We start from the raw sequence: 56,414 nt of genomic DNA, 5'->3' as shown, positions 1-56,414 counted from the left end.
CAGTGCGGCGAGTCCGATCGCTGCATCCGTCGAATCCATGACGAACCGCCCATCAGTCACCAGTTGTGAATATCCGTCACCGAAGACAGCGCCGGTCTGGGCGGCGATGGTCGCGTTGGCTGATTTCAGGTACGGAGCCGAAGACATGGGCGCGACGCGCTCACCGGTGAACAGTCCGCCGCTGACCACGGACAAGTCGATGGAATCGGCATTTTGACGGACGAACTCCGTCAACGCAGGGCCGAAGCCGAAACACCACCCGCAATAGGCGTCGAAGACGTAGGTGAGTTGCGTCTTGCCTGCTGTTTCCGAGCGTGATGTCTGCACTGGAAGATTCCTATCCGAGCGTGAACTGATTGATACCCTGACGATATGTCGCATTCGGGTATTCGGTCACGGTGAAGATGAGTCCCGAACTAGTGAAAAACAGACAAGTACCCGTCCGCGACGTCGGGTACGCATCGTCGGTGGCTGACGCGACCGAGATCGAAGTACTCAGCCTGGACACCATTCGCATCAACGGGGGAAGCGCAGAGTTCGTCGGCCCCCAACGTCCGCAATTTCACTTGCTCGCGCTGGTGACCGAGGGCTCGGCGCTACACACCATCGACTTCGTGAACTACGCGGTGAGCCCGGGGACCGTGTTCTGGGTCAGACCGGGGCAGGTGCAACAGTGGGGGCGAATCCAGGACTTCGAGGCGACGGTTGTTCTGTTCACGCCCTCGTCGCTCGATGCCGTCAGCCAGCAGTTGTTGGACGGGAACGCCCGCAGTCGGCAGGCAGCGTGGCAGTTGTCCGGCGAGAACCTCGAGACCATCAACACGGGTATGAAACACCTGAACCTGAACTACGGCTGCCCGGATACTTCCGCGCCGGTCGTTCGCGCGGCCATTCTGCGGCACACGCTGACAGCAATTCTGTTGAAACTGACCCATCTCGGTGGACAGGAACAGAGTTCCGTGCTGGCGCACAATGACGTGTTCGAAAGGTTTCATGCCGTTGTCGAACGTGACTTCGCCACGGTCCGTTCGGTTTCGGAGTACGCCAACAAGATCGGGTACTCCGAGAAGACTGTGCTGCGGGCCACCCGAGCCGCTGCCGGGATGACGGCAAAGCAGTACATCGATCAGCGTGTGGTTCTCGAAGCGAAACGTCTGCTGTCTTTCGGCACGGACACGGTCACCCAGGTGGCGTCGAAGTTGGGGTTCGACGATTCTGCGAACTTCACGAAGTTCTTCGCCACCCGGGTGGGTGTTTCTCCGCTGACCTTCCGTCAGGACGTCAGAGCGCGCTGAATGCCGCCCATCGCGCGTCGGCGCTGTCGAGGGTTCCGATACTGTTCTGCCCCTTGCCATGTGCGATGCCGTCCAGATCCTGGATGATCCAGTAGATGGCAAAAGGATGGCTGCCGAACCAGAGATCACCGCTGACGTCCAGAGCGTGTGCCGGATCGGGCGTCAGGTTGTCGAACAGTGGAGTGTTTCGCACGATGGATGCGTCGTACTGCTGCCCGGAAAGTACGGCGACGGTCTGCGCCGCATGCTCGGGTAGGAGTTCCGGCGAGACGGGGGAAATCGTGCCGGTGTCTTGATTGTTGGTCGCGTTGATTTCCGATGCCGGCCTGGTGAATCCGGCCTCGGTGACCAGTGTGGAGATGGGAGTGGTCGGTGGCACGGTGAACAGGTTTCCGCTGTAGCCGAGAAGGATCGCAAGGCTCTGGCCGGCAGCCGCGGACTTGACGCCTTCGAGACCGGATTCCAGCTTTCCGATCATGGCGGTTGCTTCGCTGCCTCGATCGAGCTGTGCCCCAGCTTGTTCGAGCACATCACGCCACGGCGCCGAGTACGGGAGGACCAAGGTTGGCGCCACGGCGTTGATCTGAGCGAACAGGCTCGGTAATGGACCGGCATTGCTCATCAAGATTTCATCGGGTTCGACGGACGCGATCTCCTCGACGGCGGGGTTGGCGAAGAAAGTCGGCTTGTCGAGAACTTCGACGCCCTGCTCGCGCAGGATCGACTTGGCGACGTCCGATCGCAGGGTGCTGTAGACGACGGTGGGCTTCACGCCGAGTGCGAGTGCACTCAACCCCGCGTACTCGTCGAGCGCGAGAATGCGCTGCGGTGAGGCCGGAACTTCGACGGTGCCGAGTTCGTGGGTGACGGAGCGAGTTGCAGAGGCGGCGTCGGACTCGGCGGAGCTGCTGCACGCGCTTGCGCCGGCGACGGTCAGGAGAAGCGCCGAGACGATGCCGAATGCGGTTCGGGTGGTGAACATCTGAGGTCAACGATCCATTCGTGGGAAGAAGAAGGACAGGAGGGTACCGGCCAGCAGTAGGCCGGAGCAGACGAAGAGGGCTTGGGAGTATCCGGAAACCAGTGCTTCGGTCGGCGCGCTGTCCGAACGTGCCGTCGAGGAAGCGGCGACGCTCACGAGAACGGCTAGTCCGAGTGAACCGCCGATCTGACGCGATGTACTCAGTAGCCCGGATGCCATGCCGACTTCTTCGGGGGGAGCGTCGGCGGTGGCGACGTTACTGAGCGGCATGAACGACAGACCGATGCCGATGCTCGCCAGAAGCGAAGGCACCAGGATGACGGCCCAGAAGGGACTGTCGAGGTTCATGGTCGAAAACATGAAAGTTCCGATTGCGGCGACTGCTGTTCCGACTACGAGCAACGGTCGAACTCCGTAGCGCGGAAGGAGTTTGGTGGACGCGAGGATGCCGATCACCAGGCCGAAGCAGAAGGGCAGGAAAGCCAGACCGGTGGTGGTCGGTGAATAGCCCAGCCCGCGTTGCAGGAAGAGTGAGACGAAGAAGAACGCGCTGAACTGTGCCGCGCACACCAGGCACATGATGGCGTTGGCCAGTCCGATTCGGGGTCGAAGCAGGGTGGACAGTCTTACCAGTGGTGTGGCGCAGCGGCTTTCGACCACAACGAACGCAGTGAGCAGCGCGATCGTGAGCGCGAATCCACCCAGCACGTAACCCGAAGTCCAGGAATGTGATTCCGTGGCGATCACTGTGCCGACAAGGGCGGTGATTCCGGCCGTCGCCAAGATGGCTCCGGGGAGATCGAGAGAGCCGCCTCTGGCGGCTTGGCCGGCCGGCAGGCCGCGGGCACCGGCAACTGCGGCGATCAGGGCCACTGGTGCGCCGGCGAACATCACCCATCGCCAACTGAGCCCTTCGGTCAAAATGCCGCTCAGGACGACACCGAGTGCGCCGCCCAGTGCTGACGACATTGCGCCGATGCCGAATGCCTTGGCCCTGGCGCGTCCGGTGGGAAAGGCCTGACTGAGGGCGGCGAGCCCGGCCGGCGCGATCAGTGCAGCGCCGACGCCTTGAAGCGCCCGAGCTCCGACAAGCATTTCGGCGGACACGGAGAAGGTGCCGACGATGCTGACGAGGGCGAACAGCAGAAGCCCGGAAACCAGAACTCGACGAGTGCCCATCACGTCGCACAGACGACCGCCGAGAAGCAGCAGTCCGCCGAAGGCGAGGGCGTACGCGTTGACGACCCAGGACAACCCGGCGTCGGAAAAGTTCAGCGATTCCTGGATGTCGGGCAGCGCGACGTTGATGACCGACATGTCGAAGGCCACCAGGAACTGCGCTGCCGCGGCGGCTGTGAGGACCAGAGCCGGTGCGGCTACCGCTCGAGTTGTTGTTGTCATTGCAGGTACCTAATTTGTATACGCGTTCTCATAAGTAGTTAGGTTTACCTTGCTGGCGACTGAGATGCAAGGGGTTCCCCGGGCGAGAGCGTCGTAGCAGGGGCGCGCACAATCGACGGATGGCCGAAAAGATGGAACCGAGATCACCGCGGCTCGGACGTCCCCCGACGATCACGTCGGAGCAGATAGTCGACGAGGCGAAACGGCAGCTACAGACCGGCGGCGCCGACGCGTTGAGCATGCGAGCGTTGGCGAAGTCGCTCGGCACCACGCCGATGGCGCTGTACCGGCACGTGGGCGACAAGGAACAGCTGATCAGCGCGGTGCTCGATGTGTACTCACAAGATTTCGGCGCGCTGGTCCTGCCGCAGGATCAGGTCGAACGGCTTCGCACGATCTTCACCGCGATCTTCGAAACGCTGGCGTCGGAGCGCTGGATCATCGAGTTGCTTCAGCGCGGTGGCCGTGGTGGGAGCGGCGCTGTGGTCTTGGTCGATCGGGCGATGGCCGCGTGTGTCGAACTCGGTATGTCACCTCGTCGCGCACTGTTGGTCTATCGAGCGCTGTGGAACTACACACTCGGCGCATTGCTCAACATCTACGACACCACTACGCGACCGGAAGGCAGCGTGTCACCTCTCGCGTTCAAGATCCGAGAAATCGGGCCCGAGAAACTGCCGGTGCTCAGTGAGGTGCTCGAGGACTGGCCGGGAGGGACGACGACTGAGAGCTACTTGGAAGGACTGGAAGTCTTGATCAGCGGATATATGAACTCCGACTGAGTGTGTTCACAGCAGCCCGTGCCGCGGTGGGATTGTCCCGGACAGTGTCCACCGGCCGATGTGCTGGACCTTCCACCTCGTCGGATCGTGCAGGGTGTGCGTGCGCGCGTCACGCCAGAACCGCGAGAGGTTCGCCGATTCGCCCGCGCTTCTGGTGCCACCGATCTCGAACAAAGTGCTCGTGGCCGCCAATGACGCCCTGGCGCCGACCACTTTGGCAGTTGCAGCGTCGATGGATGCTCGGGCCGTGGAGTCCTCGGTGGGATCACGACGCGCCACGTCGATCGATCGCGCTGCTTCCGCCAAGAGGGATCTGGCAGCGCGAACCTCGATTGCCGCTTCGCCGGCGAGTTGAACGAGCAGTGGATCCTCCACCGCTGTATCGACTTTCGCCTCGAAGAAGGGACGCGCCTTTGCCGCGAGTTTCACGGATTCACGCAGTGCAGCCGACGCGATGCCGGTGTCGATCGCGGCGTGCAGGATCTGGGCCTGTGCTCCGTAGGTGGTCGGGTGAGTGAAGAGCGACGTGAATGGTACGACATTGAACCGCGGCACCGAAACGGATTCCAGGGTCACAGTTCCGCTTGCAGTTGTCTTCTGTCCCATGCCGTCCCAGTCGTCGACGATCGACAGTCCGGGAGTATTCCGGGGTAGGTAGACCGCGGATTTCGCCTGTGCGCCGGTCTCGGTGAATTGATCCGCATTGGCGGCACGCACCACGATCCAATCTGCGAAGAGCGCTCCGGTGCAATAGAATTTTCGACCTTCGAGCACAAAGTCTTCCCCGTCGGGGGTGAGAGTGGTGCCGTCGATGTCGATGGTCTTGTTGCCGCGCTCGCTCTGGGCGTTGGCGAACTGCTTGCCCGACAATGCTTCGGCGTAGAAGAACTGCTTCTGCTCGTTAGACCCCTGGTACCGGAGCGCTTCCAGGAAAGTGAAGTGGCTGTGCGGAATCTGCGCGATGCTGGGATCGCCCTCGGCGAGTAGGCGGAAGACCTCGGCCAATGTCTCGGTGCTTGCGTCGATGCCACCGAACTCCTTCGGCACCGAGAGTCCGAGCAAGCCGGACCGCGCCAGGGTGCGAACCTCGTCGTGGGGAAGGAGGCGCTGCGCATCGCGGACTCCGGCACCTGCCGCGAACTCGTCGGACAGCTGTGACGCCACCGAGAGCGCCTCGTCCTCGCTGGTGATGCGGTGCGCGATCTCCTGAATGTCCACAGCAGTCATGCTGCCACCGTTTCACAGTCGCAGCACCCACCCAACACTTACAACCTGTGTGATCGCTACCCTGGAAACCACTGGGAACTGCATGTTTGCTGGGTTTCATGTCTACTGAACGTATCGCCGACGAGATCAAGTTCGCCTACTGGGTGCCCAATGTCAGTGGTGGTCTGGTCACCTCCGACATCGAGCAGCGGACCAGCTGGGACTACGAGTACAACAAGAAGCTGGCACAGACCGCCGAGAACAACGGCTTCGAGTACGCCCTGAGCCAGGTACGTTACGAGGCGAGCTACGGGGCCGAATTCCAGCACGAATCCACGAGCTTCAGCCTTGCGCTTCTCCTGGCCACCGAGAAGCTCAAGGTGATCGCCGCGGTGCATCCGGGACTCTGGCAGCCGGCCGTGTTGGCGAAACTGGGCGCTACCGCCGATCACTTGTCGAACGGTCGATTTGCCGTCAACGTCGTCAGTGGTTGGTTCAAGGACGAGTTCACACATCTAGGCGAGCCGTGGCTCGAGCACGACGAGCGTTATCGGCGTAGCGCCGAGTTCCTTCAGGTTCTTCGGAAGATCTGGACGGAGGACGACGTCGATTTCCGCGGCGACTTCTACCGCATCCACGACTTCACGTTGAAGCCGAAGCCTCTCAACACTCCGGAGCGCCCCAATCCCGAACTGTTCCAAGGTGGTAACTCGGCGGCAGCCCGTGAGAACGCGGGCCGGTATTCGGATTGGTACTTCAGTAACGGCAAGGACTACGACGGCGTCACCGAACAGTTGGTCGACGTTCGCCGTGTTGCTCGTGAGAACGATCGGGAGGTCAAGTTCGGGCTCAACGGATTCATCATCGCCCGCGACACCGAGGCGGAAGCAAAGGACACACTGCGCGAGATCATCGCCAAGGCCAACCGCCCTGCGGTCGAGGGATTCAAGAATGCAGTCCAACAGGCCGGCGCATCGACCGCGTCCAAGGACGGGATGTGGGCGGATTCGACGTTCGAGGACTTGGTTCAGTACAACGACGGTTTCCGCTCACAACTGATCGGCACGCCGGAACAAATCGCGCATCGGATCGTCGAATATCGCCGTCGCGGTGTCGATCTGATTCTCGGCGGATTCCTGCATTTCCAGGAGGAGATCGAATACTTCGGGGCCAAGGTGCTTCCGCTGGTTCGTGAACTCGAAGCAGCCGACAGCGACGAGCAGGTGCTCGTCACCGCCGGCTGATCGCCTGATCTCTCAGGACTTCGCGTGGCGTTTCGCCAGCATCCAACGTGAGATCTTCATGTCCCTGGCTTTTCGCTCGATGGTCAGCAGGTCCAGCGGAGCGTTGAACTTCTGAACGGCCAGTGATTTCACACTGCTGAACTCACGCAGCCCATCGGCTCCGTGGATACGGCCGAATCCGGAATCGCCGACCCCGCCGAACGGCAGGGCGGCGATTCCGGCGAATCCGAGAACCGAATTGACCGTGACGACACCGCATTCGAGCTTTTCGGCAATCGCTCGGCCCTTCGACGAACTCTTGGTGAACACCGAGGCGCCCAAGCCGTACTTCGATGCATTGGCGCGCTCGATCCCCTCGTTCATGTCGGCGACCTTGTTCACCACGACGCTCGGGCCGAACGTCTCCTCGGTGATCGCCGTGGAATCCTCCGGAACATCTGTCAGGATGATCGGATCGATGAACGGACCGTTGAACGAATCAAGTCCGCCGAGTACAGCTTTCGCGCCGCGACTGAGAGCGTCTTCGATCTGGCCCCGGACTATCCCAGTCTGCTTTCCCAGCGTCATCGGCCCGTAGGTCGAGCTGTCGGTGGCGCCGGCGTGGGCGTCTCGTAGCGCGGCGGTGAGCTTGGACAGGAAGGCGTCGTACACGGGCGCTGCGACGTAGATTCGTTCGACGCCGGCACAGGTTTGTCCGCCGTTGCCCACTGCCCCGAATGCCGCGAAGCTCACGGCCGCATCGAGGTTGGCGTCGGAGTCCACCAGCATGGCGTCCTTGCCGCCGCATTCGGCGACCAGGGGGGTGAGGGTGTCCGCGCAGGCGGCCATTACGCGCTTTGCGGTAGCGGTCGAACCGGTGAATGCGATCTTGTCGACACCGGACGAACACAGAAGTGCACCGGTTTTTCCGTCACCGGTAATGGTCTGCAGGACAGGGTGTCCGGGTGCGGCGATGTTCCACAGCCGGGCCAACTCGACGCCGACGCCTGGTGAGAGTTCGCTCGGTTTGAAGACTACGGCGTTGCCGGCGGCCAGTGCGTAGCCGATCGACCCCATCGGTGTGTACAGCGGATAGTTCCAGGGGCCGATCACGCCGACGATGCCCATCGGCCGGTAGCCAACGGATGCAGACTGGTTGGCGCTGATCAGTCCTGCACCGACGCGTCTGCGGCGCAACACTTTCTGTGCGTTGCGTGCCGCCCAGTCGAGATGTTCGACGGCCAGCATGACTTCGAGTAGTGCGTCGTCGCTGGGTTTTCCGGTCTCGGCGGAAATGATCGCCGCCATCGATTCGGCGTGAGTGGCGATCGCGGCGCGGAAATTGCCGAGCACCTTCCGGCGGCCTTGGAATCCGAGTTGATCCCACCACTTCGACGCCGTGCGTGCTGCGGCGACCGCTTTCTCGATCTCTCGCTGGTCTGCAATGGGGTGCTGCGCGACCACGGAATCGTTGCGAGGGTCGAGGCTCGCGAAAGTGTGATCGTCCGATCTCGGATCTGTCGACGTGGACGTGCTCTGGCGGCCGAGCTGTTCTGTCATGTTCTTCAGATCCTCCACATGTCGGTGCATCACATATATGTGATGTGATTTACTGTGCTGGTAGTCACAGTATGCGTCGGACCGAGCTCCGACAAGCCTCCAGCCTCATCTCACTCGGGAGTTTTCGATGTACATGGATTTCACGCAGGAGCAGTCTGATTTCGCCAAGTCGGTAGCGTCGTTCTGCAAGAAGGAAAGTGGTACCCGTGAGCAGCGAGACCTGCTGACCGATCATGGCGCCCATAACCACAACCAGGCGTTCTACGAGAAGATGGCAGAATTGGGATGGCTCGGGCTGACTGTCCCGGAGGAATACGGCGGATCCGCCGGAAGCACGGTCGACCTGTGCATCTTCCTGGAGGAAGCCGCCAAGGGCATGGCGCCGATCGGTGGACTGGGCCCGACCGTCATCACCGGGGCTGCATATGAGAAGTTCGGCAGTCCGGCCCAGAAGGAGGCAGTGCTCGGCGGGATCGTCCGTGGCGCGTCTCAGTCGATCTCGATGTCCGAACCCGAAGCGGGCTCCGACGTGGGAAATCTGAGTTGCCGCGCCGAGAAGGTCGACGGTGGGTGGCTGATCAACGGCCAGAAGACGTGGTGTTCCAACGCGCACTTCGCCGAGAACATCCTTCTGGTGGCTCGCACGTCCCGAGGTGAAGGCAAGCACGAGGGCTTGACCATGTTCCATGTCCCGGCCGACATCTCCGGATTGAAGATCAGTGGAATCGACACCATGGGCGGCAAGGAGGTCAACGATCTCTACTTCACCGACACATTCCTGCCCGACGACGCGGTGGTCGGGGAAGTCGGCAACGGCTGGCGTCAACTCATGGCCGGACTCAACATCGAACGCCTCATCCTCGCGGCGATGATGCTCGGGACCGCGCAGCGCGCTTTCGACGACACCCTCGAATTCGTCACCACGCGTAAGCAGTTCGGCCGTCCGGTCGGATCGTTTCAGGCGCTTCGCCACCGGATCGCGGATCTCGCCACGGAGATCGAATGCGGCCGTCTGCTGGTCTACAGCGTGGCCCGAATGGTCGACGCCAACCCGACCAAGATGTTCCCGCGGGAAGCGTCGATGGCCAAGCTCAAGCTGACCGAGACCGCCAAGAAGGTCGCGCTCGAGGGGATGCAGATGATGGGTGGGTACGGTTACGCGACTGAGTTCGACATGGAGCACCATGTGCGAAAGACTCTTGTGTCCTCCATTTATGGTGGTACCAACGAGATTCAGCGAGACATCATCGGCAAAACGTACGGACTGTGAGGATCGGTTGTGGCAACGTCTGCACGCACTCGGAGAGCGACATCTGAGCTGAGGAGACGGCCACAGTTGTCGGAGGACGTGGCCAACCACGTTCGCAACCTGATCATGTCCGGCTCGGTCCGTCCGGGCGAGTTCGTCAGGCTGGACGAAACCGCGGCCGACCTCGGGGTCAGCGTCACGCCGGTGCGAGAAGCCCTCGTCGCATTACGCGGCGAGGGGATGGTCGAGTTGGTTCCGCATCGCGGCTATCTCGTCTCGCCCCTCAGTCGCCAGGACATCGAAGACATCTTCTGGTTGCAGGGGCAGATCGCGGTCAAGCTGGCGTTGCGGGCGATGGACAGCATCACCGCTGATCAACTCGCGGAACTCACGGAACTCAATGCCGATTTGCGAGCGGCGGTCGACGCTTCGGATGCAGCTGCGATCGAGCAGTGCGAATTCGAGTTCCATCGCCTGATCAATCGCGCTGCGGGTGGTGCGAAGTTGGCATGGTTCCTGTTCGGCGCGATTCGGTACACCCCTGCTCGTCTCTACGCGACGGATCCAGGCTGGGGTGAGCTTGCGGTATCGAGCCACGATGCTTTGATCGCGGCGTTCGAGAAGCGCGATCGAGAACAGGTGGACGCGCAGATGAGTCTGCAGTTCTCCGACGGCGCTGCTCGACTTCTCGCTCACCTCGACAACATCGGGATCTGGGACTGAATGCAGGAGCTCAAGACGGCGGCAGGGCGGGTGCGAGCAGGATCGCCGCACATTCGGCGACCAGTTCTTCTTCCGTCACGTCGATGTACCCGTCGAGCCATGCACTGAGGGTCTGCGCCAGGCCGCCGACCAGGAACGTGGCCGTCAGGGTCAGATGACCGCTGTCGTTCAATCGGTAGAAGGTCTTCGCGTTGGCGGCCAGGAGACCGATGAATATCGTCGTCGACGCTTGGCGTTTCTCGGCCAGGACAGGGTTCGTCAGGGCGCTGGAGAACAGTAGACGTCCGCGACGGGGATCGTTCGCGATAGTGCGGACGATGTTCGCGATTCCAGCGAGCGCCTTGCCGCGTTCGGTCTCGGCGGCGTCCACTGCAGCCTGGGTTGAAACGGCGATGTCCGTGATGACGGTGTCGTAGACGGCCGACATCAGAGCATCACGATCGGTGAAGCTCTCGTAGAAGTACCGCGCCGCGACACCGGCCTTCTTGCACACTCCGCGGACCGTCAGTTCGGGCTCGGCGGAGCCCATGAGTTCCAGACCGGCCTCGATCAGCGCCTCCCGTCGTTGGGCTACGCGGAGCGCGCCGTCGACGCCACCGTACGAACGCGGTTGGTCATTCATGAAGACCATCTTTGCATCCAGAGATTGCTTGACATCTCGGCATTTCGGCGTTTCACTCATCTGAGAACATGCGTTCGCAGATATCGACTCGAAGGGGTTCTGCCATGACGGTGAGTAGGGATTCGATGGACGGGCGCGAGGAAGCGGTGGCAGGCGGCATCGGAGCGGTCGGCGTCCAGGCGGTCGACATCGACGCCGAGGTTGAAAAGGCGATGTCCGGGCTCGGACTGTTGGCCGCAGGCGCCAACGTCATCATGCAGTTGGCGCGCCCGGCGGTGGGGTACGGCGTGTATGAGAGCAAGGTCGAGACGGGTCGGTTGGATCGGCATCCGGTGAAGCGAACCCGGACGACGCTGACGTATCTCGCCGTCGCAAGCCTGGCGACGGACGAAGAAAAGAAGCTGTACCGACGCGCAGTCAACGGCTCTCACAAGCACGTTCGCTCCGATGAGAACAGCGCGGTCGAATACAACGCGTTCGATCCCGAACTGCAGTTGTGGGTAGCCGCCTGCCTGTACCGAGGCTTCGAGGACGTCTACAAAATCTTGTACGGGGATCTCGATCCGGTCACCCGGGATGCGTTCTATCAGCGCAGCGCCACGTTCGGTACAACCCTTCAGATGCGACGCGACATGTGGCCGGCGGACCGGGATGCGTTCGAGGTCTACTGGAACGAGAACCTCGACAAGGTGGCGATCGACGAGACGATTCGTGAGCATCTCTACGGGATCGCGTCGGCGACCTTCACTCCGAAGTTGTTGCATCCCGTGGTCGGTCCGCTCAACCGATTCGTCACCACCGGGTTCCTGCCCCAAGCCTTTCGTGACGAAATGCGGCTCCCGTGGTCAGTGCGTCAGCAGCGTAACTTCGACCGATCCATGCGCGTCGCCGCGCTGGTCAATCGGTTCAGTCCGAAGATTCTGCGGATGTTTCCCTACAACTTCTATCTCTGGGATCTGCGTCGGCGCATCGCCAAGGGAATCCCGTTGGTCTGAGCCGACTCTGGCACTTGAAGTGATTGACACCACAGGTGAATCGGACACATACTCGACATAGTTGAAGTTGACGTCAAGTTTCATCATTCCTGTGGAGGCTGTCAGTGGCGAACATCGAAGGCGTATGTGACCAGCGATTCTCTGGCTTGAAGGAGGCGCTGGCACGCAATCTCGATTCCGGCGAGGACGTCGGGGCAGCGATCGCACTGACGATCGACGGCGAATCCGTCGTCGACATGTGGGGCGGTTGGGTCGACGTCGAGCACACTGCTCCTTGGTCTCGCGACACCGTTACCAATGTCTGGTCCTGCAGCAAGACCGTGACCGCACTGGCCGCGCTCATGCTCGTCGACCGCGGGTTGCTTGATCTCGACGCCCCGGTCGCGCAGTACTGGCCGGAATTCGCAGCAGCGGGCAAGGACCGAATTCGGGTCCGGCAACTGTTGTCGCACACCTCGGGTGTGTCGGGGTGGGATCAACCGTTCACCCTCGAGAACATTTGCGACGACGAATATGCCACCGCCCGGTTGGCGACGCAGGCTCCGTGGTGGGAACCGGGTACGGCATCCGGATACCACGCCCTCAACTACGGCCACCTGATCGGCGAGGTCGTCAGGCGCATCGACGGACGAACCCTCGGCCGCTTCATCGACGAGGAAATCGCCGGCCCACTCGATGCTGATTTCCGCCTGGGCTTGCCGAAGTCGGAATACGGGCGAGTCTCGAATGTGATTGCGCCACCGCCGTTGCCGATCGACATCGCGGCACTCGGGATGGACAACATCATGGTGAAGACATTCACCGCGCCGCCCGCTGACGCTACAGGTTCGTGGACCGACGGGTGGCGCGCCGCCGAGATCGGTGCGGCCAACGGTCATTCGAATGCGAGGGCACTCGCAAGGATCCAATCGGTGATCGCGTGCGGTGGCAAGGTCGGTGACGTTCGCTTGCTGTCGGAGGAAACGATCGACAAGATCTTCGAGGAGCAGTCGTACGGGGTCGACCTCGTCCTCGGCGTGCCGGTCCGCTTCGGCGTCGGATTCGGATTGCCGACGCCCGAGTCCGTCCCGTTCATTCCGGAGGGGCGAATCTGCTTCTGGGGAGGTTGGGGTGGCTCGCAGATCATCATCGACACCGAGAAGCGCATGACGTTCTCGTACGTGATGAACAAGATGGGGCCGGGTCTGCTCGGTTCCGAGAGATCGGCGCAGTACGTATCGGCGGCCTACGACGCTTTGAGTTGATCGACCGATTCAAATCCGGCAGAACGGTTTTTGTCTGTCGCCGCTGACTATGCTGCCGGATATGCCAGTGTGCTCCGGGGGGAAATCAGCGAGTCCGTTTCGTCGAAGTACGCCCAAAAGTTGCGGAGCTGCATCGGCTGATCGGCGATGAACGGTTTGGTCGACGTCGTCATGCGCTGGTGGCAGTTGCCGGACCAGTTCCACAGTTTCAGCAGGTACCTCCAGGACCGCGGGTTCTTGACTTCCTGCCGGGCGCTGGTCGGCGGAACAGCATTCTGGATGGGGCTGGTGTTGCTGTCGGCGCGATTCAGTGACGTCGGTCCGCAAGGTACGTTCTGGCGAGCGGTCAATCTGGCGGTCATCGCGCTGTGCCTCGGCGCGGCCCTGATCTGGTGGCTGTTTCCGCCGACGCCGCTGTGGTCGTACACCTTTGTCGTGGGTTCCGACGTCGCGATTGCGGCGGCGGCCGCAACCGACTCGGAACCGCTGGGACGACTCATCGCGTGCGTCGTTTTCGCGTCGATCGGCGGCTACATCGCGTTCTTCCACAATCCGAAACTCCAAGTCGGTCACTTGGTCTTCGCCTCGACCGTCACGGTGCTTTCGGGGTGGACTTTGTTGTTCGGGCCAGCAGCGGACGTCGGCTTGGGACTGGCGAAGATCTCGGTTGTGCTGGCTACGATCATCGTGATTCCTGTTGTGTCACAGATTGTTCTGGCGGTCCTGGGTTCGGATGCCACTACCTCCGACATCGACCCGTTGACCGGACTGCTCAACCGTCGCGGATTGGCGCGTCGGGTGAATGACTTGATGGGCGCTCCGGTCACCGAAGCGGATGCGCTGCTCGTAGTGGTGATCGACCTCGATCGCTTCAAGACGATCAACGACGTTCACGGCCATGACGTAGGAGACAGCACGATCATGCGAACTGCACTGCGCATCCGTTTGTGGACAACCCAGTCCGCCTTGACTGCTCGTATGGGCGGTGACGAGTTCGTCGTGGTCGAACGGGTACCGGTCAGCGTGATCTCCAGGCTGGAAGGACAGATCCGCTCCGCGATGGACGGAGCGAACGATGACCCTCCGACGAGCGCGAGCATCGGAATGGCGGTCCGCACCGCGCCCCGGAATCCGGGTGAGTCCGTCGACGCTGCTTTTGCCGAACTCTTCCGCGTCGCGGACTCGGTGATGTACGAAGCGAAGCGCGAAGGTGGCAACCAGGTGCGGGCGAGCTTGGTCTGATGTGAGAGCTCAGTCGGCGAAGCTCAGACCACGTTCGGCGAGTGCTTCGCGCAGAATCCTCAAGGCCTTCGGTCCCATCCCGTGCAAAGCGCCGAGTTCCTTCTCGGACACGGACGTCAGCTGCGCGAGATGGGTGTAACCCGCTGCGATCAGCGCGCGCTGTGCGGGAGCTCCCGTCTTCGGGAAGTCGGTTTCCACTGTGCCCGGATCCGGTTCTGTCACTGGCCAACTCCTCCGTGTGGGTTTCTCACAGTTTAGCGAGCGTCGTGAACGATTTCGGGGCTGCCGATTTTGTCGGGCGTTCGCGGAAGTGCGCGAGCTGCCACGGCAATGCCGATGATCGAGACAGCGGCGAAGGTGAAGAGAAGCAATTGCGCAGAACGAAGCGTCGACGGTTCGCCGATGTTGACCAGCACTCCGGCCAGGGCTGCACCGAAAGCATTGGCGATCAGCTGAACGGTGTTGATGGCAGCCGAGGCACGCGCACCTTCTCCGGGATCGGTGACCGAGGTCATCGCCCCGACTGCAAGATGAGGCCAGGCGATGCCGATTCCGACGCCGGCGAACAGCAGTCCGATCACCCACGCGACCATCGCACCGGCGCCGGCGTGTTCGGTGAGAAATGCTGCCATGATGCCCAACCCGATCGCGACGAGGATCGGACCGCTGACAACGATTCGTCGCACGATACGAGGGGTCGTGGCCGAGGCGCTCGGGATTTCGCCGAGAGTCCAGCCGAGAGCGAGTGCGGCCCCGAGGAATCCGGCCGCGAGAGGCGCCAGGCCGGCAAGTCGTTGCCCGAAGAGTGGAATGAACGTCTCGACGGTCGACGCGACGGCGAGGACGACGATGGTCAGGTACACCCATTTGAGAGATGACGCGTTGAACGTCGACGGCGGTAGTACGCCGTGGCGCGAGCGACGGTCAGCGGCGACAAAAGCGATCAGTAGCAGCACAGCGGCGAGAACCATTGCGGCGGTCACGGCGAGGTTGGACAGAATTCCGGCAACGCTGACCAGCAAAGCTGCCGCAGTCAGCAATGCCAGCGAGAGGACCGGCACCGGGCTACTGGTGGTGCTGCCCGGTTCATGTGCCGGTAGCGCGCTGGGGACGAGAGCGGCGACTGCGATCGTCGCGATGACCAGGACGCCGAAAGCCCATCGCCAGGCTCCGAACTGAGCAAAGACACCGCCGATTGCAGGGCCGGCGAAGGTGCCGACTCCCCACATCGCCGAAACCAGCGCGGCCCCGCGAGTCCACAGATGTCTGGGGAGCGCGGCATTGATGACGGCGTAACCGAGACCGGCCAGCAGGCCACCGCCCGAACCCTGGATCGTGCGGCCGACCAACAGCAATTCCATCGTCGGGCTGACCGCACAGACAACGGTGCCGAGCGCGAAGATCGCGAGGCCGATCAGGTAGGCCCCGCGCGGTCCCCTGGCGGCGAGGACGTTGGTGACCAACATCGAAGAGATGACGGAAGCAATGAGGAAGACCGTCGCGGTCCAGGCGTAGTACTGCTGACCGCCGATGTCGTCGATGGCAGTCGGAAGCAGGCTGGTCGTCAGGTAGACGTTGGTCGCGTACAGCGCAACGCCGCCTGCGAGGACGGTAGCGGTGCCGAGGTATCGACCGCTCAGGAGCTGCCGCCAGGTTCCGGTGGGAGCATCGGTGGGGGAGTGCATGTTGTCGAAGGTAGAATCTCGAGTGCGCTTCAGGTCAATGTCGCGCAGCCATTGGGAGGCAGAATGATCCGTAAGAGTGACGAACTTCTCTCGATCGGCGAGGTATCGGAGCGCACTGGCGTCGCCGTGTCGGCTGTGCGCTACTACGAAACACTCGGTCTGGTTCCTGCGGAGCGGACGGCAGGAAATATGAGGAAGTTCCCGCGGCATTCGATCCGGCGGGTGTCGCTGATCCAGTTGGCAGTCAGATTCGGGATACCCCTGGCCGAAGTTGCCGAAGTATTCGGATCGTTGCCGCAGGGGCGAACTCCGACGAAGAAGGACTGGCGCAAGATTTCCACGGAGTGGAATCAGCGCCTCGAGGATCGCAAGCAGGCCATCAACCGGATGCAGGACGAACTGACGGGCTGTATCGGCTGCGGGTGTCTGTCACTGAAAACATGCAACCTGCTCAACCCTGGAGACGAACTGGGCCGGGAGGGACCCGGCGCCAGACGTCTCTGAAACTACTGTCGGTCACACTCTTTCGCGTGGCCGCGACTGAGCATTCCACCGACCACCACGACGCTCGATCTCGATGGGATGCGAGAAGCACTCGCTGATGTTCTGGGTGGTGATCACATCCTCGGCGAGGCCGCTGGCGGTCACGACGCCGTCCTTGATCAGAAGAGCATGTGTGGTGGTGCTGGGGATCTCCTCGATGTGGTGCGTCACGAGGATGCTGGCAAGTGACGGGTTCTGATTGCGGAGGTCGTCCAGTGCCGTCAAGAGTTGTTCGCGTGCAGCAAGATCGAGCCCGGTCGCCGGTTCGTCGAGCAGAAGCAGGCGCGGTTCGACCATGAGTGCGCGGGCGATCAGGGTTCGTCCCCGTTCGCCTTGGGACAAGTTGGGCCACAGCGCGTCTGAACGCGGACTCATTCCGAGTAGATCGATCAGTGCGTCGGCATGAGCCTCTTGCTCCGGCGTCGGTGACCAGCGCGGCATCACCTCGGTGGTGTTGGTGAGGCCGGTGATCACGACGTTGCGGACGGTGATCGGAATTCCGATCGTGTGACGAGGGTTCACGTGCCCGATGTCCATCCGCAGTTCCCTCATGTCGACGCGGCCCAACTTGTGGCCGAGGACGTAAACGGAACCGCGAGTCGGGTGGGCGGTTGCTCCGAGCAGGCTCAGAAGCGTGCTCTTGCCCGCGCCGTTCGCGCCGAGGAGGACCCAGTGTTGTCCGGGTTCGATCGAAATGTTGATGTCTTTCAACAAGTATCGGCCGTCGCGGACGAGATCCACGTGTTCGGTCGACAGAACTGTGCCGGTGGGGTGTTGCACGAGAACTAACCTCTCTTAGGCGTCGAGCACACGCAGTCGTCGTAGGACGGTGTCGATGTTTGCTCGAGTTGCCGCTACCGCGGCTTCTGGGTCGGCGTCTTGAAGGGCCTCGACCAACTGATCATGGGCATGTGAGGTGTCGGGGACGCCGGCCTCGTGGGCCATCATCTCGACGAGGGATTCACGAAGGAGTGGACGCACCGACGTGAAAAGCGAGAGCAGAACTGCGTTTCCGGACAGCCGAACGACTTCGGTGTGGAAGTCGAGGTCGACGTCGACGAACTTCTCGACATCACCCTCGAAATGACTGTGTCGCATGGTCAGTCGCCGCCGCAGGCCGTCGAGGTCCTCGGGTTGTACCCGCTCCGCGGCCAGTCTGGCGGCCTCGATCTCGAGTGCGCGACGGACTTCGAAGACCTCGAGGATCCTCGAGCGTCGAAGAAGTTTGGTGAATTCGTCGACGTGCTCGAGTTCGGACGCGGCAGCCACGAAGGTTCCGACGCCGTGTCGGACTTCGAGTAGTCCGTCGCGAGCGAGGAGGCGGATTGCCTCGCGAATCGAGGAACGCCCGACGCCGAGTTCGACGGCGAGGGCCGCCTCGCTCGGTATGCGCTCGGACGGCGCCCACGTTCCGTGCATGATTCGCCCGCGCAGCAACTGTTCGAGTTGCGGTACCAGCGGACCACTGCGAAGTGTGAATCCTGTGTGGTCGTCGGACACGGCTTGCCTCTCGGGTGGGTACCGAAAGAGTAACAACTCATCAGACGTCTGAGGACTCGGGTGGCCGGTGTGTCGCCGTAGTGTTCACGCGGTCGAAGCGTGTCAGTTGCGGGTGACGCCGAGGAGCAGTGCGATCAGGTCGAGGGCAGTCTCGATCTCGGCCTTTTCTCGGCCGAGCAGGGGGGCGTAGAGGTGTACGTCGCAGATGCGGACGAGGGCTTCGCCCAGTACTTGCGGCGAGAGCGTGATCGTCAGTTGGCCGGCGTCGACCTGGGACTGCAAGATTTCGGCGGTGATGGAGGCGGAGATCGATTCGATGGAGCCGGGCATCATCGCGAGTTTGATGAACACCATCGGTTCGCGTTTGGTCAGCGCGCGCAGTTCTGTCGACGATTCCACCGATCGCATAACGCGGCCGAAGACGTCGAGAATGTACTCCGGACCTTGCCCCGACGCCTGTGACATCGCCTTTCGGTATGTCCGTTCGGTGGCCTCGGCCAGCACTGTTCCGAGCAGTTCGTCGCGGTTGCCGACCCAGCGGTACAGCGTCGCGCGGCCTACGCCGAGACGTTCGGCGAGCAGTGACATGTCGAGTGGTTCCTCCGCGAGGTACATGCTCGCGGCGGTGTCGATCGCGCGTCGGCGTTCGAGGTCGGTAGGCATCGGGACATTCTCTCCGGTTGTCCGGTACTGCACAATTTCGGCCGTTGAAAAATGGTGAGCCTCGGGGGATCGAGCCTATTGACGAACCTGGCCACGTGAGACACACTAGCTCATTGTCTCATGTTAGTGATGGCGATCACAGTCAGGGGTTCGATCGATGAGTTCAGTACAAACCGTTCGTCGGCCGGTGGACACAGCCGATCTGGGAAAGGTGTTGATGCACGAGCATGTCTTCGTTCTGGGTGAGGAGTTGCGCCAGAACTACCCCGACTACCCCGAACCCTGGGACGAGGAAGTACGGGTAGCGGACGCGGTGGCAAAGCTGACCGAGGTGAAGTCCCGCGGAATCAGCACGATCGTCGATCCCACGGTGATCGGCCTCGGCCGGTACATTCCGCGAATCGTCCGGATCAACGAGCAGGTCGATCTCAACATCATCGTTGCTACCGGCATCTATACCTACAACGACATTCCCTTCCAATTCCATTACACCGGACCGGGATTGCTGTTCGACGGCCCCGAGCCGATGGTCGAACTGTTCGTCAAGGACATCAGGGAAGGAATCGCCGGAACCGGTGTCCGAGCCTCCTTCCTGAAGTGCGCCATCGAGGAGCCGGGCCTTACCCCCGGCGTCGAGCGGGTCATGCGCGCGGTCGGACAGTCGCAGGTGGAAACGGGAGTGCCGATCACCGTGCACACCAATCCGCACACTGAATCCGGGCTGGTCGCGCAGAAGGTTCTGGCCGAAGAGGGTGCGGATCTGACCAAGGTGGTCATCGGTCACTCCGGCGACACCACGGATCTCGACTACTTGTGTGCGCTGGCCGATGCCGGTTCGCTACTGGGGATGGACCGTTTCGGTCTCGAACCGTTCCTGTCGTTCGAGGATCGTGTCAACACCGTGGTGGAGATGGCCCGTCGCGGTTACGCGGAGAAGATGGTTCTGGCACATGACGCGTCCTGTTTCATCGACTACTTCCCCAGCGCGGCAAGAGAAGTGGCACTTCCGAACTGGAACTACACCCACATCAGTGATGATGTCATTCCGGCGCTGCTCGAACGTGGTGTCACCGAAGACCAGGTCAAGGCGATGCTGGTGGACAACCCACGTCGGTACTTCGAGAGCTGAGATATGACCAACGTGTACGAGAGCAAGCCCTGGCTCGCCAATTACGACGCCGACACTCCGCCGAACGTAGACATCGAGCACGTCGACGCCCTCGCGATGTTCCGTGCTTCGCTGGAGCGTGATCGCACCGCCCCGATCATCAGGTACTTCGACAGGACCGTCAGCTTTGCCGAGCTCGACGAGATGTCGGATGCGCTTGCCGTAGCCCTCGCCAAGGATGGAATCGGGTTCGCAGACAGAGTTTCCTTTGTCCTGCAGAATGTTCCGCAGTTCGTGATCGCGACAGTCGCGATCTGGAAGCTCGGTGCCGTCGTCGTTCCGGTCAATCCGATGTACCGCGACCGTGAGCTGTCCACCGTACTGGCCGACAGCGGAGCGGTAGCAGTCATCTGTCTCGAGTCCTCGGCCGAGACCGTGGCGACTGCGTCCGAGGGCACCGAAGTGCGACGGGTCATCACTACGTCGGAACGGGATTTTCAGTCGCGCGACGATGAACGGATCTTCGGTTCGGCGTCCAGGATTCGTCATGATGGATTTCCGGATCTACTGGAATTGATCGAGGCTCATCGAGGGCAGAAGCCCGAGAAGGTCGATCTGTCTCCGGAAGACCTTGCCTACCTTCCTTATACGTCGGGGACGACCGGCCCGCCGAAGGGGTCGATGAACACGCACTCAAATGTCGTGTTCGCAGCGCAGATCTATCGGGACTGGCTGGGGTTGCGCCCCGGCGGCGCGATGTTCGCGGTGGCGCCACTGTTCCATATCACCGGGTTGATCGGGCACGTCGCGGCTCCACTCCTGGCCGGCGCGCCCACGATTCTGACTTGCCGATTCCATCCCATCGTTGCAGCGGAGTCGATTTCGGAGCATCGGGCTACCGCGATCATCGGAGCGATCACGGTATTCATCGCGTGGACGGACAGCGCCGCAGTCTCGAAGGAATCTTTGAGCTCTCTCGAGTCGGTGTATTCAGGTGGCGCGCCGATCCCGCACGCGGCGTTGGAAGCGTTCCGGGCGAAGTTCGGTCACTACATTCACAACGGCTACGGGCTGACCGAGACGAACAGCCCGGCAATCGTGGTGCCGAATTCGCGTGAAGCGCCGGTAGATCCGGCGTCGGGGGCCGTTGCTGTCGGCGTACCGGTATCGAATACGTACGCCGAGGTGGTGGACGAGAACGACAAGCCGGTACAGGTCGGGGAGTACGGCGAGATCGTGGTCTCCGGTCCCCAGGTTGCACTCGGATACTGGAACAAGCCGGACGAGACCGCACATGCCATGCCGGACGGGCGTTTTCACACCGGCGACATCGGATTCATGGACGGCGACGGTTGGTTTTACATCGTCGACCGGATGAAGGATCAGATAAATGCCTCGGGCTTCAAAGTGTGGCCACGCGAAGTGGAAGATGTTCTCTACGAACACCCCGCCGTACGAGAGGCTGCTGTCGTCGGTGTCATGGATCCGTATCGCGGCGAAACCGTGAAGGCCTTCGTGTCCTTCAAGGACGGTGCCGAGGCGACCACCGAGGATCTGGTCGAGTTCTGCAAGGAAAGGCTTGCAGCATACAAGTATCCACGCATCGTCGAGGTCATGAATGACCTGCCGAAAACAGTGAGCGGCAAGATTCTTCGTCGTGAACTGCGGGTACCGAACTAGATCTGCCTGACAAACGAATTGCCGGCCGCCGACAAGGTGAGCCGGCCATTCGTCGTGGTGGCTGACGAGCATCGGTGGGGATTTAGTCCCCTATGCGGCAATGCATTTCAGTGATTGACATCACTCTTTTTGTATCGCAGACTGATCGCAACGCCACAGAGTTGAAGTTGGTGTCAGTTTCTACTTCTGGCCCGGTTCCGCTTCTCAACTCCCGGCGCGACGAGCGTCCGACCCATCGAGGAGTAACCCATGACGAGATCGGCAGTGGATTCGAGCACGCAGGCAGGGGGCCTGTCCGATCAGGAACGGAAGAAGAAGAAGGCGCACCGCAAACTTCTAGGCGCGGGACTGCTTGGCAGTTCCATCGAGTGGTACGACTTCTTCCTGTACGGAACGGCTGCGGCACTGGTCTTTCCGCATGTGTTCTTCCCCGATTCATCCGCACTGATGGGCACACTGCTCTCGTTCAGTACGTTCTGGGCCGGCTTCGTTGCCCGCCCCATCGGCGGTTTGGTCGCCGGACACTTCGGCGACAAGTACGGACGTAAGCCCGCCGTCGTCACCTGCCTGTTGCTGATGGCTATCGCGACGTTCCTGATCGGCGCGATTCCGAGTGCTTCGGCAATCGGCGTCGTCGCTCCGATTCTCCTCGTGACACTGCGATTCATCCAAGGTCTCGCCTGCGGTGGCCAGTGGGGCGGAATCGTCCTTCTCCTCACCGAATCAGCGAGTCCCAAGAAGCGCGGATTCTCAGGCACTTTCGGTCAGATGGGTGTTTCGTTCGGTGTAGTGCTTGGCAACCTGGTCTTCCTCGTCGCGACCGCGACCATTTCCAATGATGCATTCCTGAGCTGGGGTTGGCGAGTTCCGTTCTTCGCCAGCGCGCTGCTCTTCCCTGTGGTTCTGTACATCCAGACGAAGGTCGAGGACACGCCGGAATTCCTCGAGTTGCAGGAAGACGCCAAGAAGAACCAAAAGGACGTCGTCGTTCAGGCTCCACTGGCGCAGGCGCTCAAGGATCACTGGCGCAAGATTCTGCTCGGTTGCGGACTTCTGGCCGCCACCAATGCACTGTTCTACATCAGCATCGCCGGCGTGCTCAGCTACGGCACAACCGAACTGGGGTTGAAGCGGAACTCACTGCTCATCATCTCGCTCCTGAGCGCGTTGCTGACAGTCGGCGTGGTGCTGTGGTCCGGGAAGATGTCCGACAAGATCGGTCGTCGTCCGATGATCCTGATCGGCGCCGCGGCGATCGTGGTCTGGGCATTCCCGTACTTCTGGTTGATCAACACCAAGTCTCTGCCGCTGTTCTTCATCGCGGTGACAGTCGGCAGCGTGTTCCAGTCGATGACCTACGGGCCGATCGCTGCGTACATGGGTGAGCTGTTCGCGCCCAACGTGCGTTACTCGGCAGCATCGTTGGCGTACCAGCTGGCGGCGATCACGGTCAGCGGTGGTACTCCGTTCATCATGACGGCACTCATCGCGAAGACCGGGACCACTACATGGGTTGCCGTGTTCGTGGCCCTCATGGGTCTGGTGACCTTCTTCAGTGCCTGGGTGCTGAAAGAGACCAACCCGAAGGAAGTTCGGGACGATCCGAACGCAATACCGGGCGCGCACCTGTACGCCAAGTAACTCTTTCGGTTTCGAGCAGACGCCCGCTATCGGTCACCGGTAGCGGGCGTCTGACGTATAACTGGAGCATGGCTGCAGCACGCACAGGCTCCGAAGATGCTTCGTCGACAGTGTCACGGGAACTCCCCTCCACTCAGCGTGGCTTGCGTACGCGTCGAGCGTTGATCGATGCGGCCCGCACCGTTTTCGAACGGTCCGGCTATCTGGACTCGCGGCTGATCGACATCACTGTGGAGGCGCAGTGCTCGGCCGGTACTTTCTACACCTACTTCGCGAGCAAGGAAGAGATCTTCGCGGCAGTGATGGAGTTGGCACGCGAAGACATGATGCATCCGGGTATGCCGCACACTCCGAAAGGCGCGGATCCTGCTGAGGTCATCGCGGCGAGTAACCGCGCGTACCTCGAGGCGTACCGACGGAACGCGAAGCTGATGGGACTGCTCGAGCAGGTAGCAAGCATCGATCCGGAGTTCCGGGTTCTCCGCCTCGAGCGTGCTGACGCGTTTGTTCGACGCAACGCGCGCAGTATCGAGAAGCTGCAGAAAGCCGGACTGGCGGACGCGAATCTGGATCCGCTACTGACGTCTCGGGCACTCTCCGGGATGATCAGTCGACTTGCGTTCGGGTACTTCGTATCCCGCGGCGGCGAGGATGGCGCCGCCGGAGTGACCTTCGACGGTCTGCTCGATACCGTCAACCGGTTGTGGATCAACACTTTGCAATTCTCGCTACGCCAAAATTGATGTTGACGCCGGGTTCATGTTTGGTGTCTGATGGAGCAATGACACCCACGCGTACGGCAGTGCTCGTCGATTTCGGTGGAGTTCTCACCTCCAGTGTGCTGCGGGCCTTCGAAGATTTCGGGGCCTCGCTTGGCGGCGACCCACGACTTCCGTTGACCCTGCTCTCCCGCGACGACGTCTCGAAAAAACTGCTCTCCGATCACGAATCCGGAAAGATCGACCAGGAGGCCTTCGAAGCAGGATTCGGGGAACGGCTACGAGCGCACGGCGCCGTCGTGGACAGCGAAGGATTGGTCGACCGTATGCAGGCCGGGCTTGTCCGAGACGAAGAGATGGTGCGACTGATTGCGGACGTCCGAGCGGCGGGTCACCCTGTTGCGCTCGTGTCCAATGCTTTCGGGCGTGATTGCTACGCGGGTTTTGTGCTCGAGGACCTCGCCGACGAAGTGGTGATCTCCTCGGAAGTCGGGATTCGTAAGCCCTCTCGTCAGATCTACACCATCGCGTGCGAGCGGCTGGGTGTTGCGCCCGAAGGCGCCGTGATGATCGACGACCTGCAACAGAACCTCGACGGCGCGGCACGATTGGGGATCGCCGGCATTCTCCACACCGATGCGGAAAGCACTCGCAGTCAGTTGGAATCGACGTTCGGACTACTGCCCATGCAGTGAAACTGTAGGTTCTCGGTAACACTCGAATACTGCTGGAACACTTTTGGAGGAATGAATGATTGCTGTCATCGCGGATATCACCGTCAAAGACGGAAGCGGCGAACAGTTCGAAGCCGTAGTCGCCGAACTTGCCGAGAAGGTGCGCACGGAAGAGCCCGGAACGGTTCTGTATCAACTGATCCGCTCGAAGACGGATACGAATTCCTACAAGTTCATGGAGCTGTATCAAGACGGTGCTGCGATCAAGGCCCATGGATCGTCCGAGCATTTCCAGGCCGCGGGAAAGGCGATGGCGCCCTTCCTCGCAGGCGCCCCGCAGATCGAGTACTTCGACGCACTCTGAGCGTATGGACAGGGCACTCTGAGCGCATGGACAGGTGAACCCCGGCGAAATCTCGCCGGGGTTCACCTGTGTTTTCAGTTCTGCTTCTGGGCGAGGAGTTCGGTGCGGTCGATCGATCGCTTGAGGATCTTTCCCGTCGAACCCTTCGGGAGCGCGTCGATGAACTGGACCACCCGCGGAATCTTGTAGGCGGACAGACGTTCCCGAGCCCAAGAGGTGACGTCATCTGCTTCGAGGTCGGAGCCTGGGCGCACGGCCACCACCGCCGCAACCTCCTCGCCGTAGTAGTCGTCGGGTATACCGATCACCGCGGCCTCGATGATGTCGGGGTGCTGGTAGAGCACCTCTTCGACCTCGCCTGGATAGACGTTGTATCCACCGCGGATGATGAGGTCCTTGACGCGGTCGACGATGCGAAGGTCACCGTCGGCGTCGGTCTCGCCGAGGTCTCCGGTGCGGAACCATCCGTCGTCGGACAGGACGGCGGCCGTGTCGGCCGGGCGCCTCCAGTAGCCCTTCATGACCGTCGGTCCTTTGATGAATACCTCGCCCACTGTGCCTGCCTGGCAGACATTTCCGTCGTGATCACGGACCTCGACCTCGGTGCGCGGTACGGCGCGGCCGGTGTATCCGATCTTTGCGACGCGGTCGATGCTGTTGAAAGTTCCGAATGCGCTCGTCTCGGTCAGGCCGTAGCCCTCGAGGATTGTGCAGTTGAACCGTGCTTCGAAGGCGCGAGCGACTTCACCGGGAAGTGATGCGCCACCGGAGATTGCGATCCGCAGTTGTTCGAAGTCGGAGCTGTCCACGTCGGCTGCGGCGTGCAGCATGGCATTCCACATGGTGGGGACGCCCGCCATGATGGTGAGCTTGTCCCGACGCACCAGATCGAGCATGGCGGCCGGGTCGAACCGGGCGAGCAGGGATAGTGATCCGCCGCCGGTGAAGGTTGCCATCATGACCGAACCCTGGCCGAAGATGTGAAAGAGCGGCAGTCCGGTACCGGTGCGGTCCGAGGGATTTCCCCGGCTGCTCTCGGCGCCGATCTCACCGGCAGACAACAGATTCCCGACTGTCAGCTGAGCGCCCTTCGGACGTCCGGTGGTACCGGAGGTGTAGAGAATCGCCGTGGTGTCCGCTGTGTCGCGGTCGACCACCGTTGCCGGTGGATGGTCGGCCTTCGCCGATTCTTCGGTGAGCGTCCACACCGGGACGCCGCGCGCACTCCCTGCATCCTGAACTGCGGGACCGAGCTGGTGCCAGGCGATCGCCAGCGAAATCTCGGCGTCGTCCAGTACGTACTCGACTTCGGGTTGCGCCGACATCGTGTTGATGGGCACCACGACACAACCTGCAGCCTGAATCCCCATGTACGCCACGATGAATTCAGGCACCGACGGCGCCGCGAGCAGAACCCGGTCGCCGATGCTCAACCCTTCGTCGCGAATGCGGCCGGCAAACGCCAGAGACGCGTCGTGGAGCTGTCGGTATGTCCAATGATTATCCGTGCCGCGAATTGCAATATTTTCCGGAGTGGCTTCCGCGTGACGGGTCACCGGGTCGAGAACGCTAACCATGGTTCTGCCTTTCGGGAGGAATCGACCGATTGTGTGTCCTGGGTCTCACCAGAGCGTACACTTGAATCCGGCGTCAACATCGAGTCTGCTGGGATTGTCCCGAAGATGATGTTGATCGGAAGGATGAGGAGCGCACCGTGCTCGACGACGAATCGCGAATTGCCGCCTTACCGGTGGCTCCGCCCGCGCTGCTCCGGGATCGACCGACCACCGAGCGGGGGACACGCACGCGTGCGGCATTGGTTGCTGCTGCCCGTAAGGTTTTCGAGCGCAGTGGCTATCTCGATGCACGTTTGATCGACATCGCAAAAGAAGCCGGTTGCGCGACGGGATCGTTCTACACGTACTTCGCGAACAAGGAAGAGGTGTTCGCCGCCGTCCTCGAGGTCGCGCGAGACGACATGATGCACCCGGGCATGGGACGCGTTGCGAGCGCGGACGATCCGTACGCCGTGCTCGAGGCAAGTAATCGAGCGTATCTGGCCGCGTATCAACGCAATGCGAAGTTGATGGGGCTCATGGAGCAGGTTGCTCACATCGACCCGGAGTTCCGGAAGTTCCGCAGCGAGCGTGCCAATGCGTTCATACGCCGTAATGCCCGCGGGATCGCAGATCTGCAGTCCCGCGGCATCGCGGACACGGCGCTGGATCCGATGACGGCGTCGATTGCTCTGTCCGGCATGGTGAGTCGACTCGCCTACAGTCTGTTCACCCTTCGTGAGGGTGAGGTGGACGGGCGTTCACCGGAGTTCGATCAGATTGTCGCCACTGTGACCGATCTGTGGGCGAACGCTCTGAAGTTCCCCGACCGTCTCTGACGAGGTGGGCCGCCCCGGCTGCATCGATGTTCGAGCGGCCGGGCGTCCCAGTCTCGGTTCAGCTCTTTTCGGTTCAGCTCTTTTCGGTTCAGCTCTTTTCGACGACGCGAGCGACGGATTCGGCGACCACGACGGGCTTGTCGGAACCCTCGCGCTCGACCACCTGGCTCATCTTCACTTGGATTCCGCCGGGCAACTGCTCCGCGGACACGACGGTTGCGCGCATGCGGACCCGGGATCCCACGGGAACGGGAGCGGGGAAGCGAACCTTGTCGTAGCCGTAATTGAGGCTGTGGGCGAAGCCGTCGAAGTGGATGAGTTGGTAGGAGAACTGGGGTCCCAGTGAGAGGCTGAAGAGTCCGTGCGCGATCGTGCTGCCGAGCGGGCTCGATGCGGCTCGTTCCGGGTCGACATGAATCCACTGATGATCGTTTGTGGCTTCGGCGAACGCGTTGATGCGCTCCTGGGTGATGTCGTACCACTCCGTCGGGCCAAGTTCCTGGCCGATGAGCTTCTCGAGCTCGGCGAAGGTGGACGGGCGGACGGGCAATTGGTTTTCAGTCATCGTTATCCCTTTACTCGCAGTTCAGGAGGACGGAACGGGCCGTTCGGGTGACCGTCGCGATTCGACGGTTGAAACTGACGCCGGATTCAACTATACATGAGGGGAGACGTGGATCACTGTCAGCGCGTAGGTATGACGCAAGCGAGAGGAATCGCTCATGAAGGTTGCCCAGAAGGTAGCAATTGTCACCGGTGGCGGCGGGGGAATCGGCGGTGCACTGGCCGAGCGACTGGCTGCCGAGGGTGCTCGCGTCGTAGTGGCTGACCTGGACGGGGCAGCAGCTTCGGCAGTAGCAGAGGCGATCAACGCGGAGCGTCCCGGAGCGGCCGTGTCTGCCGGTGGCGACGTCTCCGACGAGACGGTCATTGCGGGCCTGATCGCGCAGGCGGAAAAGGAATTCGGCCCGGTCGACCTCTACTTCGCCAATGCCGGCGTCACCGGTGGCATGGGCCTCGACATCAGTGAAGACGTCTGGGACACGACGATCGACGTCAACGTTCGCGCCCACATTCGCGCTGCCAGGCTCCTCGTCCCCGGCTGGACGGAGCGCGGGGAGGGCTACTTCATCAGCACGGCCTCTGCGGCCGGCTTGCTCAGTCAGGTCGGGTCCGCCGCGTACTCGGTGACCAAACATGCCGCGGTCGCGTTTGCCGAGTGGCTCTCGATCACCTACGGAGATCAGGGTGTTCGCGTCAGTTGCCTGTGCCCGATGGGCGTCAACACCAAGCTTCTCTACGAAGGTGAGAACTCCGGCGATCCGGTCGGCAAGGCCGCAACCGGAGCCGTGCTTGCGGCAGGCAATGTTCTCGAGCCTGCCGAATGCGCCGAAATCGTTCTTGCGGCAGTGGATGCCGAAGAATTTCTCATCCTTCCGCACAAGAACGTGCTGGACATGTACCGGCAGAAGGGCGCCGACTACGACCGTTGGCTGCGCGGGATGCGCCGGTACCAGGCGTCGCTCCTCGCGGGAACACGATGACCGAGGAACTCGTCCTCTCCGAGCAGAGAGGAGCGGTGCTGGTTCTGACATTCAATCGGCCCCGCGTTCTCAACGCGTGGACCAACGAGCTCGAAGATCAGTACTACGACTTTCTGGCCGTGGCAGACGAAGATCCCAGTGTCCGAGCAATTGTTGTCACCGGCTCCGGCCGAGGATTCTGCTCGGGTGCTGACCTCGGCAATTTGAAGAACGTCGGCGAAGTCTCCGAAAGTGATCTTGTCCGGCCGCGAGACCGTCATTTCCCGACCACCATCCGCAAGCCGCTGATCGCCGCCGTCAACGGCGTCGCTGCCGGGCTCGGAATGGTCGAGGCTCTGTACTGCGACGTTCGTTTCGGTTCGAGCGCAACACGATTCACTACCGCGTTCGCGCGTCGAGGCCTGATTGCGGAGTACGGCATCTCCTGGATGTTGCCCCGCTTGGTCGGGCACAGTCGAGCAGTCGATCTTCTGCTTTCCAGCCGGATGGTGGACGCCGACGAGGCGTACCGCATCGGTCTGATCGACCACCTGGTCACCGGCGGTGACGTTCTGGATGCGGCGATTGCTTACGCCGAGGACATCGCGGCGAACTGCTCGCCGACGTCCCTCTTCGTCATCAAATCTCAGATGAGTGCCGACGCGCACTCGACCTTCACCGATTCCGCCAGGCGTGCGGAATCGCTGATGCTGAACGCATTTCACGGCCCGGATGTCGTCGAGGGTGTCAACAGCCATCTCGAACATCGAGCCCCCAATTTTCCTTCCCTCTCTGTCAGGAGTTCACATGTCAGTGTTTGAGTTCTCGGATCGCACCAAGAAGTACCAGGCCGAACTGCTCGATTTCATGGACAAGCACGTTTACCCGGCCGAAGCGGTCTACGAAGAGCAGATGCGTGAGTCCGGTAACCCGCACTTTCAGCCGCCGATCATCGACGACTTGAAGAAGGAAGCCAAGGCCCGCGGGCTGTGGAACCTCTTCCATCCCCATCCCGAATGGGGCCCCGGCCTGACCAACCTGGAATACGCACCGCTCGCGGAGATCATGGGCCGCAGCCACCTGGCCTCCGAGGCCACCAACTGCGCCGCTCCGGACACGGGAAACATGGAGGTGCTCACGCTCTTCGGCACCGACGAGCACAAGGAGAAGTACCTCAAGCCGCTTCTCGAAGGCGAAATTCGTTCCGCTTTCGCGATGACCGAGCCCGAGGTTGCCAGCTCCGACGCCACCAACATCCAGCTCCGTATGGACCGTGACGGCGACGAGTACGTGCTGAACGGCCGTAAGTGGTTCGCTTCCAACGCCTTGCACCAGAACTGCAAGGTTCTGATCGTCATGGGTAAGACCGACTTCAATGCCGCCACCCACCGTCAGCAGTCGATGATGGTCGTGCCGATCGATGCTCCCGGCGTCACGATCCTGCGCAACCTGCCGGTTTTCGGCTACCAGGACCGCGAAGGACACGGCGAGATCACTTTCGAGGACGTGCGCGTCCCGGCCAAGGACATTCTCGCCGGTGAGGGTGAAGGATTCGCGATCAGCCAGGCCCGCCTCGGCCCCGGCCGCATCCACCACTGCATGCGTGCAATCGGAATGGCCGAGCGCGCACTGGAACTGATGTGCAAGCGCGCATCCACCCGCATCACCTTCGGAAAGCCCGTCAGTGACAACGCGAATATCCAGGACTGGATCGCCGAGGCTCGTATCGACATCGAGATGGTTCGACTCCTCACGCTCAAGGCGGCACACATGATGGACACGGTGGGCAACAAGGAAGCGCGCACCGAGATCGCAGCCATCAAGGTTGCGGCACCGAACATCGCGCTCAAGATCATCGACCGCGCCATCCAGGTTCACGGCGGTGGCGGCGTCACCGACGACTTCCCGCTCGCGATGGCTTACGCCCACATGCGCACCCTTCGCCTGGCCGACGGCCCGGACGAGGTGCACAAGCGCGCCATCGCCAAGCAGGAACTGCGCAAGTACCGCGAAGTCAAGGCGAACTGACATGGCAGGACTGGATCTCACCGGTAAGACGGCAATCGTCACAGGCGCATCGCGGGGCATCGGCCTCGCGACCGCGCAGGCGATTGCGGCGGCGGGCGGAAACGTCGTACTGACTTCGCGCTCACAGGAATCCGCAGATGCGGCTGCCGCGCAGGTGAACGGCAACGCGATCGGCGTCGGCGCTCACGCGACGGACGAGGATGCTGCACGCAAGTGCGTCGAGCAGACGATCGAGCGTTTCGGCAGTCTCGACATCTTGGTGAACAACGCGGGCACCAACCCGTCGTTCGGGCCGATCATCAACCAGGATCACTCGCGCTTCGCCAAGACTTTCGACGTCAACGTGTGGGCTCCAGTCCTGTGGACCGGACTCGCAGCGCGGGCCTGGATGGGCGAGCACGGTGGTTCCGTGGTCAACACCGCTTCGATCGGCGGCATGGCGTTCGAGGCGGGAATCGGTACGTACAACGCGTCGAAGGCTGCTCTGATCCACATCACCAAGCAGTTGGCGCTCGAGTTGTCACCGAAGATTCGTGTCAACGCCGTTGCGCCGGGAGTGGTGAGAACCAAACTCGCCGAAGCTCTGTGGAAAGAACACGAAGAAGCGGTGTCCGCGTCGACTGCTCTCGGACGCATCGGTGAACCCGAGGACGTGGCCGCTGCCATTGCCTTCCTGGTTTCGGATGCAGCCCAGTGGATCACCGGCGAGATCATGACCATCGACGGTGGCCAGTTGTTGGGTGACGCACTCCCGTTCCGGCAGGGAGCGTCCGTCGGTGGCTAGCGTCGGAGTAGTGGGACTCGATACCGAAGCGGTCACCGGGTGGATCGCAGGCCTGGGGATCGACTTTTCCGGGCCGTTGTCCTTCGATCGAATCGGCTTGGGGCAGTCGAATCTCACGTACCTGGTTCGCGATCAGGACGGCAATCGCTGGGTGCTACGACGCCCACCGCTGGGGCATCTGCTGGCCTCGGCTCACGACGTGGCGCGTGAGGCTCGAATCCTGAGCGCTCTCGAATCCACCGACGTGCCTTCGCCGCGAGTATTCGGGTTGACCGAGGATCCTGCCGTCACCGAAGTTCCGCTGCTCCTCATGGAATTCGTGGACGGCGAAGTGGTGGACCGAATGCCTCTTGCGGAGGCGTTGTCGGAAGATCGTCGCCGGGCAATCGGAATCTCGCTCGCTCAGACGCTGGCGAAGATACACGCCGTCGACCTCGAGCAGGCCGGTCTCGACGACCTGGCAAGCCACAAGCCCTACGCTGCACGGCAGTTGAAGCGTTGGGGAGGTCAATGGGAACAGTCGAAGACGCGGGAATGCCCTGATCTCGACGATCTCACCCGACGCCTGATTGCAGCCCAGCCGGATCACACTGAAACCACGTTGGTGCACGGCGACTTTCACCTACGCAATGTGATCACCTCGGCGAGCAACGGCGAAGTTGTCGCGGCCCTCGACTGGGAACTGTGCACACTCGGTGATCCGTTGGCGGACGTCGGAAGCTTGTTGGCGTACTGGCCGGCGGCTGGTGAGAATACCGGCGGCGATTTCCCGGCGTCGGCACTCCCGGGATTCCCCTCGCGAGAGGAGATCTCCCGGATCTATCTCGAGGCCACCGGACGGGATCCTGCTGCGCTGAAGTTCTGGCACACGTTGGGACTGTGGAAGATTGCCGTGATCGCCGAGGGCGTGATGCGTCGCGCCCGCGACGAACCGCAGAATGCCGCCGAGAGCGGAACTCCCACCGTGGAACGTATTGACGCCTTGGTCGCCAAAGCCAGGGAAATTGCAGATCAGGCCGGGATCTGACGAGATCGTCCGGTGTCCGTCGAATCACGAAAGTATGGAGGGCCAGTGAGCCAGGAACGTAGAACCGCAATTGTCACGGGTGCAGCACGCGGAATCGGTGCGGCAGTAGCGAAGCGACTGTCGGAAGACGGTTTTGCCGTCGCCGTGCTCGACCTCGACGAAGCGGCGTGTGCCGGAACCGTCGACGCGATCAAGGCCGCAGGCGGACAGGCGCTGGCCGTCGGCGCTGACGTCTCCGACGAGGCTTCGGTCGCCGCAGCGGTGGATCGTGTGGCCGCAGACCTGGGTGCACCTACCGTGCTGATCAACAATGCCGGTATCACTCGCGACAACCTTCTGTTCAAGATGAGTGTTGCCGAGTGGGATTCGGTGATGAACGTCCACCTGCGCGGAGCGTTCCTCATGTCGCGTGCGGTGCAGAAGTACATGGTGGAAGCGAAGTTCGGCCGCATCGTGAACCTCTCGAGCACGTCGGCTCTCGGTAATCGTGGACAGGTCAACTACTCCGCTGCGAAGGCCGGAATGCAGGGCTTCACCAAGACATTGGCCTTCGAGCTGGGCAAGTTCGGCGTGACCGCGAACGCTATTGCCCCCGGATTCATCGAAACCGAGATGACCGCCGCAACGGCCGAGCGCATGGGCGTCGGCTTCGAGGACTTCAAGACCGCTGCCGCTTCGCAGATTCCGGTCAACCGTGTCGGTCAGCCCGAGGACATCGCGCACACCGCGTCGTTCTTCGTCAGCGAAGGCGCGGGTTTCGTTTCCGGTCAGGTCGTCTACGTCGCCGGTGGACCGAAGGACTGACCGTCCGCTCACCGCTCGAACCGAAGGAATGGGCATGGCTTTCGACGAAGAGGCAGTATCGCGTGATCTCACCGAAAAGGTGAACACGCTTCTCGCGGAGAACGATCCGAGCAGCGTGTCGGTATCGAATTTCCTCGGCGCACGATTCGACGCCGGACTGGCGTGGGTTCATTTCCCCGAAGGTCATGGGGGACTCGGTGTACCGCAGAGCTTTCAGCGTCAGGTGAACGCTCAGCTGGAGGCCGCCGGTGCACCGGGCCCGGCCACCGGCAAGAACGGGATCGGACTGGGCATGGCGGCACCGACCATCGCTGCCTTCGGCACCGAGGAGCAGAAGCAGAAGTTCCTGCGCCCGTTGTGGACTGCGGAGACGGTCTACTGCCAGCTGTTCAGTGAACCGGGCGCAGGTTCGGACCTCGCGGCCGTCGCTACCCGCGCCGTCCGCGACGGCGACGACTGGATAGTCAACGGGCAGAAGGTATGGACGTCGGGCGCGCAGAATGCGCAGCTGGCGATTCTCGTGGCCAGGACCGATCCGTCACGTTCCAAGCATGCGGGTCTGAGCTACTTCATCTGCGACATGACCGATCCGGGCGTCGATGTCCGGCCGCTGCGTCAGATCACCGGCGAGGCCGAATTCAACGAGGTATTCCTCACGGACGTCAGGATTCCGGACGCCAATCGCCTCGGAGCCGAAGGCCAGGGGTGGAAGGTTGCGACCACCACCCTGAACAACGAGCGTGTTGCCATCGGTTCGGGCGCACCGCGTGAGGGAGGCATGATCGGAAAGGTCGCTCAGGCCTGGCGTGACGAGCCCGAGCTGCGTAATCCGGCGATGCACGACGAGTTGATGCGGCTCTGGACCGAATCCGAAGTTGCGCGTCTGACCGGTGAGCGACTGCGCCAGCAGCTCGCCGCCGGCCAGCCCGGCCCCGAAGGCTCGGGAATGAAGCTCGCGTTTGCCGGTTTGGCTCAGCAGATTTCGGGTTTCGACCTCGAGCTGCACGGCGAAGCCGGTCTGCGCTACGACGACTGGACGCTGCGTCGACCGGATTCCGTCGACTTCACCGGGCGTGAACCCGGATACCGGTACCTGCGAGCCAAGGGCAATTCGATCGAGGGCGGAACGTCGGAGATCCTGCGCAACGTCATCGCAGAACGTGTACTCGGGTTGCCGCCCGAGCATCGCGTCGACAAGGACATCGCCTGGAAGGACTTACCCCGATGAGCGCCGATCTGTTGTACTCCGAGACCGAACAAGATCTGCGAGCCAGCGTCAGACGACTGCTGAGCGAGCGTGCCGGTGCCGACACCGTGGTCACGGCGTACGACGACGTGTCCGCCGACTTCACCGGGCTGTGGAAGTCGCTGGCGTCGGAACTCGGTTTGGCGGGACTGCTGGTACCCGAAGAACTGGGCGGGGCAGGTGCGTCGACGCGTGAGGCGGCGGTCGTGATGGAGGAGATCGGACGTGCGGTCGCTCCCGTTCCGTTCTTCACCAGCGCTGTGCTGGCGACCACGGCGTTGCTGAAGGCCGGCGAGACCGAGGTGCTCGGTCAATTGGCGGCGGGGGATTCGACGGCTGCTCTGATCGTCCCGATGTCCACTGCACCAGGAACTTTCACACCCACTGTCAAGGCAACGGCGAGTGGACTCGTCGGCAGCGTCACGACGGTTGCCGGCGTCGCCGAGTCCGATGTTCTTGTTGTTCCGGTTGCCGGTGAGAGCGGTCTGGAGCTGCACACCGTTCGGATCGCCGACGCTACCGTCACGCCGGTTCTGTCCCTGGACATGACGCGCCGATTGGCGGACGTCGAGTTCTCGGGTTCGTCGTCGGTCCGTGTCGACAGCGGCAATGCGGCGCAAGCGGTTGAGGAAGCGTTGCTCTGCGGAAGCGCACTTCTGGCGTCCGAACAGTTCGCTGTAGCTCAGTGGTGCCTCGAAACGACTCTCGCGTATGTGAAGGAGCGCAAGCAGTTCGGCCGGGCGATCGGTTCGTACCAGGCGATCAAGCACCGCCTCGCCGATCTCTGGCTCGAAGTCAGCTCTTCGGGCGCGGCAGCACGCTATGCGGCGGACACCTATGCACGCGGCGACGCCGATGCGGCGATCGCAGCGACGGTGGCCCAGGCATTCTGCAGCGGCGTCGCGGTTCATGCTGCGGAGGAGTGCGTCCAACTTCATGGTGGTATCGGAATGACGTGGGAGTATCCGGCGCACCTGTACCTCAAACGGGCGAAGAGCGATCAGCTGTCGCTGGGAACCGCGTATCAGCATCGGGCACGCCTCGCCGAGTTGGTCGACCTCCCGATCTCGTCCTGAAACTCACCCACTATCTGTCTGGAGAATTGCTGTGAAGGCTTGGCGCGTCAACGAACTCGGTCAACCCCGCGATGTGCTCGCGCTGGAGGAGACCGCGGATCCCACCCCGAATGCGACGGAGATGTTGGTCAAGGTGCTGGCGGCTCCGGCCAACTTCCCCGACGTCCTCATGTGCCGCGGTGAGTACCAGATCAAGCCGCCGCTGCCCTTCACACCCGGTGTCGAACTGTGTGGTGAAGTGGTCTCGGTCGGTGAATCGGTGACCAAATTCGCAGTGGGGGACCGGGTGATCGGTAATCCGAGTCTGCCGTCCGGCGGATTTGCCGAGTACTCGGTACTGGATCAGAACAACACGTTCCCGGCGCCGTCGGCTCTCGACGACGCGGAAGCATCCGCTCTGAGCATCGGCTATCAGACAGCGTGGTTCGCTCTGCATCGCCGCACCCAACTGCTCGAGGGTGAGACGTTGTTGGTCCACGCTGCTGCGGGTGGTGTCGGTAGTGCGGCAGTGCAACTCGGCAAGGCGGCAGGCGCCAAGGTGATCGGTGTCGTCGGCGGCCCGGACAAGGCCGAGTACGCGCGCAAGCTCGGCGCGGACCTCGTCGTAGACCGTCACAGTGAGGACTTCGTGGCAGCGGTCAAGGAGTTCACCGGCGGCAAGGGCGCCGACGTGGTCTTCGATCCGGTCGGCGGCGACGCATACGCGAAGTCCACCAAGTGCATCGCCTTCGAGGGACGGATCGTCATCATCGGCTTCGCCGGTGGCACGATCCCGCAGCCGGCACTCAATCACGCTCTCATCAAGAACTATTCGATCATCGGACTGCACTGGGGGCTGTACAAGGCCTACAACCAGCAGGCCATCGACGACTGCCACGTTGAGCTCACCAGGCTCGCCGATGCCGGCTTCGTCAAACCACTGATCAGTGAGCGGTTGTCGTTGACGGACGTTGCCGACGGTATCGGTCGCCTCGGCGACGGCACCACTGTCGGTCGCGTCGTGTTCCAGCCCTGATTCTTGCTGTGCGCCTTTATTAACCCCCGGCGGTTAATAAAGGCGCACAGCACTTCGTGTTCGACGAAAGGATTCCCCGATGAGGCAAGCTGTCATCGTTTCCACCGCCCGTACCCCGATCGGTAAGGCGTACCGCGGCGCGTTCAACAACACTCAGGCTCAAGAGCTTGCTGCACATGCCATTTCGAATGCAGTTCAGCGCGCGGGCCTCGAGGGCGGCGAGGTCGAGGACGTCATCCTCGGCGCCGCGCTGCAGCAGGGATCTTCCGGCGGCAACGTCGCACGGCAAGCGGTGCTGCGGGCCGGGCTTCCGGACTCGGTGTCCGGAATGACGATCGATCGTCAGTGCTCGTCCGGGCTCATGGCCATCGCGACCGCAGCCAAGCAGATCGTGGACGACGGAATGCAGATCGCGGTCGGCGGCGGCGTCGAATCGATCTCGTTGGTCCAGAACGATCACATGAACAACTTCCGCGCGGCTGATCCGTGGCTGAAGGAAAACAAGCCGTCGATCTACATGCCGATGCTGCACACGGCCGAGATCGTCGCCGAGCGCTACGGAGTGACCCGCGAGCAGCAGGACGAGTTCGCGCTCGTCTCGCAGCAGCGGACCGCAGCGGCCCAGGACGCAGGTCGGTTCGATCTCGAGATCGTCCCGCTGCCCTCGATCAAGCAAGTGCAGGACAAAGAGACGGGTGAGATCCGCAGCGAGTCCGTGACGCTGACCCGCGACGAAGGCAACCGCGCTTCCACCACGTTGGAAGGGCTGTCGAGTCTGCGACCGGTTCTGGCCGACGGGACTGTCAGTGCTCATTCGTCCATTACTGCGGGCAACTCGTCTCAGCTCTCCGACGGCGCTTCGGCATCGGTACTGATGGAGGCAGGCGAGGCGGAACGCCGCGGGTTGGCTCCTCTCGGTATCTACCGTGGCATGGCTGTCGCGGGTTGCGCTCCCGACGAGATGGGCATCGGACCGGTGTTCGCGATTCCGCGTCTGCTGGATCTTCACGGCCTGAAGGTCGACGACATCGATCTCTGGGAACTCAACGAGGCCTTCGCCTCTCAGGCCCTGTACTGCCGCGACAAGCTCGGGATCGATCCCGAGAAGTACAACGTCGACGGTGGCGGTATCTCTGTCGGCCATCCGTACGGAATGACGGGGGCTCGTCTGGTCGGCCATGCTCTTCTTGAAGGAAAACGGCGCGGAGCCAAGCTCGTGGTGGTGACCATGTGCATCGGCGGCGGTATGGGTGCTGCCGGGCTTTTCGAGGTCGCATGAGCTTGATCGAGGGACTGTTCGACGTCAGTGGCAAGACCGTTGTGGTCACCGGTGGATCACGCGGCATCGGATACATGATCGCTCGCGGGTTTGTCGAAGGCGGAGCGACGGTCGTCATTTCGGCCCGAAAGGCCGAAGCCTGTGACGAAGCCGCGCGAGAGCTTTCGGAGTTCGGCACCTGCATTTCGCATCCGGCCGATCTGTCCACGGACGAGGGGGTCGAGAGCCTCGCTGCGAAGGTCGCCGAGATTTCGCCGACGCTCGACGTACTGGTCAACAACGCCGGTGCCACGTGGGGAGCTCCCGTCGACGATTTTCCGGCCGCAGGCTTCGACAAGATTTTCGACATCAATGTCAAGGCAATCTTCCTCCTGACGCAGAAGCTGTTGCCGCAGTTGCGGTCTGCAGCCACGGCGGAAGATCCCGCGCGCGTGATCAATATCGGATCGATCGACGGACTCGTGGTGTCGGGTTCGGAGAACTTCTCGTACGGAGCCAGTAAGGCTGCGGTGCACATGTTGACGCGCAAGCTCGCGGCAACGCTTGCGGGGGAACAGATCACGGTCAATGCCATTGCGCCGGGCCCGTTCCCGTCGAAGATGATGGCATTCCTCCTCGAGGACGAACAGAGTGCAAAGGCTGTGGCGGACTCGGTCCCGTTGGGCAGGGTCGGAACTCCCCAGGATGCTGCAGGTCTTGCCATCTTCCTGGCTTCACGTGCCGGGGCTTATCTGACCGGCGCGGTGATTCCACTCGACGGCGGTGCGAGCGGAGCGCGCTGACCTACTGACTGATCTTCTCTGTCCGAAAAGGCCTGAAAGTCTGAACTACTATGACTTTCAGGCCTTTTCGCGTCTTTGTCTGATTGGGTTGTCTGTGACTGCAGTTGCTAGATTGTCCGAGGTTCGGGGGGAACGACGACAACACCAACAATCCCGGCCATGGGGGAGTCATGTTTCGCGCGGGGAGATCGTTGGGGGTGTTCGGGGTAGTTGCTGCTCTGGCAGCTGCTGCCTTCACGGCGGTGGCTTCGCCGGCGATGGCTGCGCCGGGATGCGTCGGAGTCAGTGGCGTCGGTAGTAGCGGTGGTCCGGCCAATGCGGCGCCGTGGCTCAACGGCAACACCGGAGGGTTGCCAGGTCTGTCCGGTCGTACTGCCGCGATCGAAAAGGTCACCGGGACATACAGTCCAAACAAGACCGTTGATCGCTTCAATGTCCTGGGTACCGACCTGGGCATCATGTGGGACAACGGTGCGGGGCAGATTCTGACCGCTTTCGGCGATACCACCGGGCTCAGTCGTAACCCCGGCTGCGACGGTTTGGTGGGCGAGTGGCGAAGCAATGTACTCTTCCGCAGCTCGGATCGGGTACTGGCCGACGGTATGCGCATCGACAGTGCGCCGATGGACGGCACAGCTCAGGCGCGTGAGATCATTTCCGGTCTGAAGATTCCGGGTGTCGAGGCCTCCAGCATCCCCACGAGCGGCATCGCAGTGAACGGTGTGCAGTATCTGAGCTACATGTCGGTGCGTAACTGGGGCGAGGCCGGGCAGTGGAGCACGAACTACTCGCAGATTGCCACCTCCTCGGACAACGGCGAAACGTGGACCACTCGTCCGGAAACTCTGCGCCCCAACATCGGTGGGGTTCTTCCCGCGGGTGTCGCCCCCGTCGCCGGTAGCGAGAACTTCCAGATGAGCTCGATGGTGAAGGACGGCGGGTTCGTCTACAACTACGGAACCCCCGCGGGACGATCCGGCGAGGTTCGACTTTCTCGCGTGCCCGAGGGGGCGATCCTCGATCTTTCCGCCTACGAGTACTGGAACGGAAACGGCTGGATCCTTGCCGATCCCGCTGCGGCCGTACCCGTCATGGACGGCCGCATCGGTGAGGTCTCCGTTCAGTACAACGAGTTCCTCGGCAAGTTCGTGGCGATGTACGCCGACGCGTTCAGTTCGATCGTAATGCGAACCGCTCCCAGTCCGGTCGGTCCGTGGACGGCACCGGAAACATTGGTCAATCTGGTCGAGGTTCCCGGTATCTACGCCGCATACATCCACCCGTGGTCCAGTGGTTCGGATCTGTACTTCCTTGCCACCACGTGGGCCGACTACAACGTCATGTTGATGCGTACGACGCTCGTTCGCTGATCCGGCTCACGCTTGCGTTTGCTGGAGATACACGATCTCCTCGGTGATCGGCGCGTCGTCGTCGTCGGTCGGCGGTTCTTGTCGCCGTCGCCACCAGATGGTGAACAGGACGGCTCCGATCACCAAGGCAGCCAGAGCGATTACCGCCACCCAGAATTTCGGGCCGTAGTATCCGACAAGGACCATGCGCATGGCGTTGCGCGCCCACGTGAGTGGCATCAGGGCGTGCAGCCACTGCAGAACCGTCGGCATCTGTTCGATGGGGTACACCGCGCCGAAGGCGAAGATCTGAATCATCAAGGCGCCCAAAGCGATGAAGGTTCCGTTGACGGCTCCGAACACAACGGTGAAGAGCCTGCCCGAGCTGACCGCGGCGGCACCCACCAGGATCATCACTGCGATCATCGCCAGAACACTAGGTGGTTCGACGTTTGCCACGGTCAGTGACACCACCGACAACACGAGCGCCGCGACCAAGGTGACCAGGGCGGGAATGCGGTAGCGGCGCAGCCCCTCACGTACCACGCTGGTGTGCGAGTTCAGTGAACGTCCGCGTCGTGGGCGGACGACGAACCACGTGAGAATTCCGCACAGGAACAGTGCCACCGAGATCACGGCAGGTACGGCTCCCGGCCCGAAACCGGCTGCGGGATAGTTGTTCCGCGCGTCGACGGCAACCGGGGACGAGAGAAGATTGGCCGTGGTGGCGCGCTCGTCGTCCGTGAACTGCGGCACCTGGGCGGCACCGTCGGACAAACCGGTGGCGAGTTCCGCGCTGCCCGCGTCGAGCTCGCCGACGCCGGCCGATAGCTGCCCGAGACCGTCACGGAGCGCAATACTTCCAGTGTCCAACTGCCCCAGCCCGGTGGAGAGTTCCTGTGCACCGGTAGCGAGTTGGTCTGCACCGTCGGACAGTTGGCCCAGGCCGGTGTTGAGTTCACCTGCACCGGCCGCGGCGGCAAGGAGCCCACCACGGTAGTCGCTGCTCGGATCGGTGAGCTGCCGCGAGATTTCCCGCGCGCCGTCGCGAAGCTGACCGAGCTGACCGATCACGTCGTCGTCCGACGGTTGTGCAGTCAGGGAAGCCCGCAGTCCACCCAGGGCTTCGACGAGTCCGGCGGAGACCGGATCGGCCGAGTTTCGAAGCATCGACGTGAGGGCGTCGATCTGACCGACGACGGCGTCCGAGGACCCCGCGAGGTCGAGTACCGGGGTGGTGACCATGTCGACCACTTCGCTGATCTGACGGGCGCCTGCGCCGAGTTCGTCGGTTCCCCCGACCAACTGGTTGAGTCCGCTGCTCAGCTCGCCCGAGCCTGCAGCAGCTTCGTTCGCTCCAGCAGCCAGCTCGCCGGCTCCGGCGGCCAGCTCCTTGCCGCCTTGATTCGCTTCACCCATGCCGGTGGCGAGTTCCTTGCTTCCGGCGTAGAGCTCGTTGGTTCCGGCGAGTGCCTCGGAGGATCCGTCGGAGAGTTGTTGCGCGCCAGCGGCTGCTTCACCGAATCCTGTTCCGAGTTCACCCAACCCGACCAGAACCTGGTCGATGGACTGCTCGCCGATCGACTCGGAGACCGCCGAGCGCACCTGAGCGATGATGCTTTCACCGACCGGGCCGGCGACCAGACTGTTGTAATCGTTGTACAAGACGTCGAGTTCGGCCTTGCGGCCCGAACCCGATGCGGCGCTGGCCACATCCGCGCTGAAAGTCTTCGGAATGACGACAGAGAAGTAATAGGTGCCGTCGTTGACGCCGTCGGCGGCTTCTTGTTCCGAGACGACCTTCCATGCAACGTCTCCGCTCTCGACGAGCGCGGCAACAACTTCATCGCCGGCTTGCAGACGTGTTCCGTCGAGTTCTGTGCCGGCATCGGCGTTGACGATGGCGACGGGCAAGCGGTTGACCGTGTCGCCCGGATCCCACAGTGCCCACATGTAGAACGCCGCAATCGACAGCGGTGCGATGACGAGGACAGCGAGAACTGTCCGGATGATGTGCGTGCGTCGCGTCGTGGCCGCGTTGTCGACTACGGGTTGTGGCGCCATGTGGAGCTCTCTTCTCGTGGACCGAAGCAGGTGTGGCACGAAAGGAAGCCACCAAAACTGCTGGACATACGTCCAGCTCGGTCACGATACAAAGCAAACGGCCATCCTGTGACCGTTTTCGAAGAATTGGGCGTTATCGGTCGCCGTGCTCTGCCTCGATCTTTGCCCACTCCCACCCTCGGAAGTTGGCCAGACGAAGCTCCTCTGCTTCGTCGAAGGTGTACCACTCGGTGCTCGGCGCATCAGGGAGAGTGCCGCGCAAGTATTCGCCCAGGTAGTGAAGTGGGCCTTCCCAGCCGGTTCCGACGCCGTAGCAGCCGGTGTCCGGGTCGTTGCGGAAGACATCGGCTACGGAGGCGTGCTCCAACTCGAGCCAGGTGGCGTCGGGGCCGTCTGCAGTCAGCCGGATCTCGACCTGATCGCTGTATCCGCGATCGCCGGGCGGTGTCCACTGCAGTCGCAGCAGGTGTGGGGCGTCGCAGGCCAGGATCTCGCCACTTGCCTGGCCTTCGAAGGCGTACGAGCCGCCCACCTGGAAGTCTCCGCTCACCGGAAGGAAGAAACGGTTGATGCGGTCAGGGGTCGTGATGGCATCCCAGACGTCGTCGACCGACGCGTTGTAGCGGCGCTTGAGTACGGCAGTTCGAGCCGAACCTTCTGCGATGTCGCGGTTACCCATGCTCCGCTCCACCGCGGTGAGGCTGGTGTCCTGGTTCGCGATCTCGGTCATTGTGAGTCTCCTTCGTCGGAAGAATTCGATTGTGAAGATCTGCTCCGCTTCGAGCCGCGTCGTTTCCCGCGTGCGAGTTCTGTGGCCAATGCGTCGAGAGGGCCGCTCCAGAACTGCCGGAATCCGTCGAGCCATTGGTCCACTTCTTGCAATGGCGCGGGCTCGACGGCATAGAGACGCCTGGTGCCTTCGCTGCGGACGGTGGCGAATCCGTTTTCTCGGAGTACTCGCAGGTGCCCGGACGCGGTCGGTTGCGAGATTCCGAACTCCGCTGCCACGACTTCGGCGATCTGACCCGCCGAGCGCTCGCCGCCGGACAGGAGTTCCATGATTCGTCGCCGCACTGGGTCTCTGAGAACGTCGAATGCATGCACCCGTCATTTATATCGGCAATGACCAATATAGGCAAGCGCCGAAACTTGTACCCGGACTCGGTCAGTCCGAGAGCGCGAACTCGTCGGCGTCGAAAAGTTCGCCGATCAGCCCGCCGAGATGGCGTCGATGTTCGGCTGACAGCGTCGCTGCCGCCTCGGCATCGTGGTCTGCGCACAGCTTGATCAGTCTGTTGTGATGATCGACGGAGTCCTGGCTCCCGAGGAGGCTCGAGAACTTGCGGTAGTAGATGCGGTGAATTTGTGGGTGAACCTGATGAATCAGCTTCTTCAACAGCGGATTCGCCGCAGCATCGATGATGACGCTGTGTAGGCGATCGTCAGCGGTCAGGGCTCGGCCTATGTCGTTTCGCTTGACGGCGGCAGCGAAGTCCTTGTTGGCCGAACGCATCGCCCCGATCATCTCGTCGGTGAGATTCGGTACAGCGGTGACGACGGCCAGTTGGTCGAGAGCTTCGATGACTGCGAGTGTTGCCTCGACGTCGCCGCGGTCGAGGGTGGTGATGCGCGTGTACGCACCGGGTTTCGCTTCCACGAGTCCGGTGTCGACCAGCCTTGCGAGCGCTTCGCGGACCGGAGTTCTGCTCAGTCCCAGATACTCGGCGAGTTCGCTGTCCTTGATCTTCGAGCCCGGCGCCAGTTCACCGGTGACGATCGCTTCGCGAATGCGTTCGAGAGCGATGTCGCTCATTCGTGCTCGCTCAACCGGTTTACCGCCACGCAACATACTGGATATCGTACTCTGCAGCCTCCCTGCTGCAGGTCAGCCCGAAACGACCATCGAAGGGTGTCTCCGGGCATCTGCAACCCGCCGGAGCAGAGCGCGGGCGAGAATTGTTGCCGGATCGATGATCTGACAGGTTGTGGCGTCGGCGGGCAGTCCGAGCGGAATCTCGGTGCATCCGGCCACGACGACCTGCGCGCCCGATTCGACGAGAAGATCAGCGGCCCTGACGAGCTTGTCGGTGGTCTCGTCTCCGACGTTGCCGCTCTTGATTGCTCGGATCGCCGGCATCACCAGTTCGTCCTGGATCGCAGGTCCGGGCACCAGGACGTCAATCGAGTGTTCCGACAGCCATTGTTGATACAACCCGGTGCGGACCGTCCCCGTGGTGGCCAATAGTCCGACGGATGTGACGGCGGGTGAGAGCGTCCGGATGTGCCGAGCGACTTCGTCGATCATGTGGACGACGGGAAGTCCCAGTTGGGACGAGATGGCGGGCAGGAAGGCGTGGGCGGTATTGCATGGGATGGCGAGAGTCGTCGCGCCCGACTCTCGGAGAACGCGCGCACCGCGGATCAGCCACGGAGTGGGGTCAGGGCCGTTCTCGGTGAGTGCCAATGTCCGGTCGGGAACGGTGGGATCGGCCCAGATGACAACTTTGGGGTGCTCCTGATCCGTCGAACCTGGTGTCAGCGCAACGAGTTTGGAGTAGAAGTCGGCAGTAGCGGCGGGCCCCATGCCTCCGAGTATTCCGATGACGGGGTCGCTCATGGACGCCGGAGAGCTGGCGCTCTGCCGTATTCGTGGCACCTTCATGCTGCAATCCAACCTTTCGCATCCAATATATTGGATACTCGTAATGTTGACTACAGTGAAGGAGGTCGGAGGTAGTTGTCAAGTAAGGCGCAGTGTTGCCGGAATTGCGAAGTTCGAGAACTCAGCCGATCAGCAGGGGTTCGGTTCGCCGATCTTCACGGCCGAGAGCACGGCTTCGATTTCCCCGAAAGGACTTCCGGCAGAGGGTGTCTGATCGACGACAATCCAGTTGGAATCGACCAGTTGGCGTCGACCCGCGCCGGTTGCGTCAGCACTTCTGGAGAAGAAGACTCCGGCCGACTGAATGGTGTCCTGTGCGTCTTGAAGATTCATGCACACGACGTTGGGCATGACCGCGGGAGCTGCAGCGGGCGTCACTTCCGCGGCGACTGGGGTCGTGGCCAGTGGAGAATTCGTCGTACCGATCACCGAGGTGGTCAATGGAGCCTGAGTCGTCGTGGGTTGAGTTGTCGAGGTTGCAGTGGTGGTCGCGGTGGATGTTGATTCGGCCTCGCTGTCGGTGCTTGTTCCTGAGCACGCGGCAAGTGACGCCAAGGCGAATGCGCTGAGTCCGATGCGAACGGCAGTTGAGGGCAGGCGAATCGATGTCGAAAAGAGGTGTGGTGCGCGCACAGACGTTCCTTGTCGGTAAAGGGGCGATGAAAGCGGAGATTCGAGCGCAGAGCACATCCGACGCCGTCGATGTGCCTTATGTCGAATAGAACCATAGGCTTTCGGCACCGGATTCGAGAGGAATTGCCTACATGCATTTTCTGGAACTACGACACGCGCAGTGTGAACCCCCAGCGGCGTATTCGCCTGTCCTGGAGAGCTACGGAGACGTGCAGACTGTTCTTCTGGGCACCGACCCGCTTCCGGCACATCGACGGTTCGACGCCGTGATCGTGATGGGCGGGCCGATGGGCGTCGGCGATCAGGGCGAGGTCGAGTGGTTGGCATCCGAGATCGAATACATTCGCGATCTGGTCGAGAGCGACGTCCCGGTGTGGGGAGTGTGTCTGGGTTCGCAGTTGCTCGCCGCGGCGCTGGGTGCTCGCGTCTACACGGGCGCTGTGCCTGAAGTCGGAGTTGAGGAGATCACCTTGACTGTCGAGGGCCGGCAAGATCCCGTGTGGGGAGATCTGCCCTCCACATTTCCTGCAATGCAATGGCATTCGGATACCTTCGACATTCCGAACGGCGCGGTGCGGCTCGCTGGTTCAGCCAAGTATCCGAATCAACTCTTCCGATACAAGCAGAGTTACGCCGTTCAGTTTCACCTCGAAGCGTCCTCCGCGGTGGCGCGCGAGTGGATGGAACTGGCCGAGTACCGCGATTCGCTGCATGCTTCGCTGGGAGCGGACGGTCCGCGCATCTTCATGCAGCAGTTGAGTGCAGCCGAGTCGCAGGGGCTCGAGATTGCCGCAGCCGTGATGGAGAAATGGTTGAAATCCATCTCCACCGAATAAGCCCGTTTTGTCCTGATTGACCGATTTACCTGTTACCTTGTGTTCTCGTGGGTGGATGAACCGATCCGGTCGAGCAACACACCTCGTAGAGTCCGGATCTCCCCCGCGAAAGGGGAGCGATGCGCCGGATGCGGAAGATATCGACAGCAGCAGTGACGTGTGTACTCGCGTCGACCGCGGTCTTGGGGGCGACCCAGGCCCATGCATCCCCGTGGGATTGCAATGTCACCGGGAGCTTGGATCAATCAGGTGGGCCGACCAATCCGATTCCCTGGCTCAACGGCACGGATGGCAAACTGCCGGAATTGCAAGGCCGCACCTCGGCGGTCGAGTACATCACGGGCGCGCTCAGCCCCAACCAAACCGTCGAGCGGTTCAACGTTCTCGGCACGGATCTGGGCATCATGTGGGACAACGGCGCAGGTCAGGTCCTGACAGCTTTCGGTGACACCGTCGGTATCGGATCTGATCCTCTGTGCTCCGGGGTGGTCGGCGACTGGCGCAGCAACGTCCTGTTCCGTAGCTCCGACGGAAATCTGTCCGACGGCATGAACATCGACTCCTCACCGACCGACCGACCGAATCACTCGCGCGAGATCATCGGAAGTCTGAAAGTCACCGGCGTCGAAACCAGCAGCATTCCGACGACGGGTATCTCCGTGGGCGGCGTTCAGTTCGTCAACTACATGTCGATACGTTCGTGGGGAGGGTCGGGCGAGTGGGTCACCAACTTCTCGCAGATCGCGTCCTCGCACGACAACGGTGAGACCTGGCAGATCGAACCGGCCTCGTCCCGGCCCAATCTGCCGTTGACAGGTAACGACAACTTCCAGATGGGGTCCTTCGTCAAGGACGGTGGTTACGTCTACAACTTCGGTACCCCCGCCGGACGCTTTGGCGAGGGGCGTCTCTCGCGAGTCAAGGAAGCCTCCATCGCGGACGTCGCGGCGTACGAATACTGGGACGGAAAGGCATGGGTCCCCAACAATCCCGCTGCCGCTGCAGTAGTTCTCGACGGGGATGTCAGCGAACTGTCGGTGCAGTACAACAACTATCTCGAAAAGTTCGTCGCGATGTACTCCAACGAGTGGGGAGCGCTGGTGCTGCGGACGGCCTCGGACCTGACCGGTCCGTGGAGCGCACCGGACGTCGTGATCGGCACCGACGAGGTTCCGGGACTCTACGGCGCGTACATGCACCCCTGGTCGCAGGGGCAGGACCTCTACTTTCTCGCCACCACGTGGTCCGACTACAACGTGATGCTCATGAAGACCACGCTGCACCAGTGAACCGGATGGTTATCGTTGAACAGTGAGCACCACCGACAATGCGCTACTGATCACCGCCCTTCGAGACGTGTTGGTGGGACCACTTCCCGAAATCGGCCGACGATTTTCGACGCTGATCGCGGACATGGCGCCGCACACCTCTCTGGTGATCTTCACCCGTGAGTGCACCGGTAGGCCGCGCAAGGTTGCCGGGGATCCAGCTGTCGTCGATCGTGTGACCATCGCCGAACTCGACCGTATCCGTACGGATCTCACTGTCGGACAGATATTTCGGGGAAAGTGCGCTATCGCCGGCCGAGACCGTGAAGTGCTCGCGATGCTCGATCGAACAGACACCCTCCTCGTGCTGACGCCGCACCCCGGACCGGTGAAGGCGGCATCCCTCGAATTGATCCAGGCACTTTTCGCGGTGACTGCAACCGGAATTCAGCTCCAGGTGCGGAACGCGAGTCCGGCATATCTCGCCGAGTCGCGGGCAGCGTCGTCCGAGCGTGCACGCACCGTGGCAGAGATGACGGAGGTGCATGCGGCCACCCTCGAGACGATGCTGGCGACGCTGCGCTCGGCGGATCTCGACGACACGCGTGCTCGAACCTCGGCCAGGGAGACTGCGGCTTCGGCCCTGATCGGCCTGCGTTCGGCCGTCGACGTGCACCGCGAGTTGGCCGAGGAGTCGACCACCACCGCTTTTGCGCGGATGCGTGGGGAATTGCGTTCGCTGCTCAAGCATCGGGAAATCGCGTTGGAGTTAGTGGAGCCACCCGTCGACGGGCGTGGGTTACCCGGTGAAGTGGCGCACGGCGCCCGCGCGGTCGTCCGCGGCGCGGTCTTGGCCTTGTCGGATCAGCAGACGCTCTCGCGAATCCGGGTGGCCTGGACCCTCGACGCGGCTTCGCTCTCGATCGACATCCGCGACGACGGTGGTGGTGAAGCCGACGTGATCGACGTGGAACGCCAATTACGTTCGAGGGTAGAGACTTTGGGTGGAACCGTCGAATCCGAGTCGACGCCCGGGTGGGGGAACCGGATCAGCGCAACCATCCCGCTCGACGCGCCCGTCGCCCTACCGAACCGCGACGTCCTGACGGAACTGGCTCCGCGGGAGTTCGAGGTACTCGAGCATCTGGTGGCCGGACGGCGCAACAAGGCAATCTCGGAGCGACTCGGCGTCAGTGAGAGCACAGTCAAGTTTCATGTTGCCGGGGTCCTGCGGAAATTGGGCGTCGAGAGTCGGGGTGCGGCGGCCGCCGCGGGCGCCGAGGCCGGCGTGAAGCCTGCACCCTAGTCCTTTCGGCCAGGTCGGTCAGTCAGTTCGACCAGGGTTGCGGGCACCTACTTCGGGCTAACCTCTCAACGAGTGCACATATCGCAATGTGAAAACACGGCGCCATGTGACGACACGTCCTCAATCGCACGAAGCCAGGAGCAAAGCCATGCCACAGCAGGTACGCGGCGTCATCGCCCGATCCAAGGGTGCCCCCGTCGAAATCGTCCCCATCACGATCCCCGATCCCGGCGCCAATGAGGTAGTGGTCGCCATTGCAGCGTGCGGTGTGTGCCACACCGACCTGACCTACCGCGACGGCGGAATCAACGACGAGTACCCGTTCCTGCTCGGGCACGAGGCGTCGGGCATCGTCGAGAGCGTCGGCCCCGGTGTCACTCACGTCGAGGTGGGCGACTTCGTCGTGCTCAACTGGCGTGCCGTATGCGGGCAGTGTCGTGCGTGTAAGCGTGGCCGCCCGCAGTACTGCTTCGACACCTTCAACGCCGAGCAGAAGATGACGCTCGAAGACGGCACCGAACTGACGCCGGCACTCGGCATCGGCGCATTCGCAGACAAGACGCTCGTTCACGAAGGCCAGTGCACCAAGGTCGACGCCTCGGCCGATCCGGCTGTCGTCGGACTGCTCGGTTGCGGCGTCATGGCCGGCATGGGTGCCGCGATGAACACCGGCAACGTCGGACGCGGTGATTCGGTGGCTGTGATCGGGTGTGGCGGCGTCGGCGACGCAGCGATCATGGGTTCACGCCTGGCCGGTGCCAATACCATCATCGCCATCGACCGGGATCCACGAAAGCTGGAGTGGGCCACGGAACTTGGTGCCACGCACACGATCAATGCGACCGAGGTCGACGACGTCGTCGAAGCAGTCCAGGAGCTGACCGGAGGTTTCGGCGCCGACGTAGTTGTCGACGCAGTCGGCCGTCCCGAGACCTGGAAGCAGGCGTTCTACGCCCGCGACCTCGCGGGAACCGTAGTGCTGGTGGGAGTTCCGACGCCGGACATGAAGCTGGAAATGCCGCTGGTGGACTTCTTCTCGCGCGGCGGAGCCCTCAAGTCGTCGTGGTACGGCGACTGCCTGCCCGAGCGTGACTTCCCCGTTCTGGTCGACCTGTACCAGCAGGGGCGTCTGCCGCTCGAGAAGTTCGTCAGCGAGCGCATCAAGCTCGACGAGGTCGAGAAGGCCTTCGAGACGATGCACCGCGGCGAGGTCCTTCGTTCGGTGGTGGTCCTGTGACATTGCGTGTCGATCGCGTCGTCACCTCGGGCACGTTCAGCCTCGACGGCGGAACATGGGACGTCGACAACAACATCTGGCTGATCGGTGACGACAACGAAGTGGTGATCGTCGACGCAGCTCACACCGCGCAGCCGATCATCGACGCTGTCGGTGGACGCAAGGTGATCGGAATCGTCTGCACCCACGGCCACAACGACCACGTCACCGTTGCGCCGGAGCTGGCCGAGAAACTCGACGCTCCGATCTACCTGAACCCGGCCGACGATGTCCTCTGGGAGATGACTCACCCCGGGGTGAAGCATCTGAGCTTGGAAGATGATCAGCGTATTGCTGTGGCGGGTACGGACATTCTGGCCATCCACACACCGGGCCATTCCCCGGGGTCGACCTGCCTCTACCTGCCCGAGGCGGGGGAACTGTTCAGCGGCGACACCTTGTTCTCCGGTGGACCCGGCGCAACGGGGCGGTCGTACTCCGACTTCCCGACCATCATCGGGTCCATTCGCGACAAGCTGTTCGCGCTCCCCGCCGAGACCAAGGTTCACACCGGTCACGGCGACGGCACGACGATCGGTACCGAGGCGCCGCATCTCGAAGAATGGATCCGCGCCGGATCCTGATGTGATCAGAAGCGAAGTGGGGACGCCGGTACCGGCGTCCCCACTTTTGTCACAACGCTGATGCCCAACCGGCGGTGTCGTTCTCACCCGGGATTGCCATCAGGCCGTGCCACAGTTCGAGGATCTCGAACCATTCTGTCTCGGATCGGCTGAGGGGACGGACGGATTCGTAGCCGGCGCGCAGGCTCTGCCGTACCGCGATCGGTGTCGGTCGCCAATCGGTGAACAGGGTGCCCAGATAGACGCTTGCCTTGGCCAGGTCGCTCACCCGGTGGTCGATCACCACGTCGTCGAAGTCGAGTACTCCGGTGGTCCGAGAGTTTCGAGTCAAGATGTTGGCTGCACGGAAGTCGTTGTGTACCAGTTGAGTTTGGTCATCGAGCTCGGACGCACGCGCCAGGAGGCCCACGAGCCTACGCGTTGCCTCAGGCGCGAACCCGCGGTGGAAATTCTCGAGCCAACCACCGATGCGCTCCTTCAACCCGGTGCTGCGCGACGAGAAAACCGATCCGTCGACATGGGTGGCGCCGAGCGTTCGGTGTATTTCTGCCAGACATGCTCCTGCCGAACGGACCGCCGCGCGGTCTTGCACGTCCAACCAATCTCCCGCCAACTCCGGCAGTACGGTGAATGACACTGCGCACGAAGGCCCTTCCAGTATTTCCCGGTCCAACAGTGTTTCCCGGTCCAATCCGTTCAGGGACGTGATTGGTGACGGAACGGGCACGCCCTGCGCGGCGAGTGCGCTCAGTAGGCGCGTCGACGCCTCCAGGTTCGCGAAGCGCTCTGTGGCGCGCGACCACTTCACCACCAGCCCACCGCGGTCGCTCGCAACCCACACGATCGCGTTCTGGTCACTGATCGCCATTCGCGAGCATTCGAGGGCCGTCAATCCCCAAGTCTGCTCGAGTACCGCCGAGACCCAATGGGTGGCTGCGCGGAAGCTGTTGAATCCGAATCGCTGCTTCAGAGCGGCTTCCGACTCCACCGACTCCCAGAGCATGGACAACCCGAGTGGCAACATGCCGTTCGACTCTAGTGGGGGAAGTTCGAATCGAGGTGTCGATCTCGGAAGCACCCGAAGACGCCTTGGCGACAGCTGCAGTTCAGCCGACTTGACTCAGTTCGCTGAAGATCAGGTTGGTCTGGGTATTGGCGATGGCCGGATCGTTGAGGTGCGCGCTGACGAAATCGCGAAGCCGAGTGGGGGATTCACACGACACGTGCACCAGGAGATCACGGTCCCCACTCATCAGGAACACTCGCTGAACGGAATCCAATCCGCTCAGGTGCTCGGCAATTTCCGTCATCCGACTTCTGGCGTGGGAGTGAATCAGAATCGACACCATCGCCGAGATCTCGAGGCCGAGTAGCTCGAGGTCTATGTCTGCGTGAAACCCCTTGATGACGCCCGATTCGCGTAGCGCGCGCATCCGCGCCAGAGCGGTCGACGGCGCTATCCCGACCTTCTCGGCGAGTGCGTTGTTGGGGATGCGTGCATCCCGGACGAGTTCGCGGAGAATCGCCGTATCGACGTCGTCGAGCCGAACATGATTCGGCCGAGCTGCGGCAGCTGCCCGTTCGATCGCATTTATCATCCGATTTCTCCCTGCCGTCGCGAAAATATTCAGCAACTATTGACCGCGCCCGTCGATGATCCTAGCTTTTGCCAAACACATCGAATTATCAAACGGTCGAGATCTACACAGTCGACTGTTGCGACGAAGGGGTCTGGATGCTTCCGAGGATCGGCCGACACGCGGGCGACGGACACACGGGCGACTGGAGGGCACGGTTGATCGACATCAGCCCGCCGATCTCCGAATCGACGCCCGTGTGGCCAGGCGATACCGCCTTCACCCGCGCTGTCACGTCCGACCTCGGCGGCAGTGACGCCGTCACCATCAACCGAATCACCACCACTCCGCATATCGGTGCTCACGCCGATGCGCCGGCGCACACTCGCATCGACGGCGCGACCATTGGTTCCGTTCCCCTCGAGCCCTATCTCGGCGAAGCACTGGTGGTCGACATGACGGGGGTCGACGGTGCCGCCTGCATCAGGCCCGTCGAAGAGACGGTGGAGCGACTCGGCGGCCATCTGCCGCAGCGGCTGATTCTGAGGACCTACCCGAAGTACCCGCGCGAGTGGGACAACGACTTCGCCGGTGTATCTCCGGAGCTGACCCACTGGTTCGCCGACCGCGGTGGAGTTCTGATCGGAATCGACGGCGCCTCGTTCGATCCGATGGACAGCAAGACCATGGACGGGCACCACGCGGCAAGCGATCGTAGCGTCGCGATCCTCGAAGGACTTTGCCTCGACGACGTCGACGAAGGCTACTACGAGTTGATCGCACTGCCGCTGAAGTTCCTCGACCTCGATGCCAGCCCGGTACGGGCCGTGCTCCGGACTCTGCCTTCATCACCCTCAACGCCGACACATGCAGGAGAAGAATCGTCATGACATCGACAACCACACTTTCGTTGGAAGACTGCGTCAAGGCCGACGCAGTGGATCCCCTGAGGGAGTTCCGCCGCGAGTTCGCGATTCCGGAGGGCGTTCTCTACTTCGACGGAAACTCGCTCGGCGCGCGTCCCATTGCCGCGCAGGAATGCGCCGCGAGAGTGATCGGCGACGAGTGGGGCAACGGCTTGGTTCGCAGTTGGAACGAGGCTGGATGGTTCGACCTCCCGGTCCGCCTCGGTGACAAACTTGCCCCGTTGCTGGGAGCAGGTGAAGGCGAAGTGGTAGTGACGGATTCGACGTCGATCAACCTGTTCAAGGCATTGGCCTCTGCGCTGTCCATCGCGGCTGCTCAGGATCCCAGCCGGAAGGTGATCGTCTCCGAGCGCGACAATTTCCCCACTGACCTCTACATTGCGGAGGGCATCATCTCGCTGCTCGATCAGGGATACGAACTACGCCTGATCGACCAACCGGGCGACCTCACCGAAGCAGTAGGACCGGACACCGCCGTAGTGATGTTGTCGCACGTCAACTACCGCACCGGAAACCTGTATGCGATGACGGAAGTCACTGCAGCAGTGCAGGAACGTGGCGCCCTCATGATCTGGGATCTCGCACACTCGGCCGGCGCCGTCACTGTCGATCTGAGCGGTGCCGACGCCGACTTCGCGGTGGGGTGTACGTACAAGTACCTCAATGGCGGTCCGGGTTCACCTGCATTCATCTGGGTCAACCGTCGCCATCAGAACACCGGAATCCAGCCGCTGTCCGGGTGGTGGGGGCACGCGCGACCGTTCGCGATGGAGTCGGCCTACGAACCGGGCGCAGGAATACGACGGTTTCTGAGTGGTACTCAACCCATCACGTCGTTGTCACTCGTCGAATGTGGTCTCGACATCATGCTCAAAGCTGACATGGCCGACATCCGCAGCAAGTCGCTCGCGCTGGCCGATCTCTTCATAGACCTCGTCGAGGAGCGTTGCGCTGATTACGGTTTGCAGTTGATCACGCCGCGCGAACACGAGCGTCGTGGATCGCACGTGAGTTTTGTTCATCCCGAGGGCTATTCGATCATGAAGGCTCTCATCGCGCGGGGCGTCATCGGCGACTACCGCGAACCCGGAGTGCTGAGGTTCGGTATCACTCCGCTCTATCTCGGATACGCCGACGTGTGGAACGCCGTCGACGTGTTGCGAGACATCCTCGAGAACAAGTCCTGGGATCGCCCCGAATTCCGCGAGCGCGACGCAGTCACCTGATTCTTCCAAGTTTCCGCGGACCGGGAGGTACCGCCTTTCGCAAGGAGCTTTCATGAGTGATTTCAAAAACATTCAGCAGCGAGAATCAGGTCTCAAACGCGAACTCGGCTCCAAGCAGATGAGCATGATCGCGCTCGGCGGTGCAATCGGCACCGGACTCTTCCTCGGCAGTAAGTTCGCCATCGGATTTGCCGGCCCGAGCGTCATCATCAGTTACGCGATCGGCGGGTTGATCGCCCTCCTGCTGATGGGTGCCCTCGCCGAAATGACTGTTGCACATGCGACATCAGGTTCGTTCGGTGCGTACGCAGAATTCTACGTCGGACCGTTGATCGGCTTCCTCGTTCGCTATCTCTACTGGTCATGCATCGTCCTCGCGGTCGGGACCGAGGTCACCGCGATCGGTGAATACATGCAGTTCTGGTTCGCCGACGTACCGTCGTGGCTGTGGATCGTGTTGTTCTCCGGAGTGCTGATCGGCGTGAACATGTTCAACGTCAAGGCCTTCGGAACGATGGAGTACTGGTTCTCGACGATCAAGGTCTTCGCGATCGTGGCGTTCATCGTGATGGCAGCGTACGTCGTGTTCGGTAGCGGAAACCCGGACTACGGATTCCACAATTACACGGCCGGTGGCGGATTCTTCCCGAATGGTTTGTCCGGCATGTGGTTTGCCGTGATCGTATCGATCTTCAGCTACTTGAGCATCGAGATGATCGCCATTGCGGCCGGTGAGGCGGAAAACCCGGCAGTGGCGGTGAAGAAGGCATTCCGTGTGACGATCGTCCGACTGTTCGTCTTCTACATCGCAACGCTTGCCTTGATTCTGGCAATCGCTCCGATGGACAAGATATTGAGCGGCGGAAGCCCTTTCGTCACGGTGATGCAGGTCGTGAAGATTCCGGGCGCAGACAGCGTGCTGAACTTCGTGGTGATCATTGCCGCACTGTCCGCGATGAACAGTCAGTTGTACGTGTCTTCGCGAATGATGTTCTCGCTCTCACGTGCTGGTGACGCGCCGGCCATTCTCGGCAAGGTCAGGGCCAACGGCTCACCGGTCAATGCCTTGCTGCTGTCGACGTCGGGTATCGCCGTCGCAACAATCGTCTACGTTCTCTTTCCCGAGCAGGCATTCACCTTGATGATCTCGCTGTCGATGTTCGGGGCAATGGCGACGTGGCTGCTGATCTTCGTGACGCACTGGTTCTTTCGCAAGCGGATGGCGAGCGAAGGACGGACACTCTCCTTCACGATTCCGTTCTTCCCGGTGGGGACGATACTGGGAGGTGTCCTCATGGTCGCGATCCTCGTCACGACGTTGTGGGTCGAGGATTTCAAGATGACCTTGGTGTTCGGGGTACCGTTTGTCCTCGCCGTGATCGGCATCTACTACTTCACCCGCTCACGTCGGGCACAGAGTCGAGCGGTGACGGCTGAGCAGGTTCAGGACGAGATTACCGGCACGGTGGTCAAGCGGGTGCCCTGACTCACGCTGGCAATCAAAGGGTTTCGTTGAAGAACTCCATAGTGCGGGTCCACGCGATGGCAGCAGAGTCCGGGGCGTAGTGGCTGGCCGAAGTGTCGTTGTTGAACGCGTGGCCGGCGTCGGCATAACGGTACACCCGAGCGAGATCGGAGGCGGTTGCG

58 protein-coding genes (2 of these 58 running past the window's edge) are annotated in these 56,414 nt (G+C 62.0%); 36 read left to right on the top strand and 22 right to left on the bottom strand.

The features are described 5' to 3' along the window. A protein-coding gene (locus P0M12_RS09565; protein ID WP_007730785.1) for a DsbA family protein crosses the window boundary here: on the bottom strand, window positions 1-327 show its 5' end (the start). It extends 342 nt beyond the left edge of the window; the window shows 327 of its 669 coding nt (coding positions 1-327); its start codon is at window positions 325-327; the stop codon falls past the left edge of the window. 140 nt (window positions 328-467) lie between these two features. Between P0M12_RS09565 and P0M12_RS09560 the strand changes: the two genes are divergently transcribed. Beyond that, complete coding sequence (locus tag P0M12_RS09560) at window positions 468-1,295, top strand: AraC family transcriptional regulator (protein ID WP_047269448.1); 828 nt, start codon at window positions 468-470, stop codon at window positions 1,293-1,295. Here the strand turns inward: P0M12_RS09560 and P0M12_RS09555 are convergent. Continuing rightward, entirely contained in the window at window positions 1,282-2,277 is a 996-nt protein-coding gene (locus P0M12_RS09555; protein ID WP_047269409.1) for an ABC transporter substrate-binding protein, read from the bottom strand. The genes P0M12_RS09560 and P0M12_RS09555 overlap by 14 nt on opposite strands. A 6-nt stretch (window positions 2,278-2,283) precedes the next feature. Further along, window positions 2,284-3,678, bottom strand: a complete 1,395-nt coding sequence (locus tag P0M12_RS09550; RefSeq protein WP_003942889.1) for an MFS transporter — start codon at window positions 3,676-3,678, stop codon at window positions 2,284-2,286. Window positions 3,679-3,797: 119 nt separating this feature from the next. Here P0M12_RS09550 and P0M12_RS09545 point away from each other — a divergent pair, with 119 nt between their 5' ends. Then, window positions 3,798-4,460 (top strand): TetR/AcrR family transcriptional regulator, encoded by a 663-nt coding sequence (locus P0M12_RS09545; protein ID WP_052959793.1) that lies wholly within the window; start codon window positions 3,798-3,800, stop codon window positions 4,458-4,460. Window positions 4,461-4,466: 6 nt separating this feature from the next. Here P0M12_RS09545 and P0M12_RS09540 read toward each other — a convergent pair whose 3' ends face one another. Then, entirely contained in the window at window positions 4,467-5,687 is a 1,221-nt protein-coding gene (locus P0M12_RS09540; RefSeq protein ID WP_047269410.1) for an SfnB family sulfur acquisition oxidoreductase, read from the bottom strand. A 98-nt stretch (window positions 5,688-5,785) separates the two neighbouring features. Between P0M12_RS09540 and sfnG the strand changes: the two genes are divergently transcribed. Beyond that, window positions 5,786-6,910 (top strand): dimethylsulfone monooxygenase SfnG, encoded by a 1,125-nt coding sequence (gene sfnG / locus P0M12_RS09535; RefSeq protein ID WP_007730790.1) that lies wholly within the window; start codon window positions 5,786-5,788, stop codon window positions 6,908-6,910. A gap of 12 nt (window positions 6,911-6,922) precedes the next feature. Here sfnG and P0M12_RS09530 read toward each other — a convergent pair whose 3' ends face one another. Continuing rightward, the gene (locus P0M12_RS09530) at window positions 6,923-8,449 is read right to left on the bottom strand and encodes an aldehyde dehydrogenase family protein (protein ID WP_047269450.1); all 1,527 of its coding nucleotides are present in this window, start codon (window positions 8,447-8,449) and stop codon (window positions 6,923-6,925) included. A 127-nt stretch (window positions 8,450-8,576) separates the two neighbouring features. Here P0M12_RS09530 and P0M12_RS09525 point away from each other — a divergent pair, with 127 nt between their 5' ends. Together P0M12_RS09525 and P0M12_RS09520 are read left to right on the top strand one after the other, a co-directional pair. Beyond that, complete coding sequence (locus tag P0M12_RS09525; RefSeq protein ID WP_003942871.1) at window positions 8,577-9,719, top strand: acyl-CoA dehydrogenase family protein; 1,143 nt, start codon at window positions 8,577-8,579, stop codon at window positions 9,717-9,719. Between the two features lie 9 nt (window positions 9,720-9,728). Continuing rightward, complete coding sequence (locus tag P0M12_RS09520) at window positions 9,729-10,421, top strand: GntR family transcriptional regulator (protein WP_047269411.1); 693 nt, start codon at window positions 9,729-9,731, stop codon at window positions 10,419-10,421. Between the two features lie 10 nt (window positions 10,422-10,431). Here the strand turns inward: P0M12_RS09520 and P0M12_RS09515 are convergent, their stop codons facing one another. Next, entirely contained in the window at window positions 10,432-11,052 is a 621-nt protein-coding gene (locus P0M12_RS09515) for a TetR family transcriptional regulator (protein WP_052959796.1), read from the bottom strand. Window positions 11,053-11,168: 116 nt separating this feature from the next. Here P0M12_RS09515 and P0M12_RS09510 point away from each other — a divergent pair, with 116 nt between their 5' ends. The 3 genes from P0M12_RS09510 (at window position 11,169) to P0M12_RS09500 (ending at window position 14,524) form a co-directional block, all read left to right on the top strand. Next, the gene (locus P0M12_RS09510; protein WP_047269413.1) at window positions 11,169-12,038 is read left to right on the top strand and encodes an oxygenase MpaB family protein; all 870 of its coding nucleotides are present in this window, start codon (window positions 11,169-11,171) and stop codon (window positions 12,036-12,038) included. 104 nt (window positions 12,039-12,142) lie between these two features. Next, the gene (locus tag P0M12_RS09505; protein WP_042446349.1) at window positions 12,143-13,282 is read left to right on the top strand and encodes an EstA family serine hydrolase; all 1,140 of its coding nucleotides are present in this window, start codon (window positions 12,143-12,145) and stop codon (window positions 13,280-13,282) included. Between the two features lie 147 nt (window positions 13,283-13,429). Beyond that, complete coding sequence (locus tag P0M12_RS09500; protein ID WP_042446343.1) at window positions 13,430-14,524, top strand: GGDEF domain-containing protein; 1,095 nt, start codon at window positions 13,430-13,432, stop codon at window positions 14,522-14,524. Between the two features lie 9 nt (window positions 14,525-14,533). Here P0M12_RS09500 and P0M12_RS09495 read toward each other — a convergent pair whose 3' ends face one another. Both P0M12_RS09495 and P0M12_RS09490 read right to left on the bottom strand, forming a co-directional pair. Beyond that, window positions 14,534-14,746, bottom strand: coding sequence for a hypothetical protein (locus P0M12_RS09495; RefSeq protein WP_007730800.1), 213 nt, complete (start codon window positions 14,744-14,746; stop codon window positions 14,534-14,536). Between the two features lie 32 nt (window positions 14,747-14,778). After that, the gene (locus P0M12_RS09490) at window positions 14,779-16,209 is read right to left on the bottom strand and encodes an MFS transporter (RefSeq protein ID WP_047269414.1); all 1,431 of its coding nucleotides are present in this window, start codon (window positions 16,207-16,209) and stop codon (window positions 14,779-14,781) included. Window positions 16,210-16,272: 63 nt separating this feature from the next. Between P0M12_RS09490 and soxR the strand changes: the two genes are divergently transcribed. Next, window positions 16,273-16,713 carry a redox-sensitive transcriptional activator SoxR gene (gene soxR, locus P0M12_RS09485; protein WP_003943238.1) on the top strand — a complete coding sequence of 147 codons (441 nt, stop codon included), beginning with the start codon at window positions 16,273-16,275 and terminating at the stop codon, window positions 16,711-16,713. A 12-nt stretch (window positions 16,714-16,725) separates the two neighbouring features. Here the strand turns inward: soxR and P0M12_RS09480 are convergent, their stop codons facing one another. The 3 genes from P0M12_RS09480 to P0M12_RS09470 all read right to left on the bottom strand — a co-directional run bounded on the left by P0M12_RS09480 (window position 16,726) and on the right by P0M12_RS09470 (window position 18,915). Further along, complete coding sequence (locus P0M12_RS09480) at window positions 16,726-17,532, bottom strand: ATP-binding cassette domain-containing protein (protein WP_047269415.1); 807 nt, start codon at window positions 17,530-17,532, stop codon at window positions 16,726-16,728. Window positions 17,533-17,547: 15 nt separating this feature from the next. Then, a complete protein-coding gene (locus P0M12_RS09475; protein ID WP_003943086.1) occupies window positions 17,548-18,252 on the bottom strand; it encodes a FadR/GntR family transcriptional regulator in 705 nt (234 codons plus the stop codon). A gap of 102 nt (window positions 18,253-18,354) precedes the next feature. Next, window positions 18,355-18,915 carry a QsdR family transcriptional regulator gene (locus tag P0M12_RS09470; protein WP_003943195.1) on the bottom strand — a complete coding sequence of 187 codons (561 nt, stop codon included), beginning with the start codon at window positions 18,913-18,915 and terminating at the stop codon, window positions 18,355-18,357. Between the two features lie 157 nt (window positions 18,916-19,072). Here P0M12_RS09470 and P0M12_RS09465 point away from each other — a divergent pair, with 157 nt between their 5' ends. The 6 genes from P0M12_RS09465 to P0M12_RS09440 all read left to right on the top strand — a co-directional run bounded on the left by P0M12_RS09465 (window position 19,073) and on the right by P0M12_RS09440 (window position 25,101). Next, window positions 19,073-20,044, top strand: coding sequence for a phosphotriesterase-related protein (locus P0M12_RS09465; RefSeq protein WP_277377622.1), 972 nt, complete (start codon window positions 19,073-19,075; stop codon window positions 20,042-20,044). 3 nt (window positions 20,045-20,047) lie between these two features. After that, a complete protein-coding gene (locus P0M12_RS09460; RefSeq protein ID WP_042446313.1) occupies window positions 20,048-21,703 on the top strand; it encodes an AMP-binding protein in 1,656 nt (551 codons plus the stop codon). A gap of 249 nt (window positions 21,704-21,952) precedes the next feature. Continuing rightward, entirely contained in the window at window positions 21,953-23,344 is a 1,392-nt protein-coding gene (locus tag P0M12_RS09455; protein WP_042446310.1) for an MFS transporter, read from the top strand. Window positions 23,345-23,412: 68 nt separating this feature from the next. Beyond that, window positions 23,413-24,087: a TetR/AcrR family transcriptional regulator gene (locus tag P0M12_RS09450; RefSeq protein ID WP_003943027.1), complete on the top strand. Its 675-nt coding sequence runs from the start codon at window positions 23,413-23,415 to the stop codon at window positions 24,085-24,087. 38 nt (window positions 24,088-24,125) lie between these two features. Continuing rightward, on the top strand, window positions 24,126-24,758 hold the full coding sequence (locus P0M12_RS09445; protein ID WP_042446307.1) for an HAD family phosphatase: 633 nt from the start codon (window positions 24,126-24,128) through the stop codon (window positions 24,756-24,758). Between the two features lie 55 nt (window positions 24,759-24,813). Further along, the gene (locus P0M12_RS09440; protein WP_042446304.1) at window positions 24,814-25,101 is read left to right on the top strand and encodes a putative quinol monooxygenase; all 288 of its coding nucleotides are present in this window, start codon (window positions 24,814-24,816) and stop codon (window positions 25,099-25,101) included. Window positions 25,102-25,175: 74 nt separating this feature from the next. On the opposite strand, the gene P0M12_RS09435 is transcribed toward P0M12_RS09440, so the two are convergent. Beyond that, on the bottom strand, window positions 25,176-26,678 hold the full coding sequence (locus tag P0M12_RS09435) for an AMP-binding protein (protein ID WP_042446300.1): 1,503 nt from the start codon (window positions 26,676-26,678) through the stop codon (window positions 25,176-25,178). Between the two features lie 137 nt (window positions 26,679-26,815). Between P0M12_RS09435 and P0M12_RS09430 the strand changes: the two genes are divergently transcribed. Then, window positions 26,816-27,496, top strand: a complete 681-nt coding sequence (locus P0M12_RS09430; RefSeq protein WP_054187502.1) for a TetR/AcrR family transcriptional regulator — start codon at window positions 26,816-26,818, stop codon at window positions 27,494-27,496. An 88-nt stretch (window positions 27,497-27,584) separates the two neighbouring features. Here P0M12_RS09430 and P0M12_RS09425 read toward each other — a convergent pair whose 3' ends face one another. Next, window positions 27,585-28,061: a MaoC family dehydratase gene (locus tag P0M12_RS09425; protein WP_003942878.1), complete on the bottom strand. Its 477-nt coding sequence runs from the start codon at window positions 28,059-28,061 to the stop codon at window positions 27,585-27,587. Between the two features lie 157 nt (window positions 28,062-28,218). On the opposite strand from P0M12_RS09425, the gene P0M12_RS09420 reads away from it, so the two are divergent. The 12 genes from P0M12_RS09420 (at window position 28,219) to P0M12_RS09365 (ending at window position 40,430) form a co-directional block, all read left to right on the top strand. Then, complete coding sequence (locus P0M12_RS09420) at window positions 28,219-29,040, top strand: SDR family oxidoreductase (protein WP_003942864.1); 822 nt, start codon at window positions 28,219-28,221, stop codon at window positions 29,038-29,040. Beyond that, the gene (locus P0M12_RS09415; protein ID WP_042446294.1) at window positions 29,037-29,840 is read left to right on the top strand and encodes an enoyl-CoA hydratase-related protein; all 804 of its coding nucleotides are present in this window, start codon (window positions 29,037-29,039) and stop codon (window positions 29,838-29,840) included. The genes P0M12_RS09420 and P0M12_RS09415 overlap by 4 nt, the downstream gene beginning before the upstream one ends. Then, window positions 29,827-31,047, top strand: coding sequence for an acyl-CoA dehydrogenase family protein (locus P0M12_RS09410; RefSeq protein WP_019745701.1), 1,221 nt, complete (start codon window positions 29,827-29,829; stop codon window positions 31,045-31,047). The genes P0M12_RS09415 and P0M12_RS09410 overlap by 14 nt, the downstream gene beginning before the upstream one ends. A gap of 1 nt (window position 31,048) precedes the next feature. Continuing rightward, a complete protein-coding gene (locus P0M12_RS09405) occupies window positions 31,049-31,831 on the top strand; it encodes an SDR family oxidoreductase (protein ID WP_007730827.1) in 783 nt (260 codons plus the stop codon). Beyond that, the gene (locus tag P0M12_RS09400) at window positions 31,824-32,858 is read left to right on the top strand and encodes a phosphotransferase family protein (protein WP_039973187.1); all 1,035 of its coding nucleotides are present in this window, start codon (window positions 31,824-31,826) and stop codon (window positions 32,856-32,858) included. Before P0M12_RS09405 ends, P0M12_RS09400 begins: the two co-directional genes overlap by 8 nt. Window positions 32,859-32,903: 45 nt before the next feature. Next, window positions 32,904-33,662, top strand: a complete 759-nt coding sequence (gene fabG / locus P0M12_RS09395) for a 3-oxoacyl-ACP reductase FabG (protein WP_042446291.1) — start codon at window positions 32,904-32,906, stop codon at window positions 33,660-33,662. 34 nt (window positions 33,663-33,696) lie between these two features. Beyond that, window positions 33,697-34,890 (top strand): acyl-CoA dehydrogenase family protein, encoded by a 1,194-nt coding sequence (locus P0M12_RS09390; protein ID WP_076948641.1) that lies wholly within the window; start codon window positions 33,697-33,699, stop codon window positions 34,888-34,890. Then, complete coding sequence (locus tag P0M12_RS09385) at window positions 34,887-35,984, top strand: acyl-CoA dehydrogenase family protein (RefSeq protein WP_007730833.1); 1,098 nt, start codon at window positions 34,887-34,889, stop codon at window positions 35,982-35,984. Before P0M12_RS09390 ends, P0M12_RS09385 begins: the two co-directional genes overlap by 4 nt. A gap of 31 nt (window positions 35,985-36,015) precedes the next feature. Next, a complete protein-coding gene (locus P0M12_RS09380) occupies window positions 36,016-36,999 on the top strand; it encodes an NADPH:quinone oxidoreductase family protein (protein ID WP_042446288.1) in 984 nt (327 codons plus the stop codon). Between the two features lie 79 nt (window positions 37,000-37,078). Continuing rightward, a complete protein-coding gene (locus tag P0M12_RS09375) occupies window positions 37,079-38,278 on the top strand; it encodes an acetyl-CoA C-acyltransferase (protein ID WP_007730836.1) in 1,200 nt (399 codons plus the stop codon). Next, window positions 38,275-39,060 carry a RhlG family 3-oxoacyl-ACP reductase gene (locus tag P0M12_RS09370; protein ID WP_007730838.1) on the top strand — a complete coding sequence of 262 codons (786 nt, stop codon included), beginning with the start codon at window positions 38,275-38,277 and terminating at the stop codon, window positions 39,058-39,060. The genes P0M12_RS09375 and P0M12_RS09370 overlap by 4 nt, the downstream gene beginning before the upstream one ends. Window positions 39,061-39,257: 197 nt before the next feature. Next, window positions 39,258-40,430 carry a DUF4185 domain-containing protein gene (locus tag P0M12_RS09365; RefSeq protein WP_277377621.1) on the top strand — a complete coding sequence of 391 codons (1,173 nt, stop codon included), beginning with the start codon at window positions 39,258-39,260 and terminating at the stop codon, window positions 40,428-40,430. Between the two features lie 6 nt (window positions 40,431-40,436). On the opposite strand, the gene P0M12_RS09360 is transcribed toward P0M12_RS09365, so the two are convergent. The 6 genes from P0M12_RS09360 to P0M12_RS09335 form a co-directional block, all read right to left on the bottom strand. Continuing rightward, window positions 40,437-42,473 carry a YhgE/Pip domain-containing protein gene (locus tag P0M12_RS09360; RefSeq protein WP_042446279.1) on the bottom strand — a complete coding sequence of 679 codons (2,037 nt, stop codon included), beginning with the start codon at window positions 42,471-42,473 and terminating at the stop codon, window positions 40,437-40,439. Window positions 42,474-42,606: 133 nt separating this feature from the next. Continuing rightward, a complete protein-coding gene (locus tag P0M12_RS09355) occupies window positions 42,607-43,203 on the bottom strand; it encodes an SRPBCC domain-containing protein (RefSeq protein ID WP_042446276.1) in 597 nt (198 codons plus the stop codon). Beyond that, on the bottom strand, window positions 43,200-43,577 hold the full coding sequence (locus P0M12_RS09350; RefSeq protein ID WP_042446273.1) for a metalloregulator ArsR/SmtB family transcription factor: 378 nt from the start codon (window positions 43,575-43,577) through the stop codon (window positions 43,200-43,202). Before P0M12_RS09350 ends, P0M12_RS09355 begins: the two co-directional genes overlap by 4 nt. Before the next feature lie 61 nt (window positions 43,578-43,638). Further along, on the bottom strand, window positions 43,639-44,322 hold the full coding sequence (locus P0M12_RS09345; RefSeq protein ID WP_003942830.1) for a GntR family transcriptional regulator: 684 nt from the start codon (window positions 44,320-44,322) through the stop codon (window positions 43,639-43,641). Between the two features lie 36 nt (window positions 44,323-44,358). After that, window positions 44,359-45,135: an amino acid racemase gene (locus tag P0M12_RS09340; RefSeq protein WP_223304559.1), complete on the bottom strand. Its 777-nt coding sequence runs from the start codon at window positions 45,133-45,135 to the stop codon at window positions 44,359-44,361. A gap of 129 nt (window positions 45,136-45,264) precedes the next feature. Next, window positions 45,265-45,768, bottom strand: coding sequence for a PASTA domain-containing protein (locus P0M12_RS09335; protein ID WP_007730851.1), 504 nt, complete (start codon window positions 45,766-45,768; stop codon window positions 45,265-45,267). Between the two features lie 209 nt (window positions 45,769-45,977). On the opposite strand from P0M12_RS09335, the gene P0M12_RS09330 reads away from it, so the two are divergent. The 5 genes from P0M12_RS09330 to P0M12_RS09310 all read left to right on the top strand — a co-directional run bounded on the left by P0M12_RS09330 (window position 45,978) and on the right by P0M12_RS09310 (window position 51,038). Continuing rightward, entirely contained in the window at window positions 45,978-46,604 is a 627-nt protein-coding gene (locus P0M12_RS09330) for a type 1 glutamine amidotransferase (protein WP_007730853.1), read from the top strand. Window positions 46,605-46,723: 119 nt separating this feature from the next. Continuing rightward, on the top strand, window positions 46,724-47,893 hold the full coding sequence (locus P0M12_RS09325) for a DUF4185 domain-containing protein (RefSeq protein WP_039973189.1): 1,170 nt from the start codon (window positions 46,724-46,726) through the stop codon (window positions 47,891-47,893). A 22-nt stretch (window positions 47,894-47,915) separates the two neighbouring features. Beyond that, complete coding sequence (locus P0M12_RS09320) at window positions 47,916-49,178, top strand: LuxR C-terminal-related transcriptional regulator (RefSeq protein WP_003943037.1); 1,263 nt, start codon at window positions 47,916-47,918, stop codon at window positions 49,176-49,178. A gap of 148 nt (window positions 49,179-49,326) precedes the next feature. Then, the gene (locus P0M12_RS09315; RefSeq protein WP_007730860.1) at window positions 49,327-50,415 is read left to right on the top strand and encodes an S-(hydroxymethyl)mycothiol dehydrogenase; all 1,089 of its coding nucleotides are present in this window, start codon (window positions 49,327-49,329) and stop codon (window positions 50,413-50,415) included. Then, the gene (locus tag P0M12_RS09310; protein WP_007730862.1) at window positions 50,412-51,038 is read left to right on the top strand and encodes an MBL fold metallo-hydrolase; all 627 of its coding nucleotides are present in this window, start codon (window positions 50,412-50,414) and stop codon (window positions 51,036-51,038) included. Before P0M12_RS09315 ends, P0M12_RS09310 begins: the two co-directional genes overlap by 4 nt. 49 nt (window positions 51,039-51,087) lie before the next feature. Here the strand turns inward: P0M12_RS09310 and P0M12_RS09305 are convergent, their stop codons facing one another. Together P0M12_RS09305 and P0M12_RS09300 are read right to left on the bottom strand one after the other, a co-directional pair. Further along, window positions 51,088-52,062 (bottom strand): phosphotransferase, encoded by a 975-nt coding sequence (locus P0M12_RS09305; RefSeq protein ID WP_277377620.1) that lies wholly within the window; start codon window positions 52,060-52,062, stop codon window positions 51,088-51,090. 82 nt (window positions 52,063-52,144) lie between these two features. Further along, window positions 52,145-52,636: an Lrp/AsnC family transcriptional regulator gene (locus P0M12_RS09300; protein ID WP_277377619.1), complete on the bottom strand. Its 492-nt coding sequence runs from the start codon at window positions 52,634-52,636 to the stop codon at window positions 52,145-52,147. 137 nt (window positions 52,637-52,773) lie between these two features. Here P0M12_RS09300 and kynB point away from each other — a divergent pair, with 137 nt between their 5' ends. Genes kynB through P0M12_RS09285 form a run of 3 tightly spaced genes read left to right on the top strand, consistent with a single transcriptional unit; the run spans window position 52,774 to window position 56,253 of the window. Then, complete coding sequence (gene kynB, locus P0M12_RS09295; protein WP_051649548.1) at window positions 52,774-53,505, top strand: arylformamidase; 732 nt, start codon at window positions 52,774-52,776, stop codon at window positions 53,503-53,505. After that, a complete protein-coding gene (gene kynU / locus P0M12_RS09290) occupies window positions 53,502-54,767 on the top strand; it encodes a kynureninase (RefSeq protein ID WP_208690163.1) in 1,266 nt (421 codons plus the stop codon). The genes kynB and kynU overlap by 4 nt, the downstream gene beginning before the upstream one ends. 52 nt (window positions 54,768-54,819) lie before the next feature. Then, on the top strand, window positions 54,820-56,253 hold the full coding sequence (locus tag P0M12_RS09285; protein WP_221742282.1) for an amino acid permease: 1,434 nt from the start codon (window positions 54,820-54,822) through the stop codon (window positions 56,251-56,253). Window positions 56,254-56,266: 13 nt separating this feature from the next. Here the strand turns inward: P0M12_RS09285 and P0M12_RS09280 are convergent, their stop codons facing one another. Then, window positions 56,267-56,414 carry the end of a dienelactone hydrolase family protein gene (locus tag P0M12_RS09280; protein WP_277377618.1) on the bottom strand. The gene runs 539 nt beyond the window's last position, so only the last 148 of its 687 coding nucleotides appear in the window; the start codon falls outside the window, past its right edge; the stop codon is at window positions 56,267-56,269.

The sequence above is a fragment of the Rhodococcus sp. RCBS9 genome, assembly GCF_029457415.1.
GTDB classification, from domain to species: Bacteria; Actinomycetota; Actinomycetes; order Mycobacteriales; family Mycobacteriaceae; genus Rhodococcus_F; species Rhodococcus_F qingshengii.
This window is presented reverse-complemented; position numbering and strand designations above follow the sequence as displayed.

Coding starts and splice junctions, on each gene's coding strand:
- P0M12_RS09460 (WP_042446313.1), top strand. CDS start 20,048: ATGACCAACGTGTACGAGAGCAAGCCCTGGCTCGCCAATTACGACGCC.
- P0M12_RS09420 (WP_003942864.1), top strand. CDS start 28,219: ATGAAGGTTGCCCAGAAGGTAGCAATTGTCACCGGTGGCGGCGGGGGA.
- P0M12_RS09435 (WP_042446300.1), bottom strand. CDS start 26,678: ATGGTTAGCGTTCTCGACCCGGTGACCCGTCACGCGGAAGCCACTCCG.
- P0M12_RS09515 (WP_052959796.1), bottom strand. CDS start 11,052: ATGGTCTTCATGAATGACCAACCGCGTTCGTACGGTGGCGTCGACGGC.
- P0M12_RS09545 (WP_052959793.1), top strand. CDS start 3,798: ATGGCCGAAAAGATGGAACCGAGATCACCGCGGCTCGGACGTCCCCCG.
- P0M12_RS09285 (WP_221742282.1), top strand. CDS start 54,820: ATGAGTGATTTCAAAAACATTCAGCAGCGAGAATCAGGTCTCAAACGC.
- P0M12_RS09555 (WP_047269409.1), bottom strand. CDS start 2,277: ATGTTCACCACCCGAACCGCATTCGGCATCGTCTCGGCGCTTCTCCTG.
- P0M12_RS09550 (WP_003942889.1), bottom strand. CDS start 3,678: ATGACAACAACAACTCGAGCGGTAGCCGCACCGGCTCTGGTCCTCACA.
- P0M12_RS09450 (WP_003943027.1), top strand. CDS start 23,413: ATGGCTGCAGCACGCACAGGCTCCGAAGATGCTTCGTCGACAGTGTCA.
- P0M12_RS09360 (WP_042446279.1), bottom strand. CDS start 42,473: ATGGCGCCACAACCCGTAGTCGACAACGCGGCCACGACGCGACGCACG.
- P0M12_RS09490 (WP_047269414.1), bottom strand. CDS start 16,209: ATGCACTCCCCCACCGATGCTCCCACCGGAACCTGGCGGCAGCTCCTG.
- P0M12_RS09355 (WP_042446276.1), bottom strand. CDS start 43,203: ATGACCGAGATCGCGAACCAGGACACCAGCCTCACCGCGGTGGAGCGG.
- P0M12_RS09405 (WP_007730827.1), top strand. CDS start 31,049: ATGGCAGGACTGGATCTCACCGGTAAGACGGCAATCGTCACAGGCGCA.
- P0M12_RS09470 (WP_003943195.1), bottom strand. CDS start 18,915: ATGCCTACCGACCTCGAACGCCGACGCGCGATCGACACCGCCGCGAGC.
- P0M12_RS09525 (WP_003942871.1), top strand. CDS start 8,577: ATGTACATGGATTTCACGCAGGAGCAGTCTGATTTCGCCAAGTCGGTA.
- P0M12_RS09370 (WP_007730838.1), top strand. CDS start 38,275: ATGAGCTTGATCGAGGGACTGTTCGACGTCAGTGGCAAGACCGTTGTG.
- P0M12_RS09375 (WP_007730836.1), top strand. CDS start 37,079: ATGAGGCAAGCTGTCATCGTTTCCACCGCCCGTACCCCGATCGGTAAG.
- P0M12_RS09440 (WP_042446304.1), top strand. CDS start 24,814: ATGATTGCTGTCATCGCGGATATCACCGTCAAAGACGGAAGCGGCGAA.
- P0M12_RS09305 (WP_277377620.1), bottom strand. CDS start 52,062: ATGTTGCCACTCGGGTTGTCCATGCTCTGGGAGTCGGTGGAGTCGGAA.
- soxR (WP_003943238.1), top strand. CDS start 16,273: ATGATCCGTAAGAGTGACGAACTTCTCTCGATCGGCGAGGTATCGGAG.
- P0M12_RS09455 (WP_042446310.1), top strand. CDS start 21,953: ATGACGAGATCGGCAGTGGATTCGAGCACGCAGGCAGGGGGCCTGTCC.
- P0M12_RS09530 (WP_047269450.1), bottom strand. CDS start 8,449: ATGACAGAACAGCTCGGCCGCCAGAGCACGTCCACGTCGACAGATCCG.
- P0M12_RS09325 (WP_039973189.1), top strand. CDS start 46,724: ATGCGCCGGATGCGGAAGATATCGACAGCAGCAGTGACGTGTGTACTC.
- P0M12_RS09465 (WP_277377622.1), top strand. CDS start 19,073: ATGAGTTCAGTACAAACCGTTCGTCGGCCGGTGGACACAGCCGATCTG.
- P0M12_RS09340 (WP_223304559.1), bottom strand. CDS start 45,135: ATGAAGGTGCCACGAATACGGCAGAGCGCCAGCTCTCCGGCGTCCATG.
- kynU (WP_208690163.1), top strand. CDS start 53,502: ATGACATCGACAACCACACTTTCGTTGGAAGACTGCGTCAAGGCCGAC.
- P0M12_RS09315 (WP_007730860.1), top strand. CDS start 49,327: ATGCCACAGCAGGTACGCGGCGTCATCGCCCGATCCAAGGGTGCCCCC.
- P0M12_RS09300 (WP_277377619.1), bottom strand. CDS start 52,636: ATGATAAATGCGATCGAACGGGCAGCTGCCGCAGCTCGGCCGAATCAT.
- P0M12_RS09385 (WP_007730833.1), top strand. CDS start 34,887: ATGAGCGCCGATCTGTTGTACTCCGAGACCGAACAAGATCTGCGAGCC.
- P0M12_RS09390 (WP_076948641.1), top strand. CDS start 33,697: ATGGCTTTCGACGAAGAGGCAGTATCGCGTGATCTCACCGAAAAGGTG.
- sfnG (WP_007730790.1), top strand. CDS start 5,786: ATGTCTACTGAACGTATCGCCGACGAGATCAAGTTCGCCTACTGGGTG.
- P0M12_RS09510 (WP_047269413.1), top strand. CDS start 11,169: ATGGACGGGCGCGAGGAAGCGGTGGCAGGCGGCATCGGAGCGGTCGGC.
- P0M12_RS09500 (WP_042446343.1), top strand. CDS start 13,430: ATGAACGGTTTGGTCGACGTCGTCATGCGCTGGTGGCAGTTGCCGGAC.
- kynB (WP_051649548.1), top strand. CDS start 52,774: ATGCTTCCGAGGATCGGCCGACACGCGGGCGACGGACACACGGGCGAC.
- P0M12_RS09445 (WP_042446307.1), top strand. CDS start 24,126: ATGACACCCACGCGTACGGCAGTGCTCGTCGATTTCGGTGGAGTTCTC.
- P0M12_RS09415 (WP_042446294.1), top strand. CDS start 29,037: ATGACCGAGGAACTCGTCCTCTCCGAGCAGAGAGGAGCGGTGCTGGTT.
- P0M12_RS09425 (WP_003942878.1), bottom strand. CDS start 28,061: ATGACTGAAAACCAATTGCCCGTCCGCCCGTCCACCTTCGCCGAGCTC.
- P0M12_RS09345 (WP_003942830.1), bottom strand. CDS start 44,322: ATGTTGCGTGGCGGTAAACCGGTTGAGCGAGCACGAATGAGCGACATC.
- P0M12_RS09540 (WP_047269410.1), bottom strand. CDS start 5,687: ATGACTGCTGTGGACATTCAGGAGATCGCGCACCGCATCACCAGCGAG.
- P0M12_RS09410 (WP_019745701.1), top strand. CDS start 29,827: ATGTCAGTGTTTGAGTTCTCGGATCGCACCAAGAAGTACCAGGCCGAA.